48 protein-coding genes (2 of these 48 running past the window's edge) are annotated in these 57671 nt (G+C 72.0%); 23 read left to right on the forward strand and 25 right to left on the reverse strand.

From position 1 onward, the window contains the following. Nucleotides 1-605, reverse strand: the 5' portion of a protein-coding gene (locus QSK21_RS06750; protein WP_285694415.1) for a hypothetical protein. It extends 295 nt beyond the left edge of the window; 605 of the gene's 900 nt are visible here — the first part of the coding sequence; its start codon is at nucleotides 603-605; its stop codon lies beyond the left edge, outside the window. Between the two features lie 123 nt (nucleotides 606-728). Here QSK21_RS06750 and cofD point away from each other — a divergent pair, with 123 nt between their 5' ends. Further along, nucleotides 729-1679 (forward strand): 2-phospho-L-lactate transferase, encoded by a 951-nt coding sequence (gene cofD, locus QSK21_RS06755; RefSeq protein WP_285694417.1) that lies wholly within the window; start codon nucleotides 729-731, stop codon nucleotides 1677-1679. After that, nucleotides 1676-2962 carry a coenzyme F420-0:L-glutamate ligase gene (locus tag QSK21_RS06760; protein ID WP_285694418.1) on the forward strand — a complete coding sequence of 429 codons (1287 nt, stop codon included), beginning with the start codon at nucleotides 1676-1678 and terminating at the stop codon, nucleotides 2960-2962. Before cofD ends, QSK21_RS06760 begins: the two co-directional genes overlap by 4 nt. Before the next feature lie 124 nt (nucleotides 2963-3086). Here the strand turns inward: QSK21_RS06760 and QSK21_RS06765 are convergent, their stop codons facing one another. From QSK21_RS06765 to QSK21_RS06790, 6 genes are all read right to left on the reverse strand, one after another. Next, a complete protein-coding gene (locus tag QSK21_RS06765) occupies nucleotides 3087-5702 on the reverse strand; it encodes a bifunctional FO biosynthesis protein CofGH (RefSeq protein ID WP_285694419.1) in 2616 nt (871 codons plus the stop codon). Between the two features lie 148 nt (nucleotides 5703-5850). Next, nucleotides 5851-6777: a LysR family transcriptional regulator gene (locus QSK21_RS06770; protein ID WP_285694420.1), complete on the reverse strand. Its 927-nt coding sequence runs from the start codon at nucleotides 6775-6777 to the stop codon at nucleotides 5851-5853. Nucleotides 6778-7126: 349 nt separating this feature from the next. Further along, nucleotides 7127-8059: a DNA-3-methyladenine glycosylase family protein gene (locus QSK21_RS06775; RefSeq protein ID WP_285694421.1), complete on the reverse strand. Its 933-nt coding sequence runs from the start codon at nucleotides 8057-8059 to the stop codon at nucleotides 7127-7129. After that, nucleotides 8052-9119: a mannose-1-phosphate guanylyltransferase gene (gene manB, locus QSK21_RS06780; protein WP_285694422.1), complete on the reverse strand. Its 1068-nt coding sequence runs from the start codon at nucleotides 9117-9119 to the stop codon at nucleotides 8052-8054. The genes QSK21_RS06775 and manB overlap by 8 nt, the downstream gene beginning before the upstream one ends. A gap of 137 nt (nucleotides 9120-9256) precedes the next feature. After that, complete coding sequence (locus QSK21_RS06785; protein WP_285694423.1) at nucleotides 9257-10399, reverse strand: glycosyltransferase family 4 protein; 1143 nt, start codon at nucleotides 10397-10399, stop codon at nucleotides 9257-9259. 220 nt (nucleotides 10400-10619) lie between these two features. Next, a complete protein-coding gene (locus QSK21_RS06790; protein ID WP_285694424.1) occupies nucleotides 10620-11327 on the reverse strand; it encodes a class I SAM-dependent methyltransferase in 708 nt (235 codons plus the stop codon). 126 nt (nucleotides 11328-11453) lie between these two features. Here QSK21_RS06790 and QSK21_RS06795 point away from each other — a divergent pair, with 126 nt between their 5' ends. Beyond that, nucleotides 11454-12413, forward strand: a complete 960-nt coding sequence (locus QSK21_RS06795; RefSeq protein ID WP_285694425.1) for a lysylphosphatidylglycerol synthase transmembrane domain-containing protein — start codon at nucleotides 11454-11456, stop codon at nucleotides 12411-12413. Here the strand turns inward: QSK21_RS06795 and QSK21_RS06800 are convergent. The 3 genes from QSK21_RS06800 to QSK21_RS06810 all read right to left on the reverse strand — a co-directional run bounded on the left by QSK21_RS06800 (nucleotide 12397) and on the right by QSK21_RS06810 (nucleotide 16696). Beyond that, nucleotides 12397-13494, reverse strand: a complete 1098-nt coding sequence (locus QSK21_RS06800; protein ID WP_285694426.1) for a glycosyltransferase family 4 protein — start codon at nucleotides 13492-13494, stop codon at nucleotides 12397-12399. The two genes, QSK21_RS06795 and QSK21_RS06800, sit on opposite strands and share 17 nt — an antisense overlap. Nucleotides 13495-13509: 15 nt before the next feature. After that, the gene (locus QSK21_RS06805) at nucleotides 13510-14445 is read right to left on the reverse strand and encodes a glycosyltransferase family 2 protein (RefSeq protein WP_285694692.1); all 936 of its coding nucleotides are present in this window, start codon (nucleotides 14443-14445) and stop codon (nucleotides 13510-13512) included. A 118-nt stretch (nucleotides 14446-14563) separates the two neighbouring features. After that, nucleotides 14564-16696 carry a hypothetical protein gene (locus QSK21_RS06810; protein ID WP_285694427.1) on the reverse strand — a complete coding sequence of 711 codons (2133 nt, stop codon included), beginning with the start codon at nucleotides 16694-16696 and terminating at the stop codon, nucleotides 14564-14566. A gap of 55 nt (nucleotides 16697-16751) precedes the next feature. On the opposite strand from QSK21_RS06810, the gene QSK21_RS06815 reads away from it, so the two are divergent. The 6 genes from QSK21_RS06815 (at nucleotide 16752) to QSK21_RS06840 (ending at nucleotide 25151) form a co-directional block, all read left to right on the forward strand. Continuing rightward, on the forward strand, nucleotides 16752-17564 hold the full coding sequence (locus QSK21_RS06815; RefSeq protein WP_285694428.1) for a TIGR03089 family protein: 813 nt from the start codon (nucleotides 16752-16754) through the stop codon (nucleotides 17562-17564). A gap of 74 nt (nucleotides 17565-17638) precedes the next feature. Beyond that, nucleotides 17639-19072 carry an LCP family protein gene (locus tag QSK21_RS06820; RefSeq protein WP_285694430.1) on the forward strand — a complete coding sequence of 478 codons (1434 nt, stop codon included), beginning with the start codon at nucleotides 17639-17641 and terminating at the stop codon, nucleotides 19070-19072. Between the two features lie 24 nt (nucleotides 19073-19096). Next, on the forward strand, nucleotides 19097-20251 hold the full coding sequence (locus tag QSK21_RS06825; RefSeq protein WP_285694432.1) for an acyltransferase family protein: 1155 nt from the start codon (nucleotides 19097-19099) through the stop codon (nucleotides 20249-20251). A gap of 114 nt (nucleotides 20252-20365) precedes the next feature. Beyond that, the gene (locus QSK21_RS06830; RefSeq protein ID WP_285694435.1) at nucleotides 20366-21406 is read left to right on the forward strand and encodes a CDP-alcohol phosphatidyltransferase family protein; all 1041 of its coding nucleotides are present in this window, start codon (nucleotides 20366-20368) and stop codon (nucleotides 21404-21406) included. 357 nt (nucleotides 21407-21763) lie between these two features. Continuing rightward, nucleotides 21764-22906: an acyltransferase family protein gene (locus QSK21_RS06835; RefSeq protein ID WP_285694438.1), complete on the forward strand. Its 1143-nt coding sequence runs from the start codon at nucleotides 21764-21766 to the stop codon at nucleotides 22904-22906. A 28-nt stretch (nucleotides 22907-22934) separates the two neighbouring features. Then, nucleotides 22935-25151, forward strand: coding sequence for a bifunctional glycosyltransferase/CDP-glycerol:glycerophosphate glycerophosphotransferase (locus tag QSK21_RS06840; protein ID WP_285694439.1), 2217 nt, complete (start codon nucleotides 22935-22937; stop codon nucleotides 25149-25151). Nucleotides 25152-25166: 15 nt separating this feature from the next. Here the strand turns inward: QSK21_RS06840 and QSK21_RS06845 are convergent, their stop codons facing one another. The 3 genes from QSK21_RS06845 to wecB all read right to left on the reverse strand — a co-directional run bounded on the left by QSK21_RS06845 (nucleotide 25167) and on the right by wecB (nucleotide 29216). Then, the gene (locus QSK21_RS06845) at nucleotides 25167-27329 is read right to left on the reverse strand and encodes a glycosyltransferase (RefSeq protein WP_285694693.1); all 2163 of its coding nucleotides are present in this window, start codon (nucleotides 27327-27329) and stop codon (nucleotides 25167-25169) included. An 86-nt stretch (nucleotides 27330-27415) separates the two neighbouring features. Then, on the reverse strand, nucleotides 27416-28123 hold the full coding sequence (locus tag QSK21_RS06850; protein WP_285694440.1) for a hypothetical protein: 708 nt from the start codon (nucleotides 28121-28123) through the stop codon (nucleotides 27416-27418). Continuing rightward, the gene (gene wecB / locus QSK21_RS06855) at nucleotides 28116-29216 is read right to left on the reverse strand and encodes a non-hydrolyzing UDP-N-acetylglucosamine 2-epimerase (protein WP_285694441.1); all 1101 of its coding nucleotides are present in this window, start codon (nucleotides 29214-29216) and stop codon (nucleotides 28116-28118) included. Before wecB ends, QSK21_RS06850 begins: the two co-directional genes overlap by 8 nt. A gap of 24 nt (nucleotides 29217-29240) precedes the next feature. On the opposite strand from wecB, the gene QSK21_RS06860 reads away from it, so the two are divergent. The 3 genes from QSK21_RS06860 (at nucleotide 29241) to QSK21_RS06870 (ending at nucleotide 33433) form a co-directional block, all read left to right on the forward strand. Then, a complete protein-coding gene (locus tag QSK21_RS06860; protein ID WP_285694442.1) occupies nucleotides 29241-30875 on the forward strand; it encodes a glycosyltransferase family 4 protein in 1635 nt (544 codons plus the stop codon). A gap of 13 nt (nucleotides 30876-30888) precedes the next feature. Further along, nucleotides 30889-32151: a nucleotide sugar dehydrogenase gene (locus tag QSK21_RS06865; protein ID WP_285694443.1), complete on the forward strand. Its 1263-nt coding sequence runs from the start codon at nucleotides 30889-30891 to the stop codon at nucleotides 32149-32151. 139 nt (nucleotides 32152-32290) lie between these two features. Next, entirely contained in the window at nucleotides 32291-33433 is a 1143-nt protein-coding gene (locus QSK21_RS06870) for a glycosyltransferase family 4 protein (RefSeq protein ID WP_285694444.1), read from the forward strand. A 7-nt stretch (nucleotides 33434-33440) separates the two neighbouring features. Here the strand turns inward: QSK21_RS06870 and QSK21_RS06875 are convergent, their stop codons facing one another. After that, a complete protein-coding gene (locus QSK21_RS06875) occupies nucleotides 33441-35396 on the reverse strand; it encodes an outer membrane protein assembly factor BamB family protein (protein WP_285694446.1) in 1956 nt (651 codons plus the stop codon). 200 nt (nucleotides 35397-35596) lie between these two features. Between QSK21_RS06875 and QSK21_RS06880 the strand changes: the two genes are divergently transcribed. The 4 genes from QSK21_RS06880 to QSK21_RS06895 all read left to right on the forward strand — a co-directional run bounded on the left by QSK21_RS06880 (nucleotide 35597) and on the right by QSK21_RS06895 (nucleotide 40413). Further along, entirely contained in the window at nucleotides 35597-36202 is a 606-nt protein-coding gene (locus QSK21_RS06880; RefSeq protein WP_285694447.1) for an HD domain-containing protein, read from the forward strand. A 74-nt stretch (nucleotides 36203-36276) separates the two neighbouring features. Next, nucleotides 36277-36987 (forward strand): acetoacetate decarboxylase family protein, encoded by a 711-nt coding sequence (locus tag QSK21_RS06885; RefSeq protein WP_285694448.1) that lies wholly within the window; start codon nucleotides 36277-36279, stop codon nucleotides 36985-36987. After that, the gene (locus QSK21_RS06890; protein ID WP_285694449.1) at nucleotides 36984-37745 is read left to right on the forward strand and encodes an SDR family NAD(P)-dependent oxidoreductase; all 762 of its coding nucleotides are present in this window, start codon (nucleotides 36984-36986) and stop codon (nucleotides 37743-37745) included. Before QSK21_RS06885 ends, QSK21_RS06890 begins: the two co-directional genes overlap by 4 nt. A 196-nt stretch (nucleotides 37746-37941) precedes the next feature. Further along, nucleotides 37942-40413, forward strand: coding sequence for a HelD family protein (locus QSK21_RS06895; protein WP_285694450.1), 2472 nt, complete (start codon nucleotides 37942-37944; stop codon nucleotides 40411-40413). 52 nt (nucleotides 40414-40465) lie between these two features. Here the strand turns inward: QSK21_RS06895 and QSK21_RS06900 are convergent, their stop codons facing one another. Next, complete coding sequence (locus QSK21_RS06900; RefSeq protein WP_285694452.1) at nucleotides 40466-40663, reverse strand: hypothetical protein; 198 nt, start codon at nucleotides 40661-40663, stop codon at nucleotides 40466-40468. Nucleotides 40664-41165: 502 nt separating this feature from the next. On the opposite strand from QSK21_RS06900, the gene QSK21_RS06905 reads away from it, so the two are divergent. The 3 genes from QSK21_RS06905 (at nucleotide 41166) to QSK21_RS06915 (ending at nucleotide 43557) form a co-directional block, all read left to right on the forward strand. Further along, nucleotides 41166-41960, forward strand: a complete 795-nt coding sequence (locus QSK21_RS06905; RefSeq protein ID WP_285694454.1) for a GntR family transcriptional regulator — start codon at nucleotides 41166-41168, stop codon at nucleotides 41958-41960. Nucleotides 41961-42215: 255 nt separating this feature from the next. Next, on the forward strand, nucleotides 42216-42635 hold the full coding sequence (locus tag QSK21_RS06910; RefSeq protein WP_285694455.1) for a DUF6292 family protein: 420 nt from the start codon (nucleotides 42216-42218) through the stop codon (nucleotides 42633-42635). Nucleotides 42636-42867: 232 nt separating this feature from the next. Continuing rightward, the gene (locus QSK21_RS06915) at nucleotides 42868-43557 is read left to right on the forward strand and encodes a GNAT family N-acetyltransferase (protein WP_285694456.1); all 690 of its coding nucleotides are present in this window, start codon (nucleotides 42868-42870) and stop codon (nucleotides 43555-43557) included. On the opposite strand, the gene QSK21_RS06920 is transcribed toward QSK21_RS06915, so the two are convergent. After that, on the reverse strand, nucleotides 43484-43756 hold the full coding sequence (locus tag QSK21_RS06920; RefSeq protein WP_285694458.1) for a ribbon-helix-helix domain-containing protein: 273 nt from the start codon (nucleotides 43754-43756) through the stop codon (nucleotides 43484-43486). The two genes, QSK21_RS06915 and QSK21_RS06920, sit on opposite strands and share 74 nt — an antisense overlap. A 226-nt stretch (nucleotides 43757-43982) precedes the next feature. Between QSK21_RS06920 and QSK21_RS06925 the strand changes: the two genes are divergently transcribed. Further along, the gene (locus QSK21_RS06925; RefSeq protein WP_285694460.1) at nucleotides 43983-45458 is read left to right on the forward strand and encodes a cyclic nucleotide-binding domain-containing protein; all 1476 of its coding nucleotides are present in this window, start codon (nucleotides 43983-43985) and stop codon (nucleotides 45456-45458) included. 1 nt (nucleotide 45459) lies between these two features. Here QSK21_RS06925 and QSK21_RS06930 read toward each other — a convergent pair whose 3' ends face one another. From QSK21_RS06930 to QSK21_RS06955, 6 genes are all read right to left on the reverse strand, one after another. After that, nucleotides 45460-46314, reverse strand: coding sequence for a glycosyltransferase family 2 protein (locus tag QSK21_RS06930; RefSeq protein ID WP_502871524.1), 855 nt, complete (start codon nucleotides 46312-46314; stop codon nucleotides 45460-45462). Nucleotides 46315-46402: 88 nt separating this feature from the next. Continuing rightward, nucleotides 46403-47251, reverse strand: coding sequence for a CDP-alcohol phosphatidyltransferase family protein (locus QSK21_RS06935; protein WP_285694463.1), 849 nt, complete (start codon nucleotides 47249-47251; stop codon nucleotides 46403-46405). Next, nucleotides 47241-48296 (reverse strand): iron-containing alcohol dehydrogenase family protein, encoded by a 1056-nt coding sequence (locus tag QSK21_RS06940; RefSeq protein WP_285694694.1) that lies wholly within the window; start codon nucleotides 48294-48296, stop codon nucleotides 47241-47243. Before QSK21_RS06940 ends, QSK21_RS06935 begins: the two co-directional genes overlap by 11 nt. A gap of 145 nt (nucleotides 48297-48441) precedes the next feature. Continuing rightward, nucleotides 48442-49173, reverse strand: coding sequence for a phosphocholine cytidylyltransferase family protein (locus tag QSK21_RS06945; RefSeq protein WP_285694465.1), 732 nt, complete (start codon nucleotides 49171-49173; stop codon nucleotides 48442-48444). Continuing rightward, nucleotides 49170-49799 carry a DUF5941 domain-containing protein gene (locus QSK21_RS06950; protein WP_285694466.1) on the reverse strand — a complete coding sequence of 210 codons (630 nt, stop codon included), beginning with the start codon at nucleotides 49797-49799 and terminating at the stop codon, nucleotides 49170-49172. Before QSK21_RS06950 ends, QSK21_RS06945 begins: the two co-directional genes overlap by 4 nt. Further along, nucleotides 49796-51277, reverse strand: coding sequence for a CDP-alcohol phosphatidyltransferase family protein (locus QSK21_RS06955; RefSeq protein WP_285694467.1), 1482 nt, complete (start codon nucleotides 51275-51277; stop codon nucleotides 49796-49798). The genes QSK21_RS06950 and QSK21_RS06955 overlap by 4 nt, the downstream gene beginning before the upstream one ends. A gap of 91 nt (nucleotides 51278-51368) precedes the next feature. Here QSK21_RS06955 and ispD point away from each other — a divergent pair, with 91 nt between their 5' ends. Next, on the forward strand, nucleotides 51369-52115 hold the full coding sequence (gene ispD, locus QSK21_RS06960; protein ID WP_285694468.1) for a 2-C-methyl-D-erythritol 4-phosphate cytidylyltransferase: 747 nt from the start codon (nucleotides 51369-51371) through the stop codon (nucleotides 52113-52115). Next, nucleotides 52112-52891 carry a glycerophosphodiester phosphodiesterase gene (locus QSK21_RS06965; protein WP_285694470.1) on the forward strand — a complete coding sequence of 260 codons (780 nt, stop codon included), beginning with the start codon at nucleotides 52112-52114 and terminating at the stop codon, nucleotides 52889-52891. The genes ispD and QSK21_RS06965 overlap by 4 nt, the downstream gene beginning before the upstream one ends. Here the strand turns inward: QSK21_RS06965 and QSK21_RS06970 are convergent. Together QSK21_RS06970 and QSK21_RS06975 are read right to left on the reverse strand one after the other, a co-directional pair. After that, nucleotides 52888-53664: a hypothetical protein gene (locus QSK21_RS06970; RefSeq protein ID WP_285694471.1), complete on the reverse strand. Its 777-nt coding sequence runs from the start codon at nucleotides 53662-53664 to the stop codon at nucleotides 52888-52890. The genes QSK21_RS06965 and QSK21_RS06970 overlap by 4 nt on opposite strands. A 123-nt stretch (nucleotides 53665-53787) precedes the next feature. After that, complete coding sequence (locus QSK21_RS06975) at nucleotides 53788-54849, reverse strand: glycosyltransferase family 2 protein (RefSeq protein WP_502871525.1); 1062 nt, start codon at nucleotides 54847-54849, stop codon at nucleotides 53788-53790. Between the two features lie 191 nt (nucleotides 54850-55040). Here QSK21_RS06975 and QSK21_RS06980 point away from each other — a divergent pair, with 191 nt between their 5' ends. Continuing rightward, a complete protein-coding gene (locus QSK21_RS06980; RefSeq protein ID WP_285694474.1) occupies nucleotides 55041-56690 on the forward strand; it encodes an LCP family protein in 1650 nt (549 codons plus the stop codon). Between the two features lie 6 nt (nucleotides 56691-56696). Here the strand turns inward: QSK21_RS06980 and QSK21_RS06985 are convergent, their stop codons facing one another. Further along, nucleotides 56697-57671 carry the 3' portion of an N-acetylmuramoyl-L-alanine amidase gene (locus QSK21_RS06985; RefSeq protein WP_285694475.1) on the reverse strand. It continues 816 nt past the right edge of the window, so 975 of the gene's 1791 nt are visible here — the last part of the coding sequence; its start codon lies beyond the right edge, outside the window; it ends in the stop codon at nucleotides 56697-56699.

Consider the following 57671-nt stretch of genomic DNA (forward strand, 5'->3'; position numbering starts at 1 on the left):
GCCTGCTGGTACGGCTGCGCCTGGTAGCCCTGCTGCGCGTACGGCTGCTGCCCGTACTGCTGCTGCGGCTGCGGCTGGCCGAACTGCGGCTGGCCCTGCTGGTAGCCGGGGTACGCGCCCGGGGGCACCTGCCCGGGTCCCTGCGGGCGAACCGGCTGCATGAGCTGGAACACGGTGAACAGGAACCAGCCGGTGACACCGATCACCGCGAGCCGCGCCGCGCCGTACAGGAACACCGCGAGCTTCTGCCCGCCGCCCGCAAAGTCGGAGTCGACCAGCAGCGAGGAGAACCAGCACACCACGCCGAACAGCGCGATGCCGCCGAGCACGCCCAGCGCGCCCATGACGATGGTGCGGGCCTGGCGGGTCGGGGCGGGCCCGAGCGCGACCAGCGCCACCGCCAGCGCGAGCAGCCCGACCACGGCGGCCTGGGTGAAGAACCCGCCGGTGATCTCCGCGAACGCCCTGTACTTGAACCCGCCGCCGTCGGCGGCTCCGCCACCGGCGAGGAGCGCGATGAGCCCGGCGAGCAGTTGCAGCCCCGCAGAGGCGAGCAGGACCCAGGCGACCGGTTCGCGCAGGCGCTGCACGGCGTCCTTGTTCACGGCGGCATCTCTCCAATTGGTCCAGACGATGGGGTTCCGATCCAAAGCTTGGCACATCCGGGCGCCCGGCCGGTACCGGCTCACGAGGCGCCATAGGCTGACGTGCATGAGGAAAGAGGACGCATGAGGATCGTTGCCCTGGCCGGGGGCATCGGCGGGGCGCGGTTCCTGCGGGGGCTGCGCGCGGCCGCTCCCGAGGCCGAGATCACCGTGATCGGCAACACCGGGGACGACATCTCCCTGTTCGGCCTGCGGGTGTGCCCCGACCTGGACACGGTGATGTACACCCTCGGCGGCGGCATCAACGAGGAGCAGGGCTGGGGGCGGGCGGACGAGTCGTTCACCGTCAAGGAGGAGCTGCTCGCCTACGGGGTGGGGCCGAGCTGGTTCGGCCTGGGCGATCGCGACTTCGCCACCCACATCGTCCGGACGCAGATGCTGGCCGCGGGCTACCCCCTCTCGGCGGTCACCGAGGCGCTGTGCGACCGGTGGAAGCCGGGCGTCCGGCTGATCCCCATGACCGACGACCAGGTCGAGACCCACGTGGTGATCGACGATCCCGAACGCGGCCGGCGCGCGGTGCACTTCCAGGAGTGGTGGGTGCGGATGCGCGCGTCCGTCCCGGCCGAGTCGATCGCGGCGGTGGGCGCGGAGGACGCCAAGCCGGCGCCGGGCGTCCTGGACGCGGTCAGGGAGGCGGACGCCGTGTTGTTCCCGCCGTCCAACCCGGTGGTGAGCATCGGAACGATCCTGTCCGTCCCCGGCATCCGGGAGGCGGTCGCGGCCAAGACCGTGGTCGGCGTGTCGCCGATCATCGGGGGCGCTCCGGTGCGGGGCATGGCCGACGCCTGCCTGACCGCGATCGGCGTGGAGACCTCGGCCCGCGCCGTCGCCGAGCACTACGGGCCCGATCTGCTGGACGGCTGGCTGGTGGACGAGGCCGACGCGGCGACGGCGGAGGAGGGGATCGAGGGCATGGCCGTCCGTTCCCGCCCGCTGCTGATGAGCGATCCTGAGTCGACCGCCGCCATCGCCCGCGCCGCCCTCGACCTCGCCCTGGAGCTGAAGCGGTGAGGGTCGAGATCTTCGGGATCCCCGGGCTGCCCGAGATCCGGGAGGGCGACGACATCGCGGGGCTGCTGCCGGCGGGCCTGCTGGCGGACGGCGACATCGTGGTGATCACGTCCAAGATCGTCAGCAAGGCGGAGGGCCGGGTGCTGGTCGCCGCCGACCGGGAGAAGGCGATCGACGCCGAGACGGTGCGGGTGGTCGCGCGGCGGACGCACGCGCGCGGCGAGACCCGGATCGTCGAGACGCGGCAGGGCCTGGTGCTGGCCGCCGCCGGGGTGGACGCGTCCAACACCGAGCCCGGCACCGTGCTGCTCCTGCCGGAGGACCCGGACGCCTCGGCCCGCCGGATCCGCGCGCGCCTGCGCGAGCGGACCGGCCTGAACGTGGCGGTGCTGCTGTCCGACACGCTGGGACGGCCCTGGCGGATGGGGCTGACCGACAACGCGATCGGGGCCGCCGGGCTGCCCGCCTTGCAGGACTTGCGGGGCCGCGACGACGCGTACGGCAACCGGCTGGAGGCGACGATCACGGCGCTGGCCGACGAGGTCGCCTCGGCCGCCGAACTGGTCAAGGGCAAGCTGGACGGGGTGCCCGTCGCCGTGGTGCGGGGCCTGGGCTCGCTGGTCACCGAGGACGACGGCCCCGGCGCGCGGGAGCTGGTGCGCCCCGCCGACGAGGACATGTTCCGGTACGGGTCGGCCGAGGTGCTGCACGCGCGGCGGACGATCCGGGAGTTCACCGGCGAGCCGGTGGACCCCGCGGCGGTCCGGCGGGCCGTGGCGGCGGCGATCACCGCGCCGGCGCCGCACCACACCACGCCGTGGCGGTTCGTCCTGCTGGAGTCCGCGGAGTCGCGGACGCGCCTGCTGGACGCGATGCGCGACGCCTGGGAGGCGGACCTGCGGCGGGACGGCTTCTCCGAGGAGTCGATCGCCAGGCGGCTGCGCCGCGGTGAGGTGCTCCGCCGCGCTCCGTACCTGGTGGTGCCGTGCCTGGTCATGGACGGCTCGCACGCCTATCCCGACGCGCGGCGCGCCGGCGCCGAGCGCGAGATGTTCGTGGTGGCCATGGGCGCGGGGGTGGAGAACCTGCTGGTCGCACTGGCCGTGGAGGGGCTGGGCTCGTGCTGGGTGTCGAGCACGATGTTCTGCCGCGACGTCGTCCGCGACGTCCTGGACCTGCCGGACGACTGGGACCCGATGGGCGCCGTGGGCGTCGGCCATGCCGCCGCGCCGCCGCGTTCCCGTCCGCCCCGCGAACCGGACGCGTTCATCGAGGTGCGCTGACGCGCCGTGCCCGGGAAACCCCGGAATTCACGGTGGATTTCTTCGGGACCGGACGCCGGGACGTTGAATATCGCACCCGAAAAGGGCCGGGCGGAGAAACCGCCCGGCCCCGTTCATCCGGCCCTCAGGTGGCGACCAGCGGAAGGCTCGTCCGGCCGTTTCCGGAAAGGTTCTTCCCGAATTGGCCGACGCCGTCGGTGCGGCGGGACGCCTCCAGCCGCTCGGCGGGCACCTCACCGTACGTGGTGGTGCGCTGCCGGGCGGGACGGCCGGCCGCGGCGGCGATCGCCTCCAGCGAGCTGATCGTCTTGAACGAGCCGTTCTCCGAGCCCGCCATCCGGCTGATCGTCTCCTCCATCAGCGTCCCGCCGAGGTCGTTGACGCCGCCGCGCAGCACCCGGACGCACAGCTCGTCGCCCAGCTTCACCCAGGAGGTCTGGATGTTGGGGATGGCGCCGTGCAGCAGGATCCGCGCGAGCGCGTGCACGGCGAGGTTCTCCCGGACGGTGGGACCGGGACGTGCCAGCCCGGCCAGGTAGATCGGCGAGTTGTGGTGAACGAACGGCAGCAGCACGAACTCGGTGAACCCGCCCGTCCGCTCCTGGATGGAGCGCAGCAGCTTGAGGTGGGCCACCCAGTGCGCGGGCGTGTCGACGTGCCCGTACATCATCGTGGACGTGGTCGGGATGCCCAGCTCGTGCGCGGTGGTGACGACCTCGATCCACTGGTCGGCGGGCAGCTTGCCCTTGGTGAGCACCCAGCGCACGTCGTCGTCCAGGATCTCGGCGGCGGTGCCGGGGAGGGAGTCGACGCCCGCCTCCTTCGCGGCCTGCAACCACTCGCGGATGGACAGGTCGGTGCGGCTGGCGCCGTTGACGACCTCCATCGGGCTGTAGGAGTGCAGGTGGATGTCCGGCGCGCGCCGCTTCACCTCGCGGGCCAGGTCGAAGTAGGCGGTGCCGGGCAGGTCGGGATGGATGCCTCCCTGCATGCAGACCTCGGTGGCGCCGGCCTCCCACGCCTCGTCCACCCGGTCCCCCACCTGTGACAGGGACAGGGTGTAGGCGTCGGCGTCGGTGCGGCGCTGCGCGAACGCGCAGAACCGGCAGCCGGTGTAGCAGACGTTGGTGAAGTTGATGTTGCGGGTGACGACGTAGGTGACGTCGTCCCCGACCGCCTCGCGGCGCAGGTCGTCGGCGATCCGCATGAGGGCGTCGAGTTCGGGACCGGCGGCGTGCAGCAGCGCGAGGGCCTCGTCGTCGGACAGCCCGGCCGGGTCCTTCTCCGCCGACGCGAGCGCGGCCTTCACGTCCGCGTCGAAGCGCGCGGGCGCGCTCATCCTCTCGCGCAGCGCGTCCCAGTCGCCGTAGACGGAGTCGAAGTCCTCGCGGCGGTCGGTGGTGCGCCCGGTGGTGTCGATCTCGACGTGCAGCTCGGTACGGCCCGTGCCGCCGAACGACTCGTAGCCGCCGACGCCACCCGGGGCGCTCTCCGAACCGGGCTCCTGCCACGGGCGTCCCTCGACGACGGCGTCCTCCCGGGCCAGGCCGGTCTCGGGGTCGGCCAGGGCGGCGACGTGCGCGGCGAGGCGCGGGTCGAGCCAGGGCTCGCCGCGCTTGACGTACTCGGGGTAGATCGTGAGCCGTTCCCGCAAGGTGAAGCCCTGCTCGGCGGTGCGGGCGGCCAGCTCGTCGATCTGCGGCCAGGGGCGTTCCGGGTTGACGTGGTCGGGGGTCAGCGGCGACACGCCGCCCCAGTCGTCGATCCCCGCCCGCAGCATCAGCGCGTACTGGTCGTCCACCAGGTTCGGCGGCGCCTGGACGCGCGCCTTCGGCCCCAGCACCAGCCGGGTCACGGCGATCGTCGCGGCCAGTTCCTCCAACTCGGCGTCCGGGGTGTCGCGCATCTTGGTGTCGGGCTTGGCGCGGAAGTTCTGGACGATCACCTCCTGGATCGCGCCGTACTCCCGCATCGTCCTGCGGATCGCGAAGATCGCCTCGGCCCGCTCGCGCGCCGTCTCCCCGATGCCGATGAGGATGCCGGTGGTGAACGGGACGTTGGTGCGGCCCGCGTCCTCCAGCACCCGGAGCCGCACGGCGGGGTCCTTGTCCGGCGACCCGAAGTGCGGGCCGCCCTTCTCGGTGAACAGCCGGGTCGCGGTCGTCTCCAGCATCATCCCCATCGAGGGCGACACCGGCTTGAGCCGCTGGAAGTCACGCCACCCCAGCACGCCCGGGTTGAGGTGCGGCAGCAGTCCCGTCTCCTCCAGCACGCGCACGGCCATCGCCCGCACGTACGAGAGCGTGTCGTCGTAGCCGTGCGCGTCCAGCCACTCCCGCGCCTGCCTCCACCGGTCCTCGGGACGGTCGCCGAGGGTGAACAGCGCCTCCTTGCACCCGAGCGCCGCGCCCTGCCGCGCGATCTCCAGTACCTCGTCCGGGCTGAGGAACGGCGACTCCAGCCGATGCGGGACGGTCGCGAACGTGCAGTAGCCACAGCGGTCCCGGCACAGCCGGGTGAGCGGGATGAAGACCTTGCGGCTGTAGGTGATGACGCCGGGACGGCCCGCCGCCTCCAGCCCCGCGTCCCGGGTCCGCGCGGCGTAATTCAGCAGGTCGTCAAGCTGCTCGCCGCGTGCGTGCAGCAGAGTGGTGGCCTCGTCCAGATCCAGTGTCTTGCCGTCGCGCGCCCTGGCCAGCGCCCGCCGGAGGGCGCTCTCGGTCACGCCGCCCCCGCTCATGGCCTCGCCTCCGCTCGGCGGCTCGCGACCGCCTCACTCGAAGTGCTCATGAAGCGCACTCTATGCCAAGCGTCATAGAAAATCCGAGGGGCGAAGGCCACGAACTACGCGATCAGGAACATTCGGCACAGCCGCCGCACGGCCGAATCTATTCCCCCTCGGGCACTCCGCGCACGAGGAGGGGGAGGCGGGCGGCCAGCGCGTCGGCCGAGGCGCGCAGGGCGTCCAGGACCGCGCGGACGGACGGCCGCACCTCGGCGCCCACCCTCGTCCACATCACCATGCGACGCTCGACACTGGCCTCGGCGAGGTCGACCGGCACGACACCGACCTCCCTCTCCGCGACCGCCAGATAGGGCAGCAACGCGGCGGCCCGCGCCCGCGCCACCATCGTCAGGACCACCAGGACGTCGTTGGACCGGTACCGCACCTGCGGCCGGAACCCGCCCAGCTCGACGCAGGTGCGTTCGAGCAGGTCGGCGAGGTTGGTGCCCGCGCGGCTCGTCGCCCAGGCGCGACCGGCCAGAGCGGCCATCGACACCGGCCCGGTCCCGGCCAGCGGATCGTCCTCCGCGAGCACGAGCCGCATCGGCTCGGTGATCAGCACCTCGGCGGCCAGTTCGGGACGGTGCGGGCGGGGCAGGTGGCTGTACTCGTCGGTCAGCACGACATCGATCTCGGCCATCACCAGCGCTTGCAGCACCCGGTGGAACTCCTCGTCCAGGACGTCCACCACCAGCTCCGGATACGCCTCCGCCAGCCGCGGCAGCGCGGGGGCGAGCACGTGCAGCAGCGCCGTCTGGAAGCCGACCAGCCGTACCACGCCCGCGACCCGGCCGCTGGCGGCCAGCGTCTCCTCCTCCGCACGCTGCGCCTGAGCCAGCAGCGTCTCGGCGTGACCGGCCAGCGTCTCCCCCGCCGCGGTCAGCCGCAACCGGCGCCCAACCCGTTCGACCAGCTCGACACCGGCGTCCTTCTGCAACTGGGCGAGCTGCTGCGACACCGCGGACGGGCTGTAGCCCAGGGCGTCCGCGGCGGCGCCCACCGTGCCGCGCAGCTTGAGCTCGCGCAACATCCGTAACCTGCCGAGATCCAACATTGTGAAGCGATTCTTACACGAATCCTGCAGTAACTGTCGCTGGACCTGAATGATTCAGCGAACGAGAATGACGTCACCGCGGTCAGTGAAGGGCCCCTGGCCAGGGCTCACCCCAACCGTTCCCACCGCAAGGACACCATCATGTGGATCATCCTCCTCCTCGTCGCCCTGGCCGTCCTCGGACCGCTGTTCGGCACCGACACCCGCGACGGCCTCGACTGGAAGCCCGGCCACTTCTGGCGGCGGCCCACGCACCGCTACGACGACATCCCTCCCGTAGGCGGCAAGCACGTCTCAGTGCACGATGCTTCGGCGCACGGTGGCGTCAGAAGCTCCGGTAGTCACGAACGGGAAGACGCGGTCCCCGGCGCGGCGGCGCCGCGCCGCCCAGTTCGAGCAGCCTGGTGACCCGGTGCCGGTGACCCGCGTACGGGGCGAGCAGTTCCAGCATCCCGGCGTCGTCCACCTTCCGCCCGGCCAGCGACCAGCCCACCAGCCCCGGCAGGTTGTAGTCACCGACGGAGACGGCGTCGGCGTCGCCGACGGCCCGCTGCCGGATCTCCGCCGCCGTCCACACGCCGATCCCCGGCAGCGAACGCAGCCGGGGCTCGGCCGCGTCCTCCTCCAGCCGGTCCGCGACCCGCGCGGCCCCGATGATCGTCCTGGCCCGGACCGGCTCGGCGCCGGACCTGTGCCACTCCCACGACGGGATCCCGACCCACACCTCGGGCGGCGGCGGCACCCGCAGCGCCGGATTGCCCGGGGCGGGACGCCCGAACCGGCGCAGCAGGTACGACCAGGCACGGAACGCCTCCAAGCCGAGGACCTTCTGCTCCAGCACCGCGGGGACCAGGGCCTCGAAGACGCGGCCGGTCCGCCCGATCCGCAGCCCGGGATGGCGCGCCGCCGCCTCCCGGACGACCGGATGCCGTGGCTCGAACTCCTCGGGGACGTCCCGCGCCCCCAGCAGGTCCGGGACCCCCTCCAGCAGCCAGTCCGCGCCCGGCCCCCAGGCGGCGGCCTCGACGACGTGCCCGCGCGCCCGCAGCCGCAGCGTCCCGGGGCCCTCCGGGGTGTACGAGGCACGCCAGATCGTCCCGTCCCGCTCGATCCGGAACGCCGGGTCCCGCCGCCCGCGCCGGTGCGGCAGCAGCGTCAGCCCTAGATCGACCACGAACCCCGGCTCCCACAACCGCACGCGCGGCGCGCCGTTGCCGGACCCGGCGGAGAGCTCGCCGGCGGCGGCCGCCTCAGGCATCCGCGGAGAACCGCACCGCCGTGGCGGGCAGCTCGACCTCGGGCCAGACGCGCAGACCGCCCCGCAGCTCGTTGCCGGGACCGACCACCGCGCCGTCGCCGAGGACGACACCGTCCAGCACCGCCCCGGGGCCGACCCTCGCGTCGTGGCCCAGCACCGAGTCGCGCACGGTGGCGCCCTCCGCCACGAACGCCCCGTCCAGCAGGACGCTGCCCGTCACCGTCGCGCCGGGCTCCACGACCGCGCCGCGCCCCACCGTCGTGCCGCCGCCGACCGCGGCGCCCTCCCTCACGTCGGCCCCTTCGAGGACCAGCAGCTCGCCGGGCGGGCCGGGCATGGCGGACGACTCCAGCCGGCCCAGCACCAGATCGCGGGAGCCTTGGACGAACGCCTGCGGGGTGCCCACGTCCAGCCAGTACTCCGACTCCACGTAGCCCATCACGACCGCGCCGGAGGCGATCATCTCGGGGAAGGTCTCGCGCTCGACCGACACGACCCGTCCGGGCGGGATGGCGTCGATCGCGTCGCGCCTGAAGACGTAGCAGCCCGCGTTGATCTGGTCGGTGACCGGATCCGGGGTCTTCTCCAGGAACGCGGTGACCCGGCCCCGCCCGTCGGTGGGCACGCAGCCGAAGCGGGACGGGTCCTCCACGGGCGTCAGGTGCAGCGTCGCCGCGGCCCCGGCCTTCTCGTGCAGCGCCACCTGGGACACCACGTCGTGGCCCGACAGGATGTCGCCGTTGAGGACCAGGACGGGCTCGTGGGAGCCGCAGGTGAGGGCGCGTGCCGCGTTCCGGATGGCGCCGCCGGTGCCGAGCGGCTCGTCCTCGCACGCGTAGACCAGGTCGACGCCGTAGGCGCGGTCGCCGAACGCGGCCTCGAACATCCCCGCGCGGTAGGACGTGGCGAACACGATGCGCTTCACGCCCGCCGCCTTGGCGCGCGCCAACTGGTGGGCCAGGAAGGGGACACCCGCCGTGGGAAGGAGGGGCTTCGGGGTGGAGATGGTCAACGGCCGCAGGCGGGTGCCCTGTCCGCCGACCAACAGGATCGCTTCCAAGAGGCTCCTTCCACGACTTCGACGACGGCCGGTCCTCGCCCCGGCCTCCTCGGCTGGAAACGGTCCGGCAGAGCCTACTGGCAACGAATGAACAACCGGGCGCTACCTGCACGGTCGGCTATCCGACACGGCCCTTTTCACCCCGGGGTGGCGTACTTGGCCACGGCCCGCTCGTACGACATCAGGTGCGCCTCGGCGGAGGCGTGCCAACTGAAGCCCTGCGAACGTTCGTAGGCGGCGTCGGCCAGGGCGGCACGCCGGTCCGGGTCCTCGATCAGGGCCTCCAGGGCGGCGGCGATGGACGACGCGTCCGGCTCCGTGTACGCGACGGCGTCCCCGCCGACCTCGGGCAGGGGACCGCGGCGCGTGGTGAGGACGGGCGCGCCGCAGGACATCGCCTCCAGCACGGGAAGCCCGAAGCCCTCGCCCCTGCTCGGCAGCGCCACCGCCAGCGCGCCGCCGAAGAACCCGGGCAGCGCGGGCCACGGCAGGTAACCGGGGCGCACCACGTTCAGCTCCAAGGGGACGGTGGACAGCGCCGCGTCGACCTCGTCGTCCCATCCGCCGCTGCCCGCCAGCACGAGCGCGGGCGGGTCGGGGTAGTCGGAGCAGGCCCGCACCCACCCCCTGATGAGGTTGGGCACGTTCTTGCGCGGCTCCAGCGCGCCCAGGTAGGCGACGTACGGGTGGCCGTGCAGGCCCAGCCGGTCGGAGACCCGCTTGACCTCGTCCGCGGACGGGCGGTGGAACACCTCGTGGTCCACGCCGTGGTAGGCCACGTCGATGCACGCGGGGTCGGCGCCCAGCAGCCGCACCAGCTCGTCCCTGGTGGCACGGGACGGGGCGATCAGCCGGGTCGCGCGGCGGGCCGCCGTGCGGGTCGCCGACTTGATGTAGGTGGTGCGCACCGGGTCGTGCACCTCGGGCTCGGCGAACAGCGTCACGTCGTGGATGGTCACCACGGTGGGACGGCCCGCCTGGATGGGGATCGTGTACGTCGGCAGGTGGATCACGTCCGCGTTCACCTGCCGCGCCACGTACGGCAGCCCGGACTGCTCCCAGGACAGCCTGGTCGCCCGGTGCGCCAGCGCGGCCGGGCCCTTGACGATCTGGGCCTGTGGCGCGAGCGTGCCGTACCGTTCCTCGTCCGCGCGCTGGCACGCCACGGCGAGGTCGGCCCCGAGCTCGTGCAGGGCCCGCAGCAGACCGTCGACGTACCGTCCCAACGCCCCGCGATCGGCGGGCACCGCGGTGGCGTCGAGCAGAATCCGAGGTGCCAAAGGTCCACCCCTATCCGGGCTTGGTGTTCTCTCTGGGGGCGGACCCCCAGTCCCCCAGGGCTACCGCCCGAAGGCCGGTGGAGTGAAAGGGGCTCACTCCCCCGTCCACCCCGAGCCTACGCCGAACAGGGCCGAACGTGAGCAACGCCACCCACTTCCTGGCGTAGCGCAACCCAGGTGAAACATTTCGTTGGGCTGGGCGTGGACCGGACGGTGACGATCAGTCACGCTTGCGGGCGCGGATCAGCACGATGCTGCCGCGCTCGTTGGGCGCCCTGCGGTCGGTCATGGCCACCAGCGGGATCAGCGGCGCCGCCGCGTTGAAGCCGACCTTGCCTCCGTACGCCGACAGCGACAGGTACAGCCGCTCGGCCGCGGCGGTGCGGAACTGGTAGGAATGCTCGATCACGTCGAGCCCCCGCACGTCCATCAGCTTGCCCAGGCTCTCGTGGGTGTAGGTGTGCTGGACGTGGTACTTGGCCTTGTGCGCGTCGCGCAGCTTCGGCCAGGCGTCGGCGCGGCTCAGCACGTCGGCGGACATGAAGATCTCGCCGCCCGGCCTGAGCACGCGGGCCATCTCGTCCAGGGACCTGCCACCGTCGTCGAAGTGCTCGATGGCGCAGACCGACAGGATCGCGTCGAACGAGCCGTCCGCGAACGGCAGCCGCAGCGCGTCGCATTCGATCAGCGCGGGCGCGTGGGCCAGCGTCCTGCCGTACTCCATCTTGCTGCGCATCAGGTCGATCGAGACGGCCTCGGCGCCGCGCCTGCGCGCCCGCCCGGCCCAGTAGCCGTCGCCGCCCGCCACGTCCAGGACGCGCTTGCCGGTCAGGTCCGGCCCCATCCAGTCGAGCAGCGTCCCGGCCTCGCGGTACCGGCACACGTGTACCTGGTGCCCCATGAAGGCGACCACATCGGAAATACTCATCCCGCCCAACTCTAGGGCGCCGTCAGCCCGGCCAAGACGAACTCCAGGTAGCGGGCGGGCGACACGCAAGGTAGAGAGGCGTGGCCCCACTAGTCTGGGCGGCATGGCGGAGGAAGCGGGCACAGCGTGAGATCCAAAGCGATCCTGGTACGGGGGCTGCGGGTCCTGCTCGTGCTGCTCGCGCTCGGGTTCTGCGTCTACAGCGTGGCGGCCCAGTGGGAGGAGACGGTGAGGGCGTTCAGGGCCCTGTCATGGGCGACGCTGGTGGGCGCGTTCGCCGTGGCCTGCGCCGGGTCGTTCGTGTGGATGCTGGGCTGGCGCGCGTTCCTGGCCGGCCTGGGGTCGCCGCTGCCCGTGCGGGCGACGTTCCGGATCTCGGCGATTTCCCAGCTCGGCAAGTACGTGCCCGGCAAGGTGTGGGCGCTGCTGACGCAGATCGAGATGACCCGGGAGTACAAGGTGCCCCGGCTGCGCAGCTTCAGCTCCCAGATGCTGGCGATCGCCACCTCCTGCGCGGCCGGCCTGGCACTGGCCGCGGTCACGCTGCCGCTGACCTCGGATGCCGCCAGGGACCGGTACTGGTGGCTGTTCGCGCTGGCGCCGGTGCTGCTGGTGGCGCTGCACCCGAGGATCGTCACCTGGTGCCTGGACACCGCGCTGAAGCTGGTGAAGCGGCCACCGCTGGAACACCCGGTCAGCCTGGGCAGGACGTTGGTGGCCGTGGGCTGGACCATGCTCGGCTGGGTCGTGTACGGCGTCCACCTGTGGATGCTGTGCGCCGCTGTGGGCGGGAAGGGCGCAGGGCTGCCCTTCCAAGCGGCCGGGGCCTACGCGCTGGCCTTCGTGGTGGGCCTGCTGGTGTTCATCGCGCCAGGCGGGATCGGAGCGCGCGAGGCGGTGCTGGTGATGGTGCTCAGCCCCGTCCTGCCCACCGGTGGGCCGATCCTGGTGGCGCTCTCGTCCCGGGTCCTGCTGACGCTCGCCGACCTCGGCCTGGCCGGTGTCGCCTTCCTGATGGGACGCAACAGGCGTCCCGTCCAGGACGAGGGCGTTCAGGCCGAGGAACAGGTCAGCGCTCCCCAGTAGACGTGAGGACCTCCACGTAGGTGTTCCACAGCGGGGTGTGGTCCACGGGACGGACGGCCGCGCGCAGCCGTTCCGGCTCGCCGGGGGCGTAGAAGCGCTTCAGGGCGTCGGCGAGCGACCCGACGTCATCGGGCTCGCAGATGAGGCCGTCCACGCCGTCCCGCACCTGGTCGGGGAAGCGGCCGACGCGGGTGGCGATGACCGGGACGCCGTACTCGTGGGCCATCCACACGTTCTGGGACGCCGTCGCCGACCGGTACGGCAGCACCAGCGCGTCGGCGGAGGCGAACAGCTCGGGCACCTCCGCCGCGGGGACGTAGCCGGGGCGCAGCTCCACGCGCCCTGTGAGGCCGAGCTCGCGGATCAGGGCCTCGGTCTGCTCCATACCGCCCCAGAACTCCCCGGCCACGGTGAGGGAGACGCCGTCCGGCCCGGACGCCAGGGCGCGCAGCAGCACGTCCAGGCCCTTGTACTGGCGGATCATCCCGAAGAACAGCAGCCGGTCGCGCCGTCCCGTGACCGCGGCCGGGGCGGGCGCGGCACCGGGCGTGGACGTGGGCAGGTGGGCGGGCATCTCGGCCACCCGCACGGGGCGTGAGGTGAGGCCGCGGGCCAGTTCCGCCTGCGGCTCGGAGTGGACGAGGACGCCGTCCACCCGGCGCAGCAGGGCCTTCATCAGCGGCATGTCGTAGGGCTTGCGCTCGTGCGGAAGGACGTTGTGGCACAGCGCCACCGCCCGCGCGCCCTTCCGCAGCCCCGACAGGATGCCGAGGTAGGCGGGAACCTGGACGGAGGTGAGCACCGTCAGCACCACCAGGTCGACGGAACGCAGATCGCGGCCGACGCGCCACCAGCCATAGGGCCGGCCCCAGTGGAGCCGGTGCCGGGTGCCGGGGAAGGGCTCCCCCTCCGGCTCGGAGATCGTCGCCTGCCCCGGATACAGGAACCCGGGGTACTGGGCGCGCCAGGACTCCAGCACGGTGTCATGGCCTGCCGCCGCCAGCCGGTGCGCCAGCTCGGTGGTGTGGTGCGCGCCGCCCCCCTTGTACGGGAACGCCGGGCCCACGATCGCGACCCTCATGGCGTCGGCGGGCCCTCACACATCGCCGCGGGAGCGGACGATCAGGTCGGCCAGCAGCGCCATCGAACCGATGATCAACCCGGTGACGAAAATCATGATCGTGTTGTTGGCGAAGTAGCCGAAGTGAACGATCATGTCGTACACGCCCTTGACCAGCCCGATCCCGACCAGCCACAGCGCGAGCGGCATCAGCACCTTGAGCGGGTTGAAGTACATCACCATCCGCAGCACCTGGAGGATGTAGCGGTAGGCGTCCTTGAAGAACCTGAACTTCGACTTGCCCGCCCGCTTGGCGTACTCGATCGGCACGTAGCGCACCGGGTGCTGGTTGGACAGGAACGCGATGGTGATCGTGGTGACGCAGGAGAACCCCGGGGGCAGCAGCCTGAGGTAGGGCAGCGACACCTCGCGCCGGAACGCGCGCAGCCCCGAGTTCAGGTCGGGGATCTTGGAGTTGGTCAGCCGCTCGGCCACCTTGCGGATGAACCACTTGGCGGGCACCCGCAGCGCCTTGTGCGAGCCCTCCTCGCTGGTGCGCGCGCCGACGACCTGGTCCACCGAGGGGTCGGAGTCGAGGATGTCGACCAGCTCGGGGATCCGCTCGTTGGGATAGGTCATGTCCGCGTCGGTCCACACCACGATGTCGCCGCGCGCCTGCTGGCTGCCGATCCGCCGGACGGTGCCCGAGCCGCTGTTGTGCTGGAAGGCGATCACCCGCATGTGCGGGAACCGCGGGGCGGCCTCCCGCAGCCGTTCCAGCGTGGCGTCGGTCGAGCGGTCGTCCACGGCCAGCAGCTCGTAGGCGTGGCCGCTGTTGTCCATCGCCTTGCAGATGCGCTCGACCTCGTCGATGACGTGGTCCTGCTCGTTGTAGCAGGGCAGGACGATCGTCACGTGCACATGGCCGCCCGCCGGGTCGGCGCCGGCGGACCCGGCCGCGTCGGCGGGCAGCTGGGGCGGCGCTGAAGACTCGGTGCTCACGCCCGGCGAGGATACTCGTCCTCGCGTATCGATTTCCTCATCGCGGGACGCAGTCCATCCCCGCGTTCATCCGCGTTCATTCCGGGGTTCATCCCCGCTGGGCGGTACGCGGGGGTTCGGCGATCCACACGTTGAGGGTGAGGCTCCAGGTCCCGTTGGGCGGCTCGGTCAGCGTCCGCTCGTCCTGGCGGGCGAGCATCGCCACCGCCCGGACGGGCGTGGCGTACGGCGCGACATGCCGGGCCTGGCTGCCGAGGATCACCGGCCGCCGCCCGGCCGCGTGGATCCGCCCGATGACGCGGCGCACGTCGTCCCGGCTCGCGGTGGAGAGGGTACGGGCGGCCGGCACCCCGCACATGCCCCTGATGACCTGGAGCAGCCGGTCGGCGCTGGACCGGTCGACCACCACCACGGTCGCGTCCGGGCCGAGCCTGTCGCACATCCGGCGGACGGCGGCCAGCTCGCCCTGGTCGGTCCTGGAGACGATGATCCCGGCGGACACGGTGAGGATGGGCGCCAGGAGCAGCAGGGCCGCCGCCACCGCCGTCCATCGGACGGTGCGCGGGGAGTAGCCGGTGCGCCTCACCCGCGCCATCGTCCAGGCCGTGCCCCAGATCGCGAACAGCAGCATCCCGGGGATCGCCACGGCGATCAGCCTGCGCGACGCCCACGGATGGTCGGGGGTGATGTTCGGCATGTAGAGCACCAGCACCGTCGTCCAGGCGATCATGGCGTAGGGCAGCAGCCATCGCGGCGCCCTGCCCTGGACCAGCCGCCTGGCCAGCAGCGCGGCGCCGAGCGTGGCCAGCAGCAGCGCGGGCAGGCCGATATACCAGATCATCCAGTACAGGGACATCTCCGAGTACTGACGGGTGCCGTCGATCGGCAGCCCGCTGAGCCGCTGCACGAACTCGATGAACGCCACGTTCAGCTCGTCGTCGGAGTTGGCGGGCTCCCGCCGCACCGTCTGCACCAGGGGGCGGACGGCGAACGCGGCCACGACCAGCACGGCGAACACGGCGGCGGCGTCCGGCCCCCGGCCCCGGCGCAGCGTCGCGCCCGCCCGGCGCAGCCGGGACGCGGTGACCTCCCAGCGCAGCACGATCGCCATGACCGCCGTCGCGACCACCAGCGCCCCGCAGATGAGCAGCAGCGGGACGAGCGACCTGTGCAGGTAGTCCAGGTACGGGCGGGACAGCAGGAAGCCCTCGGCCAGCCCCGCGCCCGCGCCCAGGAACAGCCCGGCGGCCAGCGGAACGCCGGTGCGGCGCCGCCAGGCGATCAGCAGTCCCGCGAACACCACGGCGGGCATCACGTCCCGCAGCCCGTCGATCCGCACCAGCACGATCAGCCCGAGCGCCAGCCCGCCGAGGAACGCTTTCACCCGGTCGTCCCGATCGGCGTCCCGGGAGAGGTCGCAGACCAGCGCGAGCCCGCCGAAGAGCAGGATCATCGTGGGCAGCTCGCTGTAGGTGGAGCGCGAGACCCACACCATCGGCAGCGTCAGCGCCAGCAGCAGCGCCCCCGCGGAGGCCCAGCGCGGCCCCACCAGGCGCGCCACGATCCCGCCGAACGCCATCACCGCGCAGGCCCCCATCAGCGGGGCCATCACGAGCATCGCGTACGTGCCGCCGATCCACCCGCCCAGCGCCAGCAGCAGCGGGAGCCCGGCCATGAACTGCGGGACGAGGTCGTCCCCCACCTCGTAGAACGCCGGACTGCCGTAGCGCAGGACCGGGTCGCCGCCGCCGAACGCCGCCCGGTCCTGCGGGATCGGCAGCGAGCCGTGCTCCTGCAACCAGGTCGCGAACTGGACGTAGGAGGCCGGGTCGCGCCGCACGATGATCTGCTCGGCCAGCATCAGCACCTGGACGACCAGGAAGACCAGTCCGATCGCCAGCACCCCGCCCGGCGCCCACCAGGACACCTCACCGCGGACGCCGCCGCGGAGACCGTCCTGCCGGCCGCGCAGCACCGGCCACAGCACCAGCGCCGCGACGGGCACGAACAGCCCGATCGCCGGAAGCGGCCGGAACCAGCCGGCCAGCAGCAGCGGCAGCGACACCACCAGCCAGGCGACGACCAGCAGCGCCGGGACCACCGGGAGAAGGGCGAGCACCCGCCCGGCGCGGTCCGTGCGTCCGGGCGCGGCGGTCTCCGGCGGCGTCGCGTCCGTACCCGGGCGGTCGGGCGCGGGCGTCGTCGAGTGAGGGTGTGTCATCGATGCGGAGCGTAGTACCTCACACCTCTACGCTGCGCCTCTACGCTCATGCCTCATGAACGCGATCGGACCTGCGGACCTGCTGCGGCGGAGGGTGGCCGGCGACCCGACCCGGCCCCTGGTCACCTTCTACGACGACGCCACCGGCGAGCGGGTCGAGCTGTCGGCGCGCACCTTCGACAACTGGGTGGCCAAGACGGCCAACCTGCTGGTGGACGGGCTGGGCGCGGAACCGGGAACGCGGGTGGTGCTGGTCCTGCCGCCGCACTGGCAGACCGCCGTGTGGCTGATGGCCTGCTGGACGGCCGGGATGGTCGCGGTGCCGCGCGAGATGGACGGGACGGCCGAACCGTTGGACGTCCCCTCTCCGTACGTCCTGGTGTCCGCGGAGGAGGTGCTGGACCGCATGGCGACCGACCGGGACGCCGAGGAGGTCGTGGGCCTCTCGCTGCACGCGCTGGGCGGCGGCCTCACCGCCGCGCCGCCCGGCGTCGTCGACTACGCGGTGGAGGTGCGCGGTCACGGCGACCGCTTCGTTCCAGGGCCGGAGGTGACGCCCGAGACACCCGCATTGGATGTGACAAAGGACACACTCACCGGGGCGCGGTTGGTGGAGGAGGCCCATGAGGCCGCAGGGAAATGGCACCTCGACGCACGTGATCGAGTTCTGGTTGACATGGCCTACACCACACTCGATGGCATACTCGCGGGCCTTCTTGCACCACTAGCCTCGGGTGCTTCCGTCATAATCCAACGAAACTTCGCCAAACCCTCCCTTGACCGACGCTTGACCATGGAGCATGTGACGGCGGTGGCGGGTGTGCCCGAATGGAATGACCCAACCGGGTCCGCCCGCAGGCTGCTCTGACCTAACCTCAGTGTGTTTCCGACCCCGCAGGCGGGTCGCCGTCCCCTCGGCGAGCCCGCCGCATCACGGAGCCGATGAACAGCAACCCGATGTACATGGAGTACGTCGACGACGCCGATGAGGCAGTGGCACCCTCGGCGCGTCGACGCGGCTGGCGCGTCCTTGGCTGGGTGTCCGTCGGACTGTCCGTGGTGATGGTGGCGGGGTCGCTCACCGCCTACGGCGTCTACCGCAAGGCGCTGGGCAACATCGCGCACGAGGACGCCAACGCGCTGCTCGGCCCCAACCGCCCGAAGAAGCTCAACAGCGCGATGAACATCCTGCTGCTGGGATCGGACACCCGGGCCGGCGCCAACGCCAAGTACGGCCGCAGCATGGTGAAGGACCCGCCGCGCTCGGACACGATGATCCTGCTGCACCTGTCGCCCGGCGGCGGGCAGGCGCTGGGCATCAGCTTCCCGCGCGACCTGATGGTCCCGATCCCGTCCTGCAAGCTGCCCAACGGCCACCGCACCCAGCCGCAGTCGGTCGGCCAGATCAACTCCTCGTTCACCTACGGCGGCGCGTCCTGCGTGATCAAGACGATCGAGGGCTTCACCAACATCAAGATCGATCACTTCGTCCAGATCGACTTCAACGGCTTCAAGGCGATCACCAACGCGGTCGGCGGCGTCGAGGTCTGCCTCCCCAAGGCGGTCAACGACCCGCAGTCGAAGCTGCGGCTCGGCAAGGGCAGGCACACCATCAAGGGCGAGACGGCGCTGGCCTACGTCCGCACCCGCAAGGGCCTGGGTGACGGTTCCGACACCGACCGCATCAAGCGGCAGCAGAAGTTCATGGGCGCGCTGGCCAACAAGGCGATGAGCGCGGGCGTGCTGTCCAACCCCAACAGGCTGCTGCAACTGATGAACGCCACCACCAAGTCGCTCACCACCGACAGCGAGCTGACGCCGCAGGTGATGATGCGCATCGCGTCCGGCATGCAGGGCATGACCTCGGGCAAGCTGCGGTTCGTCACCGTCCCGTGGGGGGCGTACGCGCCCGACCCCAACCGGGTCGCGCTCCGCCAGCCGGACGCCAACCGGTTCTTCGCGGCGGTCCGCAACGACAAGACGGTGCCGAGCGACAAGCCCAAGCAGGCCACCACGTCCAAGATCCCGCCGAGCCAGGTACGGGTGCGGGTCTACAACGCCAGCGGCATCAACGGCCAGGCCAAGCGGGTCGCCGACGACCTGGAGTCACAGGGCTTCCAGGTCACCGTCGGCGGCAACGCCAAGCCGACCGCCACCACCCGGGTGCTGTACGGTCCGGGCGCGGACCAGCACGCCCTGACCGTCAACGCGCTGCTCCCCAATCCGCCGCAGCCCGCGCCGCGCAAGAGCGGGACACCCGGAGTCGTCGACCTCGTCGTCGGATCCAACTGGAGCGCCCTGAAGAACAGCCAATCCGGAGGGATCCCCACCCAGGCGGGCGAGGTCAAGGCCACCGACGACATCTGCAAGGAATAGCCGACCTCGACAAGGACTCCCAGGGTGACGGCATCAGCTCCCCTTCCCACCCACCAGGACTCGCGAACCGCGAAGAACGGCGGCGGACCGCCCCGGCGGGCGCCGGAAGAGGAGGTGGCCGCCGCACCGACGCGACCGCGCAAGGAACGCGACCCGTTCTTCGACAACGCCAAGTTCCTCGCGATCCTGCTGGTGGTGATCGGGCACTCGCTCGCCTACCGGCTCGACGTGCCGATGGCCAGGGGCCTGTACCTGTTCATCTACGCCTTCCACATGCCGCTGTTCATCGTGATCACCGGCTACTTCTCGCGGAACTGGACGTTCTCCGGCGGCAAGGCGCGCAAGGTGATCACCAACCTGGGCGTGCCGTACCTGGTCTTCGAGACGGCCTACTCGCTGTACGACACGGCGGTCGGCGGCAACGGGCTCAAGATCAGCCTGCTGGACCCGTACTTCCTCACCTGGTTCCTGTGCGCGTTGTTCTTCTGGCGGCTGTCCACGCCGGTCTGGCAGCAGATCCGGTGGCCGCTGGCGGTGGCGGTGGGGTTCTCGCTGCTGTCGTACATGAGCGATCTGGGCGACACCTTCGACATCCACCGGGTGATCGGGCTGCTTCCGTTCTACGTGCTGGGGCTGATGCTGCGCCCCGAGCACTTCGAGCTGCTGAAACGGCCCGCCGCGAGGATGGTGGGCGCGTGCTCGCTGGCCCTGGGCCTGGGCGTGGCGTACCTGGTCATGCACCGCATGTCGGTGAGCTGGGTCTACTGGAAGCACCCGCACGCGGAGCTGGGCGTGGACAACCTCACCGGCACGGTGATGCGGCTCGCGATGCTGGTCTGCGGGACGGTCCTGGTGGCCTCGTTCCTGGCGGTCGTGCCCAAGCACCGCACGTGGTTCACCCATCTCGGCGCGACCACCCTGTACGCCTACCTGCTGCACGGCTTCGTCACCCGGCTGCTGGCGTTCACCGACTGGTGGGACGCGGCGTGGCTGGACACCGTCCCCGGGCTGATCGTCGTGATCATCGGCGCCGCGGCGGTCGGCACGTTCCTGTGCTCCAGACCGGTCGTCCGTACCATGAGCTGGGCGCTGGAACCCAAGATGACCTGGGCCTTCACCCCCCTGAGACGGCCCGGGGGAACCGCGGCTCGCCGCCGTGCGAACACGATACGGGGCTGACCCCCTGGCGTGACGAGTCGATGACAACCGGGCGAACCCCGTTCGGACAGCCGATACCATCTTGTCCGCTTCTGCGGTCCGGGGGCTCGCTTCGTGACGAAAGGACACCACCCCATGGCGAACTTCACGCTCGAGGACGTTCGGCAACGGACGTACAAGGCGCGTGACGCGTGGTGGACGGTCATACTGGTCGATCCGCTGGCCTCCCGGCTGGTCCGCGTGACCGCCAACCGCACGAGCATCACCCCGAACCAGCTCACCGTCGGGGCCCTGGTGCTCGGCCTGGGCGCCGGTGCCTGCTTCGTGGTGGCCTCCTGGCCGTTCCTGCTGCTGGGCGCGCTGCTGTACCACCTGTCCTTCACGCTCGACTGCATGGACGGCAAGATCGCCCGGCTGAAGGGCACCGGCTCGGTCTTCGGCGCCTGGCTGGACTACATCTTCGACCGCGTCCGGGTGCTGGCCTGCGCGATCGCGCTGATGGCCGGGCAGTACGCCGCCACCGGCAACGTGGCCTACATCTGGACCGCCGTGGCCGTGGTCTTCCTGGACATGCTCCGCTACATGGACGCCCTGGAGATCTACAAGGTGCGTTCCCAGATGCGGAACAAGCTGAGGGCGATGCGCGCCGAGGCCGACGCGCTGGAGCAGGCCAGCCGGCGGGCCGAGGACGGTTTCGCGGTCGACATGAACGCCGAGCTGCGCTCGGCCGAGGACGTGCTGCGGCCCGACCCCGAGGCCGACATGGACGAGCGGGTCGTGGCCGACAACCCCGCCGTCGTCCTGCAGGCCGAGTTCAACAAGCGCTTCCCCTGGTACGCGCGCATCCGCAACGCGCTGCAGCGCAGCCGGATCCGCCCGCACCTGTTCAGCGGGATCGAGTTCCAGATGGCCGTGTTCATCGTGGCGCCGGTGCTGGACGCGGCGGTGCCGGGCGCGATCATCCCGGTGACGGTCGTGGCGGGCGCCGGGCTGATGGCCTTCGAGCTGGCGATCATCTACCAGTTCTGGCTGTCCAGCCGGGACTACAGCCGCACCATGGCCAAGCTGGAGGCCACGGTCGCCGACTTCCGCGGCACGCTGCCGCCCGACGCGCCGGAGGGCGAGCCCGCGCCGCACGGGGCGCGGGAGGCGGCCGTGGGCGGCAACGGAGCGTGAACCCGCCGAGCGAAGTGAGACGTACGACATACAAAGGGCATCGCGTGTAACCCGGACGATATGTGGCCTCTGCACCATGGAGGGGCACGACCGGCGAGCACGGAGGGCTCCCGGGGGGACACCCCAGGGGGCCCTCGCCGCTTTACCGGGCGGATCGTCAGCCCGCGGCTGATCGTCGGCTCGGCGGCCGGATCTCCGCGTCCGAGGTTGCCTTGATCTCAACCATGCGTCGCGCGCGGTCCGTTGCGTACCCGTACCGAACCACTACACTCCGACACCATCGCACTCACCAGTTCCCCGACCAGCCCACCTCAGGAGGCGGTGGCCCAGCACCACAGTCCAGCCGGAGACATCAGAGTGACCTTTCCCCGCCAAGGAACGGCTCCGGCCGCTCCCGACGTCCGGACGGCTCCCCCCGGCGACACGGTCGGCCGGCGATCCGAGAACCAACGCGACCCCTACTTCGACAACGCCAAGTTCGTCGCGGCCCTGCTGGTCGTGGTCGGCCATGTCTGGGCCGAGTTCGACGACGCCGGCGCCGCCGTCGACGCGGCGTACAAGACGGTGTACGCCTTCCACATGCCGGTGTTCGTGTTCATCACCGGCTACTTCTCCCGTGGCTTCATGCGCTCGCCGGAGAAGTTCCGCACGCTGCTGCCGACCCTGGTGGTTCCGTACCTGATCTTCATCGTGCCGTACCGGGCGCAGATCGTCCTGCTGCGCGGGGAGCCCTTCGAGATCGCCGAGCTGTTCATGCCGCACTTCCTGATGTGGTTCCTGGTGGCGCTGGTGTGCTGGCGGCTGAGCGCGCCGCTGTGGGCCCATCTGCGCCATCCCGTCGCGGTGGCGGTGGTGGTCTCGCTGGGCGCGGGCTTGTGGATCTGGGCCGAGGACGGCACGCTGAGCAGGATGGCCGGTCTGCTGCCGTTCTTCGTGCTCGGCCTGGTGATCGACCCGGAGCGGGCGCGCCGGCTGAGGCGCCCGGCCGCACGCCGGCTGGGCGTGGCCGTCCTGGTGGCCGCGCCGATCGCGTTCTTCTCGTGGCAACACGGCCCGTTCGACCTGCCGTCCATTGACATGCGGCTCCTGTGGTGGGACAGCGGATACCAGGAGATGGGGTATTCCGCGCTCGAAGGCACGGCCGGGCGGGCCGCCGCACTGCTGACGGCGGCGGTGCTGGGAGCGGCCTTCCTCGCGGCCATGCCTCGCGGGCGCACGTGGTACACCGAAATGGGTACGAGGACGATGTACGTGTACCTGTTGCACGGTCTGGTGGTGAAGACGTTCGACTACACGGGCGTCTTGGCCTTGCCGGCCGTGCGCACCCCGTTGGGCATCGTGGCCGTCACCCTTGCCGCGGTGGCCCTCGGTGTCCTGTTGTCGACCCGCCCCGTCCAGACCGCCACCCGATGGGCGGTCGAACCCCGAGCCCGGTGGTTGCTGATGACCGGGCCCCGGTCCGGCTCCGGCACGCGGCCCCTGACCGGCGCCGGCCAGTAGTCATGCCCCCGAAACCGATTGGTTCATCGTGAGCAGCAACACCAGCGTCTCGCTCAGCGTCGTCGTGCCCGTGCACAAGGTGCAGGGGTACCTCCGGCAATGCCTTGAGTCGCTCCTCGTTCCGGACGTCCCCAACCTCGAACTCATCGCGGTCAACGACGCCTCTCCCGACGGCTGCGGGGCGATCCTGGACGAGTTCGCCGGGCGCGACCCCCGCGTCCGGGTCAAGCACCTCACCGAGAACGTGGGCCTGGGCGAGGCGCGCAACATCGGGCTGGACATGGCCACAGGCGACTACGTGTGGTTCGTCGACAGCGACGACTACGCCACCGACGGCGCCGTGCGCGCCATCCAGCAGCGGCTGGAGCGGACCCGGCCCGACGTGCTGATGTTCGACTACGCCCGCTCGTACTGGAACGGCCGGCTGCACCGCAACATCGCCAACCACCTGTTCCGCGAGCCGCCGCCGCCCGAGGTGTTCAGGCCGGAGGAGCGGCAGAGCGTCCTGGAGCTGATGATGACCGCCTGGAACCGCGCGTTCCGGCGGGAGTTCCTGCTCCAGCACGGGCTGCGATTCAGCAAGGGCTACTACGAGGACATCAACGTCACCTACCCGCTGCTGATGGCCGCCGAGAAGATCAGCATGCTGGACCGGGTCTGCGTCATCTACCGGCAGCGCCGCCGCGGCGCGATCACCAAGACCTTCAGCGACAAGCACTTCGACGTGTTCGCCCAGTACGACCGGGTGTTCGCGTTCATGGACGCGATGGGACCGCGCGCCGATCAGTTCCGGCCCCTCATGTACAACCGGACGATCTGGCATCTGATGGTGATCCTCGACCGGCGCGATCGGGTGAAACCGTCCCACAGGGAGCGGTTCTTCCGGGAGATGTCGGCGCTGGCCCGCCGTTACAAGCCGGCCGACTACCGGCCGCCGGACGACCCGCTGGTGGCCAAGAAGCACCGGCTGGTCGAGAAGGGCGACTACGGCGGCTACCGGCGGCTGGTGTTCCGGTTCAAGGTCAGGCGCAAGCTCAGGGTCAAGGCCGGCGAGTACCGCAGGAAGGCCGCGCGCAGGCTGCGCAGGTCGGTGAAGACGCGGATCAAGTCGCTGTACTACCGGGTGCAGTTGCGGATGCCCATCGACGAGAACCTGGCGATGTACGCCGCGTACTGGTACCGCGGGTACTCCTGCAACCCGGCGGCGATCTACGAGGCGGCCAAGGAGCTGGCGCCGGAGGTGCGTGGCGTCTGGGTGGTCGGCCCGGACGGCCTCGGCAGCCTGCCCGAGGGCGTCGACCACGTCCTGCCCGGAACCCCGCGGTACTACCGGCTGATGGCACGCGCCAAGTACTTCGTCAACAACGTCAACTGGCCCAACCGGATCGTCAAGCGGCGCGGCCAGGTGCACCTGATGACCCAGCACGGGACGCCGCTGAAGCGGATGGGCCTGGACCAGATGGACTTTCCGGTCAGCTCGGCCGACCTGGACGTGGGCGCCCTGATCAAGCGGTCGGACCGGTGGGACTTCCTGCTGTCGTCCAACCCGCTGTCGACCGAGGCGTGGGACCGCGGGTTCCCGTGCCGCTACCAGATGCTGGAGATCGGCTACCCGCGCAACGACCGGCTGGTGAGGGCCACCGAGGACGAGCGCGCCCGGCTGCGCGCCGAGCTGGGCCTGCCGGAGGGCAGAATCGCGATCCTCTACGCGCCCACGCACCGCGACTACCAGGCGCGCTACACGCCGATGTTCGACATCGGCAGGTTCCTGAGCGAAGTGGGTCCCGACTACGTGCTGCTGCTGCGGGCCCATTACTACTACACGCTCAAGGACCTGATCCGGGACATGGCCTGGCCCGCCGACCAACTGATCGACGTGTCGGGGCATCCGCGCGTCGAGGATCTGGCGATCGCCTCGGACGCGCTGCTGACCGACTACTCCTCGATCATGTTCGACTACGCGAACCTCGACCGGCCGATCGTGCTGTACGTCAACGACCTGCAGACCTACCAGAACACCCGCGGGCTGAACTTCGACATCACCTCCACCTCCCCCGGAGTGGTCGCCACCACCGAGGCCGAGCTGATCGACGCGTTCGCCTCCCGGACGGCGTGGAGCGACACCGCGGCCAAGGCGCGCTCGGAGTTCCGGGCCAGGTTCTGCCCGTGGGACGACGGGCACGCGGCGGAGCGTGCCGTGCGCCGCGTGTTCCTCGGCGAGCAGGTCCCGAACCCGCCACCCTGAGACACACGGACGGGCTCAGGCGACGCGCATGGTCTGGGTGGGCTCCAGGGCGCCCGCCAGCAGGTCGGTCCACTGGCGGCACACCTTGTCCAGCCCGTACGCGGCGCGGACCTGTTCGCGTGCGAACGCCCTCTCCGACTCCCAGCGTCCCTCGCGGACGGTCGCGGCGATGGACTCGGCGATCGCGGTCGCGTCCCTCTGGATCCAGCGGGTGTCGTAGATGGTGTCGGCCCCCGGCCAGCCGAGCAGCACCGGCACCGCGCCCGACGCCATGCCCTCGGCGGGCGACAGGTGGAAGCTCTCGTCATCGCTGGTGGACAGCACGAAGCCGATGCGACGCAGCCAGGACGCCACGTCCCTCCCGTAGGAGTCGAACACCACGCCGCCCGCCAGCGCCGGTGACCGGCGGATCCGTTTGAAGACCCGCTCGTAGTGGGCGCGCTCCTCCGGCTTCTGCCAGATCCACCAGTACTCCCACGGCAGCTTGGACTTGATGAACAGCGTGTAGCGCGGGTCCTCGCGGCGCAGGATCTCCAGCGCGTCCAGGGCCAGGTCGAGCCGCTTGCGGGACGGCGCGATGCCGATCATCCCGAGATGGTGCTCGGCCCCGGCCAGCTTGGGACGGTCGAGCTGGTGGTCGTCCACCCAGTTCGGGATCACTGTGATCTTGCTCGCGGGCCAGCCGGTGGCCTCCCGGGTCAGCTCGGCGTAGTGCGGGCTGACGCAGACGACCTGGTCGACCGCGCCGATGTCGAGGTCGCGGGGCCAGGACGCGTACAGCTCGAACCGGTGCAGCCGCACCACCAGCCGCTGGCCGGGACGCTTGTGCTCGGCGTACCAGAGCGCGTTGGGGCCGCACCATTCGCAGACGATGACATCGGCCCACTCGATCATTTCCCGGCTGCGGTCGGGGTTGTGCACCTTGAGCGCGGCCCAGTGGTCGACGCGGACCTCCATGTCCGGCCGCGACCTCAGGTAGTCCAGCAGGCGGCTGAAGAACTTCAGGTCGTGGCTGGCCACCGCGACCCGCAGCTTGCGTTCGCCCTGCTCCGGGCCGCCGCCGGGCGGCGCGGGCGGGGTGGCCGCGAGCACGGCGGGCGACGGCTCGGGGAACGTCTGGGCGAGACAGCGGCGCAGGCGCCCGGCGGCGGCCTCCAGGGTGAAGCCCTCCGCGGCCGCCCGGCAGCGCTCGACGGCCAGCGTGTACACGTCCGGGTTCTTGCCGATCAAAGTGAGGGCGTCGAGGACGTCGTCCTCGGTGGCGGAGAACAGCGGGTAGTCGGCGCCGAACAGCCGCTCGTGCATCGGCGTCCGGTTGAGCACCACGGGGACGCCCAGAGCGCCGCACTCCAGCAGCTTGGTGGACAGCTCAAGGCTGGCGTCGAGGCCGGCGTTCCGCCACGAGAGGCCCACGTCACCGGCCGCGGTGAGCCGCATCGCCTCCGCGCGCGGGTGCCCGCCGTGCCAGATCACGCCCTCGCTGGACTCCAGGGCCTGCCGCATCCGTGCCGCGAAGCCTCGGTCGGCCGGATCGTCATGGATCTTGTCGCCCACCATGTGCACCTCGGCGTCCACACCGCGCTGGGCCAGCAGCCGCGGAAGCCGCGTCATCTCGTAGGTGTTCCAGCGCGGGGCGAACTTGCCCGTGTACACGAGCTTCATGGCACGCCCGACCGGCAGGCCGCCCTCCCGTGGGGCCAGGCCCTCCGGCAGGGCCACCACGGGCGGGAACAGGACGCTCTTGCCCGCCGTGGCGGGGACGGCGCTCTCCAGGAAGCCGCGCAGTTCCTCGGTCTGGCACAGCAGCAGCCTGGAGGCGTCGGCGATCCGCCGCAACTGGCCCTTGGCCTCGTTGCTGAACGCCGCCGCCGACTGCGGGACGTCGGTGAGGTAGGTCCACAGCCGCCCGGCCAGCGGACTGGACGCCAGCCGCGCGGCCAGCAGCATGCCGCGCACCACCACCAGGTCGAACGGCCGCTCCTCGTCGACCCGGGCCAGGATCTTGGCGGCCTGCCTGGTCACCATCGGCTCCTTGCCGCGTACCAGGCCCTCGGCGTGCGGGCTCAGCACGGTCACGCCGGGCAGGGCGCGCAGCGGGTCGACCAGCCGCCCGGTCAGGACGGGCGCCTTGAGCACCAGGGTCACCTCGCAGCCCGCCAGGGCGGCGGTCTGCACCATCCCCTGGGCCCAGATGGCCGAACCGTCGATCAGGTTGAGATCGACGTCGCCGTAGACGAGTGCGCGTGGTCGCACGGAAGGTCCTTTCAGGAAGCGGCGAAGGTGAGCTTGGCCAGTTCGGAGGCGGCGGTCACGCGGGCGTCCCACTTCAGGACGGCCAGGGTCGGCGGCGGCGCCTCGCCCCACAGGACGAGCGGCAGCCCGCGCTCGGCGGCCTTCCGGCGCACCTCCATCAGCACCCGGTCGCGGTCGTACATGCCGGGGACGCCCAGGTACGCCCACGGCCCGCCGGGCTCGCCGGCCGCCGCGTCCACGACCAGCAGATCGGCGTCGGCGGTGTCGAGCACGGTGATGGCGTCATGGGGGTAGAGCGAGATCACCTTGGCGTGCTCGCCGAGCAGGGCCGCGGTCTCCCTGCCGAGCACCCCCGCGATGATCAGGCCGTCGTACGGCTGGGAGACCAGCAGCCGGTCCTCGGGGCGCTCCACATCGTCGAGCTCCAGCTTGCCGCTCCGCTGCACGGTCGGCTCGACCGCCGGGACGTTGCGCTTCCTCCACAGCCGGTACAGCTCACGGGGCAGCTTGGTGCCGCGCCGCTTCGGGGCGCGGGCGGCACCGGCCACCAGCCGGCCGAACTGCACGGTCGTGGACTTCTCCAGGGCGATCAGCCGCCGCTCCAGCTCCTGGACGCGGCCCTCCCGCTCCTTGAGCAGGGCCCTGAGGCGGGCGATCTGCCGGTTCGCCTTCGCTGTGGACGCGGCGCCCGATCCCGCCGCGGACGATCGATCAGTCACCGAGGAACTCCATGATCACTTCTGCGCAGCGGGGGCCGGCGGCGCCGTCCCACAGCGGCGGCGTGCGCGTGGTGCCGCGGGCGCCCTCCTCCAGCGCCGCCCTGGTCCGCGGGACGAGCTCGTCGAAGCCGACGAGCCGGTTGGTGCCGTGGGTGATGGTGATCGGCCGCTCGGTGTTGGGCCGCACCGTCAGGCACGGGACCCCGAGGATCGTGGTCTCCTCCTGTAGGCCACCCGAATCGGTCACCACGGCCGCCGCCCCCCGTACCGCCGCCAGGAAGTCGATATATCCCAGCGGCTCCAGGACATGCACGCCGTCATGGTCGTCCAGCCCCGCGGCCAGCAGGTTCGCCCGCCCGCGCGGATGCACCGGGATCACCACCTCCACCATGTCCGCCACCCCGTGCACGTTCTTGACCAGCACGGCGGCGGTGTCGGGCGAGTCGACGTTGGCCGGCCGGTGCAGCGTGGCCAGCACGTACCGGTCGGGCAGCCCGTGCGCGGCGCGGACCGCGTCGGTGTCGAAGGTGTCCAGATTCTTCAGCAGCGTGTCGATCATGGGGTTGCCGACCAGATGGCACCGCGCCACGTCCACGCCCTCGTCCGCCAGGTGCCCGATCGCCTCCGGGCTGGTGACCAGGCACAGGTCCGACAACTGGTCGGTGAGCCTGCGGTTGACCTCCTCGGGCATGGTCATGTCGAAGCTGCGCAGCCCGGCCTCCACATGGGCGACCGGAATGCCCAGCTTGGCCGCGACCAGCGCGGCGGCGATCGTCGAGTTCACGTCTCCGTACACGATGACCAGGCCGGGTGAACGGCCGATGAACTCCTGTTCAAGCCCGGTCATGAGCGCGGCCGTCTGCACGGCATGGCTGCCCGACCCCACGCCCAGGTTGACGTCCGGCTCGGGCAGGCCCAGCTCGCGGAAGAAGACGTCCGACATCCGCTCGTCATAGTGCTGCCCCGTGTGGACGACCGCCTGCCGTGCCCCGCGGGCCGCGAGCGCCTCGATCACGGGAGCGGCCTTGACGAAGTTCGGCCGGGCCCCCAATACGTGCACGATGGACGCCAACACGATTTCCCTTCTGTTCATCGGGGTTGCCTACGCTCGCCCGCCGTGCTCAAACGAACCGTCTACCTGCTGGGACTGACCTGGCGGCAGCTCCGTGACGATCCCGGCCGGGCGCCCAGGCTCGCCGTCCGCCTGCTGGCCCGGATGGTCCCGGGCCGTCCCGGCGCGAGACTGCGCGGCTCGCGTCTGCTGGTCCCTCGTCCCCGCGATCCGCGCCGCGAATCCTCTGACCTGCAGGCTTTGCTCGATGGCACGACGTTCGCCGGCCTTCCGGAACGGGCCGCCGACGGAACGAAGCGTGGGGAGCGTACCCACCCCAGGGAAAGCGCAGGTGAACAAACGGCGGCCTGCGGGAGCGGTGGGGCTAGCGGGGACGGTGGGGCGGCGGGGGCGATCCTCCAGTTCGTGACCAACGCGTTGCCGGCCACGAACGCGGGCTACACCGTCCGCACCCACCGGATCGCGCTGGCGCAGCGGGAGATGGGCTTTGACACGCACGTCGTGACGCGCCTCGGCTACCCGCTCAGCCAGGGGATCGGGGACGCGCGGCCACGGGTGGAGGTCGATGGCGTCCCGTACCACCGGCTGCTGCCCTGGCTGCCCGCCAGGGACCCGCTGCGCGATATCGCCAAGGGCGCCGACCTGGCAGGACGCCTGATGGAGACGGTACGGCCGCGTGTGCTGCACGCGGTGAGCAACCACCTGAACGCGGCGGTCGCGCTGGAGCTGGGACGGCGGTACGGGCTGCCGGTCGTGTACGAGGTGCGCGGCTTCCTGGAGGACTCCTGGCTGTCCCGTGATCCTTCGCACAGCGCGGACGACCCGTTCTACCGGCTGACCCGCGAGCTGGAGACGCGGCGGATGGCCGAGGCGGACGCGGTGGTCACGCTGGGCGAGGCGATGCGGGAGGAGATCGCGGGACGCGGCATAGACCCGGCCAAGATCTTCACGGTCCCGAACGGGGTGGACGACGCCTTCCTCGAACCGCTCCCGGACGCCGCCGGGCTCCGCGCCGGGCTCGGCCTGCGCGAGGACACCCCGGTCGTGGGCCTGACCTCGTCGTTCTACGGCTATGAGGGCATCGACACGCTGATCGACGCGGCGGCGCTGCTGCGGGACGGCGGCACGCCGGTCACCCTGCTGCTGGTCGGGGACGGTCCCGAGCTGGGCGCGCTGATGAGACGGGCCGCCGGGCACGGGCTGCGGGTCGAGGACCACAGGGCCGGGGCCGCAGCCGCGGCCAACGGGAACGGGAACGGGCGGAGGCAGGTGCCGGATGCCGACGCCCGGGTCCTGTTCACCGGAAGGGTGCCGATGGGGTCGGTCCGCCGGTACCACGCGCTCCTGGACGTGTTCGCCGTCCCCCGGCGCGCCGACCGGGTCTGCCAATTGGTCATGCCCCTGAAGCCGCTGGAGGCCATGGCGGGCGGGATCCCGGTAATAGCGAGTGATGTCAAGGCTTTGCGCGAAATCATCGAACCCGGTGTGACCGGTACGTTAACAATACCGGAAGATGTAACGGCTTGGGCGAATTCGCTGGCCGGGCTCATTTACGCTCACGAACAACGCCGGAAAATGGGGCGGTCCGCCCGGGAATGGGTGCGGGCGGAACGCACCTGGCGCGCCGTCGCGTCCCGGTACCGGGACGCCTACGCGGCGGTCTGTCACCCAGTCTCGTGAAGGGAGCCGCCGGGTGGATCTGGTGGTCATCGGACTCGGCTATGTCGGGTTGCCGCTGGTACGGGAAGCCTGCCAGGCGGGGTTGACGGTGGCGGGGCTGGATCGCGACCAGCGGGTCGTGGAGGGGCTGCGGTCCGGCCGCTCGCACATCGACGACGTGTCCGACGCCCAGGTCGGGGCCATGCTGGCGGCCGGGTTCACGCCGACCACCGACGAGGCGGTCCTGGACGGGGCGCGGAACGTGGTGATCTGCGTGCCCACCCCGCTGTCGGACGAGGGCGGGCCGGACCTGACCGCCGTCCGCGGCGCCGCCACCACGATCGCGTCGCACCTGTCGCGGGGGATGCTGGTGGTGCTGGAGTCGACCACCTACCCGGGCACGACCGACGAGGTGCTGCGGCCGCTGCTGGAGGAGTCCGGCCTGGTGGCGGGCGTGGACTTCCATCTGGCCTTCTCGCCCGAGCGGATCGACCCGGGCAACCCGGTGTTCGGGGTGGCCAACACGCCCAAGATCGTGGGCGGGCTGACGCCGGCGTGCGCGCAGGCCGCCGCGGCGCTGTACGGCAAGTTCGTCGCCGAGGTGGTGCAGGCCAAGGGCACCCGCGAGGCGGAGATGGCCAAGCTGCTGGAGAACACCTACAGGCACGTCAACATCGCCCTGGTCAACGAGATGGCGATCTTCTGCCATGAGCTGGGCATCGACCTGTGGGACGCGATCGACTGCGCGGCCACCAAGCCGTTCGGCTTCCAGCCGTTCCGTCCCGGACCCGGGGTGGGCGGGCACTGCATCCCCATCGACCCGAACTACCTGTCCTACAAGGTGCGGTCGCTGGGGTACCCGTTCCGGTTCGTGGAGCTGGCCCAGGAGATCAACGACCGGATGCCCCGCTACGTGGTGGAACGCGCGCAGCAACTGCTCAACGCGCAGGGCCGCGCGCTGAACGGGGCCAGGGTGCTGCTGCTCGGGGTGACCTACAAGGCCGACATCGCCGACCAGCGCGAGTCGCCCGCCCGCCCGATCGCCCGGCGGCTGCTGGCTCTCGGCGCGGACGTCTGCTACCACGACCCGTACGTGAAGGGCTGGCGGGTGGACGGTGCGGAGATGCCCTCGGCCGGCGATGACCTGGTGGCGGCGCTGGAGTCCGCCGACCTGGCGATCGTGCTGGCCGGGCACTCGCAGTACGACACGGCGACGCTGTCCCGGCACGCCAGGCTGCTGTTCGACACCAGGGGCCGGGTGAGGGACGCCCGCGGCGAGACCGTCGAGCTGCTGTGACCTCACCGCGGGACGCTCCGCGGGGGCCGCTTCCCGACCGGCGGCGTGCACCGGCCGGACAATCGGAATTCATCTGCGATTTCCGCGCCGCACCCAGAATCCAGAGTGGGAATATCGGAACCCATCCGGAGTGAGTGGAATGCGGGTCTGCGTCTGCACGATTGTGCATCATCCCGAAGATGCTCGGATTCTGCATCGGCAGATCCGCTCCCTGCTCGACGCGGGCCATGAGGTCACGTATATCGCCCCGTTCCGGGCATGCAACGTGACCCCCTGGCGGGAGATCAGCCCGGTGGACGTGCCGCGCGCCACCGGCCGCAGGCGGCTGAAGGCGCTGCGCGCCGCGCACCGCGCGCTGGAGGACCACGCCGCCTACGCCGACGTGGTGCTGCTGCACGACCCGGAGCTGCTGATCGCGCTGCCGCGTGAGGTGCGGCGGCGCACGGTCGTCTGGGACGTCCACGAGGACACCGCGGCGGCGCTCTCCGCCAAGGGCTGGGTGCCGACGCCGCTGCGTCCCGTCCTGCGGCTCCTGGTGCGGAGGTTGGAGCTGCGCAGCGAGCGCCGCTACCGGTTACTGCTCGCCGAGGAGGGCTACCGGGAGCGATTCCGCGAACGGCATCCCGTGGTGCCGAACACCACCTACGTCGCCGACGAGCCGCCCGGCCCGCCCGACGACCGCCGCGCGGTGTACGTGGGGCATCTGTCGGCCGCGCGCGGCGCCCTCGACATGATCGAGCTGGCCCGGCTGCTGTCCCCGGAGGGGATCACGGTCGAGCTGATCGGGTCCGCCGACCCCGACATCCGCCCGCGGCTGCGCGAGGCGCAGCGGGAGTCCGTGCTGCGCTGGTACGGCTTCGTCCCCAACGACCGGGCCCTGCGGATCGTCGAGGGCGCGATGGCGGGCCTCGCGCTGCTGCACGACGAGCCGAACTACCGGCATTCCCTGCCGACCAAGGTGGTCGAGTACATGGCCCGCGGCATCCCGGTGATCACCACGCCGAACCCGCCGGCCGTGCGGATCGTGGAGCCGTCCGGGTCGGGGCTGGTGGTCCCGTTCAACGACCCGGTCGCCGCCGCCGACGCCGTCCGCAAGCTGCGCGCCGACCCGAGCCTGCGCGAGGACCTGGCCCGGCGCGGGTACGAGACGGCCCGTGCCGGCTTCCACTGGCCGGCGCAGGCCTCCCGGTTCGTGGAGCACCTGGAGAACTGGGCGTCCCAGGCCACCGTCCCGGGCGGGGAGCCGGGCGCGGACCGCGCCGTGGCCGACGGCAGGATCTGAGCCCCGGTCAGGGAAGGGTCGGCAGCCGGGTCGCGACCACGCGGGCCAGGCGGGTCGCCGCGCCGGGCGGCTGGGACGCGTCCACCATCACGATGTAGCGGTCGACGCGGAGCGCGATCGTGCCCGCCGTGGGGCCGATCTCGTACGCCTCGTCGGCGCCGATGTCGGTGCGGCGACGCGCCTGCGACTGGGTCGCCTGGAACGTCTGGAGCAGGGCGGACGCGGTCGGGGCGGTCGGCGCCACCCACTTCACCGTCACCGTGAGCCCGCGCCTGCCCCACCGCTGCTGCGAGGGCGAGGGCGAGGGCGACGCGGGCACGGACGTCGAGGGTGACGGGGACGGGGACCGGGATGGGCTTCCGGCGGCCGAGACCGCCGACCTTGGCGGGGCGGAGCCGGTCGGTGAGGGCGTCGGCTCGACCGGACCTTCCGGATCGGGCTGCTGCTGCTCGTACGTGCAGGTCACCGGATGAGGCAGCCCGATCGCTCCCACCGTGGCCCGGCCGGTCCCGGTGGCGCGGGCGCCCGCCAAGTGGGCGGCGGCCAAGTCGGGCCCCCGGACCAGGCCGCAGGCGTCCGGCCAGTCCTTCTCCGCGACGCCGCCCAGCTCGGCGGGCCCAGGGCCTGCGCGCCCGCCCCGCAGCGCGAACAGATGGGCCGACCCCGTGGGACGGGGCGCCGCCTCGGGGACGGCCACGTACAGCAGCCCGCCCGCCGCCGCCAGCCACGGGCGCACCCCGGTCAGCGCGGGGTCCAGCACGAACGGAGCGGGAACGGTCCCGGTACGGCCATCGGAGGGTTCGATCACGTCGATCCCCGCCGGCATCAACCGGGAATCCAGCTTGGGACGCAGCGCGTAGAGCCGCCCGCCCGCCTCGGTGACGGCCGCGTACCAGGGGACGTCCCGGGCCCATTCCGAGCGGCCGGAGGTCACCTCGACCGACTCCATCCGGCCGGTGCCTGTGGGCGAGTCGTCAGGCCGGTAGGCGACGACCAGGTGGCCCTTGTGGATGACCGCGGGGCACATGGCGTCGCCGCAGACCTCGTCCCCGTTCCACACCGCGGCCTGGGTGCCGTCCTTGTCGTACGCGCGCAGGGCCGTGCCATCGGCGGCGACCGTGACACCCTCCAGCACGCGCACCTCGGGCGACTCGCCCGAGCCGAGCGACCGGACCCAGCGCACCCGGCCCGAACCGGGCTCGACCGCCAGCAGGCGGCTTCGGTCCGGGCAGTCGAGCGCGAGCACCGACAGGGACTCGTCGCCGTCGGCCGGGTGCGCGGCGTCCTCGAACAGCCGGCAGCCTGTGGGCAGCTTCAGCGTCCACCGGGTGGAGCCGTCGTCGGCCGACCGCCCGTACAGGGTGCGGCGGCGCTCGTCGGTGGTGGTGACGATGCCGGAGCCGCCCGGCCAGCGCAGCGTGGCGCGGCTGGCCGCCGCCGGCCGCTCGGTGTCGTCCCGGCGCCACATCAGCCCGCCGGAGAGCGCGTCGAACGCCACCATCTGCCGCTCGTCCCTGTTCCCGGTGCGCTCGAAGTAGCCGACCAGCCGGGACCCGGTGGCCGACCAGCCGGCCATCGTCCAGCCCGAGCGGTGGTAGCTCCAGCGGTCGGTGCCGGTGCGCGCGTCCGCCACCTCGAGACCGCGTCCGGAGGCGGTGACCACCTGGCCTTGCGCGACCTGGTAGGCCACCCCGGAGCCGGAGAGCGCCCCGGCGCGGGCGGGCGCGGACCTCTGCCAGCTCACCGACAGCGGGCCGGGCGGCGGCCCGATCGCGGACTGCGGGACGGCGGGCGCGGAGGTGACATGGTGCCGCACCTGCCACCATTCGGCCTGGAGGACGTACCGGCTCACCACCGTGACGCCGACGACCACGGCCAGCGCGGCGCAGAGCAGCCCCACCACCACGCGACCTCTGCCGGCCGCCTTCGCGCCCTGCGTGGACCGCTGCCGACCGCCGACCACGACCGCGCCGCCTCCCTGCCGTTCTCCCTGCCGTTCTCCCGGCCGTTTCCGCTCCGCCTACAGCCGCGTGACGTACGTTGCTGCCAACACCTCTCCACCATGCCCTGACGCGGGCGCCCCCGCGACACGGTCGGTGAGAGACGGTGAGAGACGGCGAGAGACAAGATAGGGCGAGTCGACAGGCCGAGACGGAGCATCCCGTGGACGACATCTTCATCAGCTGGCGGACCTGGCCGCAGGCACGCGCGGACCTCGAGGCCCGCGGGGACCTCGACGCCGCCACGCTGGAGGAGGTGGAGAAGGCGGCGGTCGCGGCCGAGCGCTGGCACGGGGACCAGCGCCGCCCCACCGGCGTCCCGTACGTGGAGCACCTGCTGGAGGCGCTGGAGGTGCTGGTCCGCGGCGCGGGCGAGACCGACCCGGAGATCCTGTCGGCCGTGCTGCTGCACGACGTGGTCGAGGACACCGACGCCACCGTCCGGGACGTGGAGGAGCGGTTCGGGCCGAGGGTCGCCGAGCTCGTCGACTGGGTCACCAAGCCCCCGGCGGGCAACGCGGGACGGCAGGCGAAACGCGCGGCCAAGGCCGCCTACCTGCGGCGGCTGCGGGACGCCCCGCGCGACGCGATCACCGTGAAGCTGGCCGACCGGGCGAGCAACGTGCAGCGCCTCGATCAGGTCGCGCCCGATTTCCAGCGCCGCTACTTCGCCGAGACCGTCACCTACATCCTGCCGCTCGCGAAGGATCACCCCTGGTTCGCGTCCTGGTACGCGGCCTGGCGGGAGCGGTTCGCCCACCTTCGCTGAGCCGGGGAGGCGGAGACGGCGCGCCGCGGCGCCGCAGGATGACAGCGAAACAAGAACCTGTTCTACTTGGAGGCGTGACTGCGGGACACCATCTGGTCCACGGCGAGCGGGTCGCCATGCCGGTCCGCGTCCGGGACGCGGCCTTGGCCGCGGCGATGTTCGCGGTGCCCGCCGCGCCCGTCCAGGCGCTGATCGCCTACTCCGGGCTGGAGGCGGCGCGGCCCTGGCGCGGCAAGGCCGTCTGCTCGCTGGTCTGCGTCCGGTACGCCGACGGCGATCTCGGCCCGTACCACGAGTTCGGCGTCGCCTTCCTGGTCAGGCACCCGGACGGGCGGCGCGGGACCGGGGTGTTCGTCCACTGGCTGCCGGTCAACCAGGAGTTCACGCTGGAGGCGGGCCGGTCGATCTGGGGCTTCCCCAAGGAGCTCGCCGACATTCCCCTGCACCTCGCCGGGCGGACCAAGCGGTGCGCCGTCCGGTTCGGCGGCCGCACGGCGATCGAGCTGGCGGTGAGGTCCGGACTGCCGGTGCCCGTGCCCTCCGGGAGGGCCGTGCCCGACCTCGACGCCTACTCCTGCCTGGAAGGGACCACTCGCCGCATCTCCTGGACGGTCGAGGCATCGGGCGTGCGGGTGCGTCCGGGCGGCGCGCGGGTCCGGCTCGGCGACCATCCCGTGGCCGAGGAGCTGCGCGAGATAGGACTCGGCCATGCCCGCGCCCTGAGCACCACGACCGTCGCCCGCGCCTCCATGGTCTTCGGGGAGGCCGAGGAGGTGCGGCCGTGACCGCCGCCGCCAGGAGAACCGCCCTGGTCACCGGTGCCGCGAGCGGGCTCGGAGCGCTCGCCGCGCAACGCCTCGCCGCCGCCGACTGGGACGTGGTCGCGGTGGATCTGGACGAGGACGGACTGGCCCGCACCTCGCTTCGCTCGCCCAACACCCACACCCGTACCTGCGACGTCGCCGACTTCAAGGCCGTCGAGGGCGTGGTGACCGAGGCCGGGACGGTGCACCGGGTGGTGCACGCCGCCGCGACCGGCCCGCTCGTGCGGGCCCTCGACCAGTCCCTGGACGAGGTCGAGCGGGTGCTGCGGATCAACTTCCTGGGAACGGTGAACGTGGTGCGCGCCACGCTGCCGGGCATGCTGGAGCGCGGCCGGGGCGAGCTGGTCCTGTTCTCCTCGCCGGCGTCCTGGGTGCCGGTGGCCAAGTCGTCGGCGTACGCGGCGTCCAAGGCGGCGATCAACGCCTACGCCGAGACGCTGAGCCGGGAGCACGCGCGCAGCGGGGTGCGGTTCCGCGTCGTGTGCCCGCGCCAGGTGGACACCCCCGGCTTCCGCGCCGCCGCGGCCGCCGACCCGGCCGCCACCGGCAGGATGAAGGGCATGCCGCCCGGCGCGGTCCTGGACGCCGTCGACCGGTCGCTGGCGCGAGACGGCGGCCTGTACGTCTTCCCCGACCCGCTGACCAGGGCGACCGTGCTTGCACAACGGCTCGTTCCGCGCCTCATGGACCGCGTCCTCGGACGGGTGACCGCCGGTTGAGCACGCCGCCGGGCCCGCCTTGAACCAACGCTGACCGAGCCTGGCCCGCCCGGGATGGGTGGGATGGACGATTTCGGGGAACTCGGCGCCGACCGAATAAGCTGTCCCTTCGCCCTGCGCACCCGCGGCGCGGGACGGAGCGGGGGGACGGGCGTCGCCCCCGCGCGGGAAGTCGTGACGCTAGGGAGCCGCCTGCATGTCGTCCCAGGTGAAGGGTCGGCCGGTCACGGTCAAGGATCGCGAGATCGCCGCCGAGCAGCGCTATGTCGACCGGGCGTACGCGCGGCTGGAGGAGATGCGCGTCGAGGCCCAGGCCATGATCCGCGAGGGCTACCGGCAGTCGCAGGCCGGCACGAAGGGCTCCCTGGTGGACCGCGACGCGATGGTGCATCAGGCCGCGCTGCGCGCCAAGGCACTGGACGTCGCCGACGACGGCCTGGTCTTCGGCCGTCTCGACCTGGCACCGCGCCCCGCGAACGAGGGGAACGGCGATGGCGCCACGAGCGCGCTCCCGCCCGGTCCCGCGGGCGGCGAGATCCGGTACATCGGCCGGATCGGCGTCCGCACCCCCGACCACGACTCGCTGGTGATCGACTGGCGGGCCCCCGCCGCCGAGGACTTCTACCGCGCCACCCCCGAGGACCCCCGGGGCGTCGTCCGCCGCCGGGTGCTGCACTCGCGCGGGCACACCGTGGTCGACCTGGAGGACGACCTGCTCGACCCGGCCGCCGCCGACCGGCTCACCGTGGTCGGTGACGGCGCGTTCCTGGCCTCGCTCGCCCGGGCCCGCGAGGGCGCGATGCGCGACATCGTGGCGACGATCCAGCGGGAGCAGGACGAGGTCATCCGCGCCCCCGCCGACGGCACGGTCCTGGTGCGCGGCGCGCCCGGCACCGGCAAGACCGCGGTCGCCCTGCACCGGGTGGCCTACCTGCTGTTCCGGCACCGCCGCCGGTTCGGCTCGCGCGGCGTCCTGGTCGTGGGCCCGAACCGCCGCTTCACCGCGTACATCGAGCGCGTCCTGCCGTCGCTCGGCGAGGGCTCGGCGACGCTCCGCTCGCTGGGCGACCTGGTGGAGGGCGTCACCGGTACCGTCCACGACACGCCCGAGCTGGCCCGGCTGAAGGGCTCGGAGACGATGGCGCGGGTGCTGCGGCGGGCGGTCACCGACCAGGTCCCGGGCGCGCCGGACGACCTGCGCGTGGTCTACAAGGGCGTGGTGGTGCGGCTCGACCGCGCCCGCCTCGACAAGATCCGCAACGACGTGCACCGCCGGAGCCGGGGCAGCGTGAACGCCGCCCGAGGGCGCGCCGCCGAGGCCCTCCTGGACGCCCTCTGGGCCGCGTTCCGCGACCTGGGCGGGCCGGAGGCGGCGGCGACCGCGGCCGAGGGCGACCTGAGCGTGTGGAACGCCCTGCTCGCCGCCGACGGCCTGGAGCCCCTGGACGGCCCCGAGACCCGGCCCGCGACGGGCGGCGGCTCCAACGGCGGCGGCGACGCCATGCGGGCCGAGTTCCTCGCCCGGGTCCGCGAGCAGCGCGCGTTCACCGACTTCCTGGTGGCGTGGTGGCCGCTGCGGCGCCCGATCGACGTGCTGCGCTCCCTCGGCGACGCCGAGCGGCTGCGCCGCGCCGCGGGCCGCGACCTGGACCGGGACGCCGTGCGGCTGCTGTCGTCCGCCTGGTCCCGGGCCCTGCGCCCGGACGCGGAGCCGGTCCTCAGCTACCAGGACGTCGCGCTGCTGGACGAGATCGACGCCCTGCTCGGCGCGCCGCCCCGCCCGTCCCGCCGCCGTCCCAAGCCGCAGGAGGACGATCCGTTCGTGGTGGACGGCGTCAACATCCTCACCGGCGAGGAGGTCGCGGACGAGACGTGGGAGCCGGAGATGCAGGAGCTGACCACCTCCATCGAACGGCTGGAGCGCTCGCGCCGGGTCGACGACGGCGTGGTCGAGGAGCGGCCCGAGTACGCCCACATCGTGGTCGACGAGGCCCAGGACCTGTCCCCCATGCAGTGGCGCATGCTGGGCCGCCGTGGTCGCCAGGCGAGCTGGACGATCGTCGAGGACCCCGCCCAGAGCGCCTGGGAGGACCTCGACGCCGCCCGTACCGCGATGGACGCGGCGCTGGGCGCCACGGAGCCCTCCTCCGGCCGCAGGGGGCGCCGCCGCAAGCCGTCCCCGCGGCGCACCCGGTACGAGTACGAGCTCACCACCAACTACCGCAACTCCACTGAGATCGCCGCCGTCGCGGCGCGCGTCCTCGCGCTGGCCCTGCCCGGCGCCCACCCCGCCCGCGCCGTCCGCACCTCGGGCATCGACCCGGTGATCCGCGTCGTCCCCGAGCCCGAGCACGCCACGGCCGCCCGCGAGACCGTCGAGGACCTGCTGAGAAGGGTGGAGGGGACGATCGGACTGATCGTCCCCGCCGGCGACCCCGCCGCCCGGGACCGCCTCGCCGCCGGTTTCCCCGACCGCGTGCAGGTGCTGGACGTCCTGGAGGCCAAGGGCCTGGAGTTCGACGCCGCCGTGATCGTGGCCCCCGAGACGGTCGCCGCCCAGTCCCCCCGCGGCCTGCGCGTCCTCTACGTGGCCGTCTCCCGTGCCACCCAGCACCTCACGGTCCTCACCGCCGACCCCCGCTGGCACGGCACCCTCACCGGCGGCTGACGCCCCGTCCGGGACGGCGAGTTCGCGCTCCGGCCCGTCCCGGTCCCCCGGTTCAGTCGTCCCCGCCCTCCGCGTCCCCGCCGGCGTCGGGGCGGCCGGGCACGGCCGGCTCCGGACGGCCCGCCTCGGCGTGCGCCGTTCCGCCCCACAGCTCCGCCCCCGCGGGCTCCGTGAGGATGACCGGATCGGCGCGTTCGGTCGGTTCCTGCCAGCTCAGATCGTCGTGGTGAGTGATCACCCGGGATTTCACGAGACGCTCCCTTGGCTCGGTGCCCCGCCCGGTTCCGGGTCCGCGGCGGCCCCCGGCGCGCCACGGCACGGCCCCTTCCGGCGGGGCGGTCATCATTACCGGATCGGCCGGTGCGCGGGGCGCCCGGCGGACGGCGGGCACGAGACCGCCTCCGGCACCCGGGCGGGCTCCTCGGCACCGCGGCTCGTCCTGCTGATCAACGCTCTGACCTCCTCTTTCTCCGTCCCGTTCGGAACTTTGTATCGAAATGGATGCGTTGACCGAGTCTGATGGCCTGACTCGCCTATCTCGTACTACTGTTCTGCCTCGTACCAGTGTTACGACTGTCCTGACCGGGTAGGCTCATCTAGAGGGGTTAAGCCATCCCAGTCATCCCAACCACTTAGGAGATAACCCAGACAAAACACTCTTAAACCTGAGATCATGAACATCTCCATCAGTCGCCTCGGTCGGGTGGGATGTCCTGATCGCCTTACAGGCCACTGGGGACCAAGGAGGCAGCATGCCGGCGCGCTATGAGGAGATCGCCAACGACCTGCAACGGCAGATCGAGGAGGGCCTGCTCCTTCCGGGTCAGCAGATCAAGACCGAGAAGGCCCTGATGGAGGAGTACGACGCCGCGCGCAACACCGTGCGCGAGGCGATCAGCCGGCTCAGGGTCCTGCGCCTGCTGGAGTCCCGCCAGGGGCGCGGCAACTTCGTCGTCAAGCCGCCGGAGAAGTTCCGGATCACCCTCACTCCCGAGGAGGACACCGGCTTCAGCGGCGGCGAGGGCCAAGCCTGGGTCGCGGAGGCCGACAAGCAGCACCGCAGGGCCAGCACGTCCACGCCCGACGTCCTGGTCAAGCCGGCCGACGCGCTCATGAGCAAGGCGCTGGACGTCCCGGAGGGCGAACAGCTCATCGGCCGTCACCAGCGCCGCTACATCACCAACGAGGCCGGCAACCCCGTCCCCTGGTCGATGCAGACGTCGTACTACCCGTTCTCCTTCGTCCAGCGCGGTGCCGTCGAGCTGATGAACGCCGTGGACATCGAGAAGGGGACGATGGCCTACCTGAAAGAGGCCCTGGGAATCCAGCAGGCGCGTTACAAGGACTTTCTCTCGGTGCGACCGCCCGAGGACGAGGAACGGTCCTTCTTCGACCTACCGGCCGAAGGCAGCGTCTGGATCTTCGTGCACCGGCGGACGGCGTACGACACCACCGACCGTCCCTGCCGATACACGCTGACCGTCTATCCCACGGACCGCAACGAGTTCATCATCGAGGCGCGTCTGCCGATCGACGACTCGCAGTAGTCGGGGCAGGCCGTACGAACTGGAGGATTCTTGGGCAACGGCGTTCATGATCTCTAGTTTCGGCTGACCCCTTTTCCGGGAGAACTCCCGTTCCTGGGGAAGTGCCGTTCCGGATCCCGCCGGGTTCCGCTTCGGCCGGTTCGCCCGGCCGCAACACGATCTCTTCGGCGTACTCGCCGCGATCCGTCGTACCTGCGTTTTCCACAAACTGGGCGGCCCCTCGCGAGTCGCCCGTTCACACTAGATGGAGACCCGATGTCAGACGAAAGCATGCCGGCTCGGCACGAGGACCCAGCCCTCGACCTGCTCCGGCCCTACGTCACCGCCACCGTCCAGGCCCTGCGGGCGCAGGGAGTCGAGCTGGAGCGCAGTTGGCTCGACCCTTCCGACCCGCGCGACGCCACCATCGTGTGCCGGGTCGAGGGCGAGTACCGCGCCCTGGTCTGGGACGAGGAGACCGGCTGGCGGTTCGGCCGGTTCGTGAGCGGCCGCCAGGGTGAGCGCACCCGGCTGGACGGGGAGGGCTACCTGGGCGAGGACGTCCTGCCGGCACCGGAGGCGGTCGCCCTCAGCGTCGGCGCGGGCGCGTTCACCCGGCCGTACCGCAAGCTCAGGGACCACCGGGACGCGCCCGAGGCGTTCGACGCGAAGGTGCGCGCGGCCTACTCCAACTGATCGGCCGGACCGGTCTGCGACGCCGCCGTGCCGAACCCCGCTGGGAGGCACGGCGGCCGGCCTGTGCGAGCACGGCCGCGCGGGGAAGGTCCCGCGCAAGAACACCTCGCTCCCATGAACCCGGCGTCCGGTGCGTTACGGTGATTATCTGCCCCTAACCACCACGCAGGGATGGATCGCTCACCGCGGCCACCCGCGACCGTCTGGTTTGCCGCCGCGAACAGGATCGAACGTGGGAGCGAGCTTCCGGCTTCGCCTGGCCTCACCCGACGACCTGCCCTCCGTACTCGGCCTCATCGAGAACGCCGCCGCCTGGCTGCGCACGATGGGCACCACCCAGTGGCAGCGCCCGTGGCCCGACCGCGAGGAACGCGACCGCCGCGTTCACGACTCGCTGAGCGCGGGCGAGACCTGGCTCCTGTGGGACGGATCGACACCGATGGCCACCATCACCCTCACCCCCGAGCCCGACGACCTGCTGTGGACCGCACAGGAGCGCGAGGAACCCGCCCTGTACCTGCACCGGCTCGTCGTCCACCGCAAACACGCCGGCCTCGGCATCGGAGCGCACCTGCTGGACTGGGCCGGGGTCCGGGCGCGCAGGAGGCATCTCGCGCGGTGGATCAGGATCGACGTCTGGGCGGACAACCACGCCCTGCACCGCTACTACCTGAGGCAGGGGTTCCGGCTCGTGCGGCGGTCGACGAGCATCCCCGGCTATCCCGCGGGCGCGCTGTTCCAGAAGGACGTGCGGAACGCCCGCCTGAGCCGCCGGGTCCCCTTCGAGACCGATCCCCCGTCAGAGAACGGCAGCGGTCCGCACGAAGGGGAGGAAGCGGCCGCGCCGCTCAGAGAAAGTGCACCCGCTCCGGCTCATCGGACTCGGCCCTGCGCACGAACACCGCGCCTCCCTCGTCCATGACCGACTCGAAGAAGCCGTAGAGGGCCAGCGCGCGGTTGATCACGTCGGTCTTGGAGTCGCCCGTTCGCTTCACCAGGTCGGCCAGGGCGCTCGCGCCCCTGGCGGTGAGATTGACCGTGATCCGCTCCTTGGCGGCCGGGGGGTCACCATGGCGCCCATCCTGCGGGCTGTCGACCAGGGGTGATTCGCCCTTGCTCATCACGGGTCTCCTTCATCGGGGCGCGGCGTCGCCGCCGGTCCTTGTCGTATGCCCACTGGCCGCTCATCGTATGCACACAGTGTGCGCCAATGACGCCTGAGGATCAACGTCAACCCAGTGACGACATACCCGAATGTGACATGTAGTACACATATCATCTCGTATCTGCTCGATTCGTACATCAATCATATGTACATCGTATGCGCGTTGACGTACCGTACGAGACATGGGACGGGAACCTCGCTTCAGCCGCGGACGGAACCGCCGTCGCGGCGGCGCACCGGGCACCATCGTGGCCTGCGCCGCCGGTGCCGGGGGCGCCGCCGTCGCCGTGGCGGCCGCCCCGGGCCTGGCCGTGCTGGTCGTCCTCAGCCTGGCCCTCCTGGCCGCCATCCCGATCGTGGGCTGCACGATCATGCTGCTGGGGCTGGCCCGGCGCGGTATCCAGACGGCGCAGTCACCCTCGGACGTCCGCGAGCTCATGGAGTTCGGCACGACGGCGTTCACGACGACCCTGGCGACCCTGCTGCGCACCATGCCACCCCACATGCCACCCCACATGCCACCTCGCACGCCACCTCAGGCAGTGACCCCCAGCATCGAGCAACCCCGCGCTGAGCGACCTCGTGCCGTGCCCGCCTCCGCCGCGCCCGCCAAAAGGACGCCGAACACACCCATACGGGACGGACGGCGGCGCGGCCCGGCGCTCGACCTCGTTCCGCCCCACACGTTCTGGAGCGAGCTGACCCCCGCCGAGCGCGGCGCCCTCGACGAGCTGATGGGACGCGAGGACTACGCCCAGGGCACCGTCCTGTGGCGCAAGGACCAGCAGGCCGACCGGGTCATCATCATCCGCTCCGGGCAGGCGAGGGTGTCCACCGGCGTGGCGGGCGACGACCGGGAGATCGCCCGGCGGGGCCCCGGCGACATCGTCGGCGAACGGGCCATGCTGCTCGTGCAGGAGCGCTCCGCCACCGTGACCGCGCTGACCCCGATGCGGGTGATGACCTCGTCCGCCGCCGTGTTCAACGCCTTCCTCAACGACCATCCCCGCGTCGTGGCCGTGCTGGAACGCCAGATCTACGACCGGCTGACCCGCTCGACCAGGCCGCCCGGCGCCCCGGTGCCGCCGCTCGCGGGGCAGCACTGCGCCGTCCTCTTCGTCGACGTCGCCGGGTTCTCGGCCCCGTACCGCAACGACCAGGACCGGCAGGAGATCAGGCGGGTCCTGTACCTCCTGCTGGAGGAGGCGTTCGAGCGGTCGGGCGTCCCCTGGGCCGCCTGCCACCACGAGGACCGCGGCGACGGGGCCCTGATCGTCGTGCCCGCCGGGATCCCGGCCGGTCTGATCGTCCACCCGCTGGTCGGACGGCTGTCGGCCGGGCTGGCACGGCACAACCGGGAAGCGCGCGAGCCGGCGCGGATCCGGCTGCGCGCCGCCCTGGACGTCGGTCCCGTCACCGCCGACCCGCACGGCGTCAACGGGTACGCGATCATCCGGGCCGCCCGCCTGCTGGAGGCGCCCGCGCTCAAGACCAGGCTCAATCGCTCGTCCGCGCCGCTGGGGTTCGTGGTGTCGGACCAGGTCTACGACAGCGTCGTCCGGCACGCGCCCGCACCGGTCGACCCGGCCGCCTACATCCGCGCCCAGGTCACGGTGAAGGAGAGCCGGCTGACCGCCTGGACGTACCTGCCCGGCTGACCTAGATGATGGGAGGGCGGCCGGTGCGGGTCATCCGCCAGGCGGTGCGCCAGGAGATGGGACGGCGCCGGCCCGCGGGCTTGCGCCAGCCCTCGGCGAAACCCTTGAACCAGGGGCGCAGAGCGGCGGGCCTGCGCTCCCTCAGAACGGTCATCGCCACCCACACGGCCAGGTAGGTGAGCCCGATCGGCCACGGGAGGTTCCGGCGGGCCAGCCACACGCGGTTGCGCGCGTTGTAGCGGTAGAACATGTCGTGGCGGGTCGGCAGCACCGCCGGGTGGAACATCACGGCGGACGCGTCGTACACGATCCGGTACCCGGCGTCGAGGATCTGCCAGGCCAGGTCGGTCTCCTCGTGGGCGTAGAAGAAGTCCTCCGGCAGCCCCCCCGCGGCCTCGAAGGCGGCCCGCCGGATCGCGCAGGCGCCGCCGAGGAAGGTGGTGACCTCGGAGGAACGCTCCGGGTCGCCGGCCCGCAGCCGGGGGACGTGCCGCCGCTCGCCGCGCCCGCCCTCGGGGTCGCGGACCCGGAACGAGACGACGCCCAGCGTCGGGTCGGCCGTGAACCGGTCCCGCAGGTAGGCGCCGAGCCGGTTGGAGCGGTACCAGCCGTCGTCGTCCAGGAACAGGATCACCTCGCCGCCGGCCTCGGCGACGCCCCGGTTGCGGCCGGCCGGGATGCCCACGTTGCGCGGCAGCCGGACGATCACCACCCGCTTGTCGTCGAAGACCTCGTCCTCGCCGGGCGTCCAGTCCCCCGCGACGCCGTTGCCCACCAGGACGACCTCGATGTCGACGTGCTCCTGGTCGAGGGCGCTGCGCACGGCGCGCGCGAGCTCCTTCGGCCGGTTGCCCATGGTGAGCACCACGACCGAGAGCGGAACGCCCGCGTCCACGGCGGGGGCGGCGAATTCTTCGTCCAGGCTCACAGGGCTCCCGTCCAGCTCACTTCAGTCTCCGCGAAGCAAGGATGCTCACCAGGTGCAGCAGGGTCTGCGCGACGGCGACCACCGCGACCGCGACGGTCAGGACGCGCACCGCCGCCGGGGTCTCGGTGCCGAGCAGCACGTCCACCAGCGCGGCGGCCAGGATCAGCAGGGACAGCTCGACCGCGCCGATGATGCGGTGGAAGCGGAGCATGGACGCCGCCTGCCGGGCCAGCGCGATACCCGTGGAACGGGGCCGCAGCGCGCGCTCCCCGCCGGCCGGATCCGCGGGCAGGCCCGACTTGGCGCGTGCCACCACCACGTTGTCGGTCTCCGCCTTGATCAGCGCGGCGCCCAGTGCGGCGACCAGGCCCAGCTCCGCGTAGCCGCCGGTGGCCCAGCCTCCCTGCGCGGCGAGGCCGAGCCCGACCAGCAGCGACACCTCGGAGAGGTAGTGGCCGATACGGTCCAGGAAGACACCGGCCACCGACGTCTGCCGCAGGTAGCGGGCCACCTCGCCGTCCACGCAGTCCAGCAGCAGGTAGAGCTGGATCAGCAGCGCGCCGCCGAGAGCGGTCCACAGCGCGCCGGTGCCGGTGGCGGGCAGCGAGACCACCAGCCCGGCGGCCACGCCGCAGGCCATCATCATGTAGGTGAGCTGGTTGGGGCTGAACCCGAACCGCATCGCCAGCCAGGCCACGTACGGCGACAGGTCCCTCATGTAGAGGCGGCCCGCCCAGTGCTCCTCGTTGCGCCGGTCCTTCAGGCCCGGAGGCTGGCCCCAGCGCCGCACGTCGGCGACGGTCGCCGCCTTGCGGGACGGCCGCCCGTCCCCCACCGGCGGCGTCTCGGGCAGGTCAGTGGCCATGGGCTTGGACATACTCTTCCACCGCCTTGAGGATCGCGTCCCGGTCGAGACCGAGATGCTCCAAGATCGTATAGCGGCCCGGCCGGGTCCGCGGGGCATAGTGAACGGCATCCGCGAACTGTTCGACGGTCAGGCCCGCCTCGGACGGCAGCACCGGCAGGCCGTGCCGCCTCAGGCAGGAGACGATCTCCTCCAGCCGGTCCGCGCCCGTCCCCAGATGCATGGCGCGGAGCTGGTAGCAGAACGCGGCGCCGATCCCGGCCAGCTCGCCGTGGTTGGCGGTGCCGGGGAAAAGCTGGTCGATCGCGTGCAGGATCTCGTGATCGCCGCCGCTGGACGGGCGGGACGAGCCGGCGAACGCCATCGCCATGCCCGACAGCACCAGCCCCTCGGCCAGCACGGTCAGGAAACGGTCGGACTCGACCGACCCGGGCTGGTGCAGCAGCGCCTCGGCGGCGGTGCGGGCCACGGTCAGCGCCATCCGGTCCACCGGCTCGCCGCACTCGTCGGCGGCCAGCATCCAGTCGTCCACCGCGGAGAAGTTGCTCACCACGTCCCCGATCCCGGCCCGGACCAGCCGGACGGGCGCGGCCCGCACGTAGTCGAGGTCGACCACCATCGCCAGCGGCATCACCACGCCGAAGGAGCCCTTGCCCTTGTCGTGCGTGAGCGAGGCGACCGGAGAGCAGATCCCGTCATGGGACAGGTTGGTGGCCACCGACACCATCGGGATGCCCGCGAGCGTCGCCGCGTACTTGGTGGCGTCGATGGTGCGGCCGCCGCCGATGCCGACCACGGCCTCGTACGACCCGCCGCGCAGCTTGGAGCCCAGGGAGACCGCGGCCTCCACCGTGCCGCCCTCGACCTGGAACACCTCGCAGTGCGTCAGCGACGGGCGGACATGGTCGGCGATCTGGTCGCCCTGGCCGCGGCCCACCGCGATGGCCACCCGGCCCTCGGTGGCGATCCGCCGGTCCGCGAGCAGGTCGCCCAGGGACGCGACGGCCCCGCGCCTGACATCGATGGACAGCGGGGCGGTCAGCATCCGGGTCAGCAGGGGCATCGGGGACTTCCTCGCTCGGATCGTCGGTCGGGACGTCCGCTCTGGTGCGGCCGATCTGGTCCTACGGCCGTCGCGGTGGGGGCTGTGCGTGTCCGGCTTCGGCTGTTCCTCCGGCGGGTCTCGGCGATCAGTAGGTCTTGGCGATGGTGCGCGCCTTCGCCAGGTCGTCGTGGTCGTCGACCTCGACCCAGTCGACCGCGCCGATCGGGGCGACGGCGATCTCCCCGCCCCTGTCGACCAGCTCCTGGTACCCGTCCTCGTAGTAGAGGTCCGGGTCGCGTTCCCAGGTGGCCTTGAGCGCGTCGGCGAGCGGCCCGGCGGCGGCGGGCTCGATCAGGGTGGCGCCGATGTACTCGCCGTAGGCCGAGGACGGGTCCATCTTCTTGGTGATCCGCCGCAGCCGTCCCCGCTCGTCGAGGGTGACCTTCATCTCCTCGTCGGCGAGCGTTTTCACGTTGTCCACCGCGAGCAGGATGTCCGGTCCACGGCCCGCGAGTAGCGTCTTCTCCACGCCGACCGGATGGACCGTGTCGCCGTTGACCACGAGGACGCCTTTGGAGAAGTGCTCGCGAGCCAGCCACAGGGAGTAGGCGTTGTTCCACTCCTCGGCCTTGTCGTTGTGGACGAGGGTGATCGACACCCCGTAGCGGCGTTCGAGCTCGGCGGTGCGCCGCTCGACCGCCTCGGCGCGGTAGCCGACGACGATCACGATGTCGGTCAGGCTCACCTCGGCCAGGTTGCCGAGGGCGATGTCCAGAATCGTGGTGTCGCCGTCGACCGGGACCAGTGCTTTGGGGAGCGTGTCGGTGTACGGCCGCAGCCTCCGGCCCGCGCCCGCCGCCAGCACCATACCGATCATGCTTCCTCTTCCTCCAGGTCGAGTGTCACACCACCCCGCGTCCCCACGCGGACGCCCTCCGCGGACGGCACCCGCGGAAGGACGCCGCCGCGAACGAGTGTCACGCCAAGGTAGACCGCGAGCGTCGCATAGGCGAACGGGAGCAGGTCGGACAGCCCCGCGAAGGCCACGAGCAGCATCCGGCCGTCCCATCCCAGCCCGGGGCGCAGCACCGGGAACCGGGCCGATGGCCGGTGCCCCTGCCGGGAGCGGTACACGATGTCGTGGTGGTGGTACGCCAGGACCGCTATCAGCACGAAAACGAGCGGTGCCGCCACGTCCTGCGCGAACCCCAGCGCGGCGAGGTAACCATACTCGATCGCGCGGATACCCGGTGGGACAAGCCAGTCGATCCTGCCGTCGTGGAGATGCCCTGCAGACGGTCCGGTCAGCAGCAACGCGACAACGGGGGCGAACAACGCCAACGTCCGCTGCTCCCCGACCCGCGCGGCCAGCAGGACCCCGGCGACGGCCATCGCGACCGCGAACCCGTGCAGCGGAGCCACGTACCCGCCCGCCAGCCGGCCGAGCATCAGCGAGATGGCCCCGTCGTCCCGGTACGCCGGAAGCCGTCCGGGAGTCGTCATGCCGTCCGGCTTGCGGACACCTGCCGGATCCGCCCGGCCAAGGTGATGACGGTGGCGATCACGCCCCAGGTGAGGAGCGCGAGGAAGGTCACGCGGGCGTCGAAGAGGGCGGCGGTCAGCGCGACCAGCGCGACCCGCTCCCCGACCGGCAGCGCCCATGCCTTCCTGGCCCAGTACAGGGCGCGCGACCGGCTCAGGCGGCCGTCCGGCCTGGCGATGAGCGCCCGTTCCAGATTGGCCACGAACGCGCGCTCCAGATTGACCGGTGTCCGCTGGAGCGGCACGTGCGGCGGGCGGGTGCGCGCCTCGTAGGAGGCGTCGATCACATCCCGCACCGCCTGGAGGATCAGCACCGCCACCGCGAGGGCCCACGCGTCCCCGCCGCCCCCGGCGGCCTCGGCCGACCCGAAGGCAAGGCCCAGGTAGACCACGTACTCCTTGCCGTGGCCGCAGATCATGTCCAGCCGTGCCCCGAACTCGGTGCGGCGCCCGGTGTAGCGGGCGAGCTGCCCGTCCGCCACGTCCAGGACGAAGGCGAGGTAGAGCAGCACCGCGCCGGTGACCATCCCGGGGCGGGTGCCCGCGCTGAACCACAGCGCCGCCAGCAGCGCGAACACCACGGACACGGCCGTGACCGTGGTGGGGGTGACCTCACGCCCGGCCAGCCAGCGGACGAGGCGCGGACTGTAGGAACTGACCGCGAACGTGGAGAAGAAGCCATCGTCGCTTTTGACCGCCGCCGCCAGCCGCCGGTCGTCCTCGTACCGGGCATCCGCGGCCTCCAGCGCGACACGGGCCTCCCGGAGCGCGGCGCCGCCGGGCTCATCGGCGGCGATGCGGCGGCAGACCCCGCCCTTGGCGGCCCGCGCCGGATGGGAGGCGACCGGCCTGCCCAGGCGCACCAGCCCCGCCAGCAGCAACCCGGCGGCGTCGCCCTCCGTGCCCGGCCCCGCCAGGTCGGCGAGGCTCTCCGCCAGCTCCGCGATCGCCCGCCCTTCGGACACGTCGAACCGCAGGACCCCCGGGAACGCCGCGTTGACCTTCGGGACCAGGCCCACCTGGACGACACGTCCCCTCCGCACCCGGGCGGAGGCCGTCCCGGACTGGCCCGCCTCACCGGGCGGCACGGTCACCGCCGCCAGCGGGGCCGCGGTGCCGTTCACGAACCGGTCCAGCAGTCCCGCGCTCACCAGCAGATCGGCGGGCAGGATCACCACGGGCACGTCGGCGCGCCGCGCGAGCTGCGCGATCCTCCGCAGGTCACCGGCCACGTCCGGGGACACGATCGCGGAGCCGGCGCCCGCCCCCGGCGCCACCACGGCCCCGGAGGCCACGCCCGCTCCCGGACGTCCGATCACATGGACGTCCGGTACGTTGACCGTTGCGAGCAGGTCGCGCAGCCGGGCCAGGTGCGCGGGCGGGTCCGTCCCGGGCGCGCCGAGTGCCCGTCCGGTCGCGAGGATCACGGCTACGGTCATCGATCCCTCCGGCCGGGCGTCCGGCGCGCCGGAGGACCAGTGAACACTGCACAGTGCGACACGCCGATCACAATACGCGACGGGACGGTGCATGGAGAGACGGACGGTCGCAGTGATACTGGCCGGCGGTGTCGGCCGCCGCGCCGGGTCGCCGGTGCCCAAGCAGCTCGTCGAGGTCGGCGGGCGCCCCATCCTGGCGCACGCGATCGCGGCGTTCGACGAGCACCCGGACGTGGGTGAGGTGCTGGTGGTGATGGCCCCGGGTCATCTGCGCACGGCCGCCGCGCTGGCCACCCCGTTCCGTAAGGTGACGGGAGTGATCGAGGGCGGTGAGACGCGCACCGGGTCCACGGCGGCGGCGCTGGGGGCCCTGGCCGGCCACGGCGCCGACACGCGCGTCCTGTTCCACGACGCGGCCCGCCCCTTCGTGGACGCCGGGGTGATCGGCCGGGTGCTGGACGCGCTGGACAAGCACGCGGCCGTCGCGGTCGGCGTGCCGTGCTCCGACACCGTCGTCGCCGTCGAGGACGGCCTCGTCGCGAGCATGCCGCCGCGCGCGTCGCTGGTGCGGTTCCAGACCCCGCAGGGCTTCCGCCTCGGCGTCCTGCGCTCCGCGTACGACGTGGCGCTGGCCGACCCGGACCTGGTCGCCACCGACGACTGCGGCATCGTCCACCGCTATCTGCCGGACGTGCCGATCAAGGTGGTGGAGGGCAGCGAACGCAACCTCAAGGTCACCCATCCCCTCGACTTCGTCCTGGCCGAGCATCTGGCGGGCGGCACGCCCACCGACCCGCTGACCGGCTCCCCCGTCGACCCCCCGGAGGACAACACGTGATCTTCGACAACCGGCCCGCCGTGATCGGGCACCGCGGACTGGGCTCCGGCGACCTGGCCGTGCCCGGAGGCACTGGCACCGTCGCCGAGAACACCGTCCCCTCGCTGCTGGCCGCGCTCGCGGCGGGCGCGTCCTGGATCGAGATCGACGTCACCCGCACCGCCGACGACGCGCTGGTGCTGCGGCACGACCCCACCACCGCCGACGGCGCGTTCATCGTCGACACGCACGCGGCGGCCAGCGGGCTGCCGCTGCTGGCCGAGGTGTTCGACGCGCTGCCGCCGGAGGTCCCGGTGGACGTGGACGTCAAGACGATCCTCGAGGACGCGGTGGACCCGCCGTCCCGGCGCACCGGGTCCCTGCTGGTGCCCACCCTGCGGAGAGAGGCGCGGCGCCGCCCGCTGCTGGTCACCTCGTTCGACGCCTCGCTGCTCACGTACCTGCGGGAGAACCTGCCGGGCGTCCCCCTGGGGCTGCTCACCTGGCTGCGCTTCCCCCTGTGGCACGCCATCCCGTCCGCCGCGGGCCTGGGGTTGCAGGCCGTCGGGCTGCACACCGGGTCGCTGGGGATCGAGCACCCCGACACGCGGCTGCGTCCCCTGGCGCACAGTGTGGACGTGGCGCACCGCGCGGGGCTGGAAGCACTGGTCTGGTGCCCGAAGGCCGAGGACGCCACCGTGTACGCCGAGGCGGGCTTCGACGCGATGGTGGTGAACGACGTACCCGGAGTCGTGCGCGCCCTCAACGAGAAGCGGGCAGAGGCGGGGGCGGTCTAGCCGCCTGAGCCGCCCTGGCCGCGGCGCAGGTCGTCACCGCCGTACATCTGCGTCCACTCCCCGGCCTCCTGCCGCTGCTCGCCGCCGCCTTGACGCGGCGGCTCGGGGGCGGGTTCAGGGGCGGGCGGAGGCTGGGGAGAGCGGACGTCGGACGGCGGCTGCGGAGGCCCCGAGGCGCCCGGAGGCGAGTAGGGCGGCGGTACGGCCGGGCCCGGCGCATGGGGCGAAGGGGCCGGCCGGTACTGACCGGCGGGAACGGGAGGTGCCCCGTACTGGGGCGGCGGAGCGGCGCCGCCCGGCCCCATCGGAGCGGGAGGCATGCCGTACCGGGACCGCGCGGGGGACGCCCCCGCCACCCGCCAACGCGACGGCGACATCGAGGCCACCAGCAGCGCGACCCCGAGAAGCAGCAGGATTCCGTACGGGGCGACGACCCCGTAGCCGAAGTCGAGCGACCTCGGCAGCATGTTCCCCGTGCGCTCCCCGGCGAACTCCGGCATCAGCAGCCACAGCAGCCCGAACGCCGTGAAGACCACCCCGGGGACCAGCGACGCGACCGGTGACAGCCGCGAGCCCATGACCAGCCCCAGCAGCACCGCGGCGACCACCAGCACCGCCAACGCGATCAGCCGGTCCGGCCATCTCCCCTCCAGGGCCGGCACCCGGAAGAAATCCGTCATCCGGCCGACCCCGTAGAGCAGGCAGAACGCGACCACCGGGGTGACGACCAACCCGACCAGTACACCGATGCCGTGGCGAGCGCCGTTGGACATGATGACCCCTTACCGCCGGACGGCCGATCCCGTCCACGGTACCGCCGGGCGCCGCCCAGCGGCAGGGCCGATCCACGGTGCCGATCCACGGTGCCGATCTGCTCGGCCCCGCCTTGCCGCCGGTCAGCTCTTGGCCGGGCTGGGCTGGCCGAGTCCCGGCGGGCTGGTGAGGAAGCCGACGCCCCACGACAGGTGCATGGTCGCGAACACCAGCGGCAGCCGCACCCACGCCGACGGGGGCAGGCCCCGGCCCTCCACGGCCGCGCCGATCACGATGCCCGCCGCGTACGCGCCCGGGATGATCCAGCCGGGCCAGAACCCGAACGCCCCGGCGACCACGCCCGCCACGATCGCCACCACCGCGATCGGCGGCGCCAGGTAGCGGAAGTTCAGCGTGCCCTGATGCTCGCGGCCGACCACGCGCCGCCAACGCCCGGTGTGGAAGTACTGCTTGGCCAGCGCCCGCAGGTTGGGACGCGGCCGGTAGGTCACCCGCATCCGCGGGGTGAAGTAGATCGTCCCGCCGGTCTGCCGGATCCGGTGGTTCATCTCCCAGTCCTGGGCACGGACGAAGGTCTCGTCGTACCCGCCGACCCGCTCCAGCGCGCTGCGCCGGAACGTGCCCAGGTAGACGGTCTCCACCTCGCCCGCCTCGCCGCCGGTGTGGAACCGGGCGTTGCCCACCCCGATCTTGGAGGTCATGGCGCGGGCCACCGCCTGCTCGAACGGGGTGACGCCCTCGGCCGCCATGATCCCGCCCACGTTGTCGGCGCCGGTCTCCTCCATCGTCTCCACCGCGGCCCTGATGTAGTCGTCGGGCAGCAGCGAGTGCCCGTCCACCCGGACGATGATCGAGTACTGGGACGCCTTGATCGCGATGTTGAGGCCCTGCGGGGTGCGCCCGGTGGGGTTGGGCACCACGATGATCCGCTGGTCCTCGGCGGCCAGCCGCCGGGCGATCTCCTCCGTGCGGTCGCGGGACGGCCCCACCGCCAGCACCAGCTCCAGCTCGCCCGGGTAGACCTGCCCCAGGATGCGCCGGACGGCCTCGGTCAGATGCCGTTCCTCGTTCAGAACCGGCATCACCACCGACACCGCGGGCCACGTCCGGTCGCCCACGGCTTGCCCTGGGTCGCCCTGCGCGCTGGCATGGGCGGGTGAAGAGGAAGAGGCAGAGGGGTTCATGTCGGGTCGCGGGGCCTTCTCTCGTTCGTTCATGTCGAGCTCTAACCGCCCGGCCGTCCGGGGAGAGGGATTGCGGAACGGCGCCACGTTACTGCAAGGACACGAAGCCCAGGAACCGAACGGACGGCGAGCCCCCACTTTAGAGTGGGAACACTCGCGTCACTGTTGTTTCCCGGGAGGCGGCGGCCGGCATGGCAGAAGGGCCCAGGCGGGCGGACGGCGACCCCGACCCGATGGAGCGCTACTTCCGTCCACGGGACGACGGGCGGGGCGGCGCGGGCGGTGACGCCGAGGAGGACATCGAGGGCGTCACCGTCGACGGGATGCCCGCTCCCCGGGTCGCGGTGGAGAGCCCGCGCGGTCCGCGCCGTCCCGGGCCGGGGCTGAGCCGCCGCGCGGCGCTGGCCGCCCGCAGGCAGCGCAGATTCCTGATGCTCACGGGCGCCATCTCGGCGATGGTGCTGGCGACCTCGGGCGGCGCCTGGGCGTTCCAGAACTACGTGACCGGGATGATCGACAGCATCAGCGTCGGCGGGCTGGACGGCGGCGGCCCCAAGGGCCCCCTGACCGTGCTGGTCGCGGGCGTGGACCGGCGCGACGGGCTCACCCGCGAGCAGCAGCGGGCCGCCAAGCTCGGCCACGAGCCCGGCGAACGCTCCGACACCATGATGCTGCTGCACATCTCGCGCGACCACGACCGGGTCACGATCGTCAACCTGCCCCGCGACTCGCTGGTGACGATCCCCGCGCACCGGTCGAACGGGTCCGAGGGCGCCAAGGGCGCGCGGATCCCGTCCCGTCCCGGCAAGCTGACCTGGGCCTACCAGTTCGGCGGGCCCGACCTCACGGTCGACACGATCAAGCAGGCCACCGGGGTGTCCATCGACCACTACGTCGAGGTCAACTTCTACGGCTTCGTCAGCATGGTGGACGCGCTCGGCGGCGTGGACGTCTGCACCGAACGGCCGATCAACGACACCAAGAGCGGGCTCGTCCTGCCCGCCGGCAAGTCGCATGTGGACGGCCTGAAGGCGCTCGGCTTCGCCCGCGCCCGCTACAGCTTGAGCGACGGCAGCGACCTGGGGCGCATCGACCGGCAGCAGCAGTTCATCGCCTCGATGATGAAGCAGGCCCTCAGCACCAAGACCCTCAGCGACCCGCGCAAGTCCACCAGGTTCCTCAACGCCGCGCTCAAGTCCCTGCGCGTGGACAAGGAGCTCGCCGAAGACCTGCCCGACCTCGCCGAGCAGATGAAGAACCTGTCCACCGACAACCTCACCTTCGCGAAGGTGCCGCTGGCCAACAGCGACCATCCCGCGACGCTGTGGAACACCACCTCGCCGCAGTCCACCGTCCTATGGGACCAGCGGCAGGCCGGTGAGCTCTTCGCCAAGATCAGGCGGGACCAGCCGGTCGGCTCCGGGACGCCGTCGCCGGCCACGCCGTCCCCGACCAAGCCCGCGGGCCCCACGGTCCCGCCCGAGGACGTGCAGGTCAGCGTGCTGAACGCGATCGGCACTCCGGGCCTGGCCACCCGGGCGGGCGGCGAGCTGCGGCGGATCGGCTTCCGCGCCACGGTCGTCCCGGGCGTGGCGCGGCGCGGCCTCCAGGAGACCACGATCCAGTACGGGCCGTCCCGGGCGGAGGAGGCCAGGACGCTGGCCGCCGCCATCCCCGGCGCCCGCCTGAAGAAGGTGTCCTCGCTGGGCTCCCGGGTCCAGGTCATGGTCGGAGCCGACTGGAAGGGGGCCGAGGATGTCGACGTGGCCCCGTCCCCCAGCCCCAGCGCCTCGCCGCGCCACCTGGAGACCGGCACCGCCACCGAGAAGCTCTGCAAGTAAGGGTTCTCAGCCGCCCGCGCCGTTCTGGGCGTCCAAGGCGTCCAGCCGCGCCATGATGGCGTCGACCGACCGCTTGAGCTCGGCCATCTCCAGGCGCGCCTGGCGGATCTCCGACACCGCCGCCACCCACAGGTATCCGGCCTGGTAGGAGTCCTTGCTGAACTGGTCCTTGGGGCCGCCCTGCCTGAACTCGGGGGCCAGTTGCACGGGGGTGGTGGGGTCCATGTCGTCCTCCTCGGGCGAGGTGGGCTTGCCGGTGAACGTGCCGTCGCGGACCAGCCGGTACAGCCGGTCGCCCGGGCATGAGGTCGAGACGAAGTCGCGGTGGCCCCGCACAGCGGCAGCCAGTCCCTTGCCGCGCAGCCACGCACGGAGCTCGCGGACGGCGTTGATCTGCGCGGTGGTGGGGTCCTCCGACGGGCCGGTGGCCAGCGTCACCGACGTCCAGGTGGAGTTGCCGCCGGGCTGCGCGGCCTGCTGCCGCTGCCAGCCACGCCCCTCCAGAACGATCCCGTGCGGGCACGCGGCGAAGCTGTTCCCGGTGAAGTAGACAGAGCCCCTGCGGCGAGCCAGCCACGTCGAGTTCTGGGTACGCACGCACCACACCTGGCCGTCGTAGTTCTCCCGGCTGATGTCGAATGTTGCGCCGCGCGCGGCTGCGGGACGTGGGGCGAAGCTCGTCACGTGCCGGAGATGGACGACCCACATGCCCGCCGAGGTCTGGCGCAGCGTGCCGGCCATGCCCGCGAGGGTGGCGGCGAACTGGAACCGCTCCGCCCTTTCCCTGCTCTTATGGACCATCTGGCGCCGGGTGACCGTGCGCCCGTTGTCGCCGCCCGCGAGCAGTGAGACGTTGAGGAACAACTCGAGCTGTGCTCGAGTCAGCGCCAACAGGAAGTCGTGCCGGACGACACCACCCGGCGCGTGTTCGAGAATGACGCGTCCCGCGTCGCTCGACAGATGGAACTCCACGAGGCGGCG

The sequence above is a fragment of the Actinomadura sp. NBRC 104412 genome (genome assembly GCF_030269515.1).
Taxonomy (GTDB): Bacteria; Actinomycetota; Actinomycetes; order Streptosporangiales; family Streptosporangiaceae; genus Spirillospora.

Bases quoted from the DNA above. Each gene is read 5' to 3' on its own strand.
- cofD (WP_285694417.1), top strand. From the start codon at position 729: ATGAGGATCGTTGCCCTGGCCGGGGGCATCGGCGGGGCGCGGTTCCTG.
- QSK21_RS06765 (WP_285694419.1), bottom strand. From the start codon at position 5,702: ATGAGCGGGGGCGGCGTGACCGAGAGCGCCCTCCGGCGGGCGCTGGCC.
- QSK21_RS06770 (WP_285694420.1), bottom strand. From the start codon at position 6,777: ATGTTGCGCGAGCTCAAGCTGCGCGGCACGGTGGGCGCCGCCGCGGAC.
- QSK21_RS06775 (WP_285694421.1), bottom strand. From the start codon at position 8,059: ATGCCTGAGGCGGCCGCCGCCGGCGAGCTCTCCGCCGGGTCCGGCAAC.
- QSK21_RS06790 (WP_285694424.1), bottom strand. From the start codon at position 11,327: ATGAGTATTTCCGATGTGGTCGCCTTCATGGGGCACCAGGTACACGTG.
- QSK21_RS06800 (WP_285694426.1), bottom strand. From the start codon at position 13,494: ATGAGGGTCGCGATCGTGGGCCCGGCGTTCCCGTACAAGGGGGGCGGC.
- QSK21_RS06810 (WP_285694427.1), bottom strand. From the start codon at position 16,696: ATGACACACCCTCACTCGACGACGCCCGCGCCCGACCGCCCGGGTACG.
- QSK21_RS06815 (WP_285694428.1), top strand. From the start codon at position 16,752: ATGAACGCGATCGGACCTGCGGACCTGCTGCGGCGGAGGGTGGCCGGC.
- QSK21_RS06820 (WP_285694430.1), top strand. From the start codon at position 17,639: ATGAACAGCAACCCGATGTACATGGAGTACGTCGACGACGCCGATGAG.
- QSK21_RS06830 (WP_285694435.1), top strand. From the start codon at position 20,366: ATGGCGAACTTCACGCTCGAGGACGTTCGGCAACGGACGTACAAGGCG.
- QSK21_RS06845 (WP_285694693.1), bottom strand. From the start codon at position 27,329: ATGGTGCAGACCGCCGCCCTGGCGGGCTGCGAGGTGACCCTGGTGCTC.
- wecB (WP_285694441.1), bottom strand. From the start codon at position 29,216: ATGAACAGAAGGGAAATCGTGTTGGCGTCCATCGTGCACGTATTGGGG.
- QSK21_RS06870 (WP_285694444.1), top strand. From the start codon at position 32,291: ATGCGGGTCTGCGTCTGCACGATTGTGCATCATCCCGAAGATGCTCGG.
- QSK21_RS06895 (WP_285694450.1), top strand. From the start codon at position 37,942: ATGTCGTCCCAGGTGAAGGGTCGGCCGGTCACGGTCAAGGATCGCGAG.
- QSK21_RS06905 (WP_285694454.1), top strand. From the start codon at position 41,166: ATGCCGGCGCGCTATGAGGAGATCGCCAACGACCTGCAACGGCAGATC.
- QSK21_RS06910 (WP_285694455.1), top strand. From the start codon at position 42,216: ATGTCAGACGAAAGCATGCCGGCTCGGCACGAGGACCCAGCCCTCGAC.
- QSK21_RS06920 (WP_285694458.1), bottom strand. From the start codon at position 43,756: ATGAGCAAGGGCGAATCACCCCTGGTCGACAGCCCGCAGGATGGGCGC.
- QSK21_RS06925 (WP_285694460.1), top strand. From the start codon at position 43,983: ATGGGACGGGAACCTCGCTTCAGCCGCGGACGGAACCGCCGTCGCGGC.
- QSK21_RS06930 (WP_502871524.1), bottom strand. From the start codon at position 46,314: ATGGGCAACCGGCCGAAGGAGCTCGCGCGCGCCGTGCGCAGCGCCCTC.
- QSK21_RS06935 (WP_285694463.1), bottom strand. From the start codon at position 47,251: ATGGCCACTGACCTGCCCGAGACGCCGCCGGTGGGGGACGGGCGGCCG.
- QSK21_RS06940 (WP_285694694.1), bottom strand. From the start codon at position 48,296: ATGCTGACCGCCCCGCTGTCCATCGATGTCAGGCGCGGGGCCGTCGCG.
- QSK21_RS06945 (WP_285694465.1), bottom strand. From the start codon at position 49,173: ATGATCGGTATGGTGCTGGCGGCGGGCGCGGGCCGGAGGCTGCGGCCG.
- QSK21_RS06950 (WP_285694466.1), bottom strand. From the start codon at position 49,799: ATGACGACTCCCGGACGGCTTCCGGCGTACCGGGACGACGGGGCCATC.
- QSK21_RS06955 (WP_285694467.1), bottom strand. From the start codon at position 51,277: ATGACCGTAGCCGTGATCCTCGCGACCGGACGGGCACTCGGCGCGCCC.
- ispD (WP_285694468.1), top strand. From the start codon at position 51,369: ATGGAGAGACGGACGGTCGCAGTGATACTGGCCGGCGGTGTCGGCCGC.
- QSK21_RS06970 (WP_285694471.1), bottom strand. From the start codon at position 53,664: ATGTCCAACGGCGCTCGCCACGGCATCGGTGTACTGGTCGGGTTGGTC.
- QSK21_RS06975 (WP_502871525.1), bottom strand. From the start codon at position 54,849: ATGAACCCCTCTGCCTCTTCCTCTTCACCCGCCCATGCCAGCGCGCAG.
- QSK21_RS06980 (WP_285694474.1), top strand. From the start codon at position 55,041: ATGGCAGAAGGGCCCAGGCGGGCGGACGGCGACCCCGACCCGATGGAG.